General features: G+C 49.2%; 43 protein-coding genes and 1 riboswitch (1 of these 44 running past the window's edge). Of the genes, 33 read left to right on the top strand and 10 right to left on the bottom strand.

The genetic code is table 11. The features are described from left to right. Nucleotides 1-335 carry the start of a DODA-type extradiol aromatic ring-opening family dioxygenase gene (locus FS818_RS18175; protein WP_145333558.1) on the bottom strand. It extends 439 nt beyond the left edge of the window, so the window shows 335 of its 774 coding nt (coding positions 1-335); it begins with the start codon at nucleotides 333-335; the stop codon falls past the left edge of the window. Continuing rightward, on the bottom strand, nucleotides 332-1,009 hold the full coding sequence (locus FS818_RS18170; RefSeq protein ID WP_145333557.1) for an alpha/beta hydrolase: 678 nt from the start codon (nucleotides 1,007-1,009) through the stop codon (nucleotides 332-334). The genes FS818_RS18175 and FS818_RS18170 overlap by 4 nt, the downstream gene beginning before the upstream one ends. Nucleotides 1,010-1,299: 290 nt before the next feature. On the opposite strand from FS818_RS18170, the gene FS818_RS18165 reads away from it, so the two are divergent. Together FS818_RS18165 and FS818_RS18160 are read left to right on the top strand one after the other, a co-directional pair. Further along, nucleotides 1,300-1,668, top strand: a complete 369-nt coding sequence (locus tag FS818_RS18165) for a glyoxalase superfamily protein (protein WP_145333556.1) — start codon at nucleotides 1,300-1,302, stop codon at nucleotides 1,666-1,668. A gap of 41 nt (nucleotides 1,669-1,709) precedes the next feature. Continuing rightward, complete coding sequence (locus FS818_RS18160; RefSeq protein WP_145333555.1) at nucleotides 1,710-2,258, top strand: helix-turn-helix domain-containing protein; 549 nt, start codon at nucleotides 1,710-1,712, stop codon at nucleotides 2,256-2,258. A 205-nt stretch (nucleotides 2,259-2,463) separates the two neighbouring features. On the opposite strand, the gene FS818_RS29325 is transcribed toward FS818_RS18160, so the two are convergent. The 5 genes from FS818_RS29325 to FS818_RS18130 form a co-directional block, all read right to left on the bottom strand. After that, complete coding sequence (locus tag FS818_RS29325; RefSeq protein ID WP_260989904.1) at nucleotides 2,464-7,326, bottom strand: S-layer homology domain-containing protein; 4,863 nt, start codon at nucleotides 7,324-7,326, stop codon at nucleotides 2,464-2,466. A gap of 861 nt (nucleotides 7,327-8,187) precedes the next feature. Beyond that, nucleotides 8,188-8,907 carry a 3-ketoacyl-ACP reductase gene (locus tag FS818_RS18145; RefSeq protein WP_145333554.1) on the bottom strand — a complete coding sequence of 240 codons (720 nt, stop codon included), beginning with the start codon at nucleotides 8,905-8,907 and terminating at the stop codon, nucleotides 8,188-8,190. A gap of 83 nt (nucleotides 8,908-8,990) precedes the next feature. Next, a complete protein-coding gene (locus FS818_RS18140) occupies nucleotides 8,991-9,914 on the bottom strand; it encodes a DUF4097 family beta strand repeat-containing protein (RefSeq protein ID WP_145333553.1) in 924 nt (307 codons plus the stop codon). After that, the gene (locus FS818_RS18135) at nucleotides 9,911-10,522 is read right to left on the bottom strand and encodes an HAAS signaling domain-containing protein (protein ID WP_145333552.1); all 612 of its coding nucleotides are present in this window, start codon (nucleotides 10,520-10,522) and stop codon (nucleotides 9,911-9,913) included. The genes FS818_RS18140 and FS818_RS18135 overlap by 4 nt, the downstream gene beginning before the upstream one ends. Nucleotides 10,523-10,909: 387 nt before the next feature. Beyond that, on the bottom strand, nucleotides 10,910-12,454 hold the full coding sequence (locus FS818_RS18130) for an FAD-dependent oxidoreductase (protein ID WP_145333551.1): 1,545 nt from the start codon (nucleotides 12,452-12,454) through the stop codon (nucleotides 10,910-10,912). Nucleotides 12,455-12,824: 370 nt separating this feature from the next. On the opposite strand from FS818_RS18130, the gene FS818_RS18125 reads away from it, so the two are divergent. Both FS818_RS18125 and FS818_RS18120 read left to right on the top strand, forming a co-directional pair. Continuing rightward, nucleotides 12,825-15,656, top strand: coding sequence for a glycoside hydrolase family 3 protein (locus FS818_RS18125; RefSeq protein ID WP_145333550.1), 2,832 nt, complete (start codon nucleotides 12,825-12,827; stop codon nucleotides 15,654-15,656). A gap of 295 nt (nucleotides 15,657-15,951) precedes the next feature. After that, on the top strand, nucleotides 15,952-17,700 hold the full coding sequence (locus FS818_RS18120; RefSeq protein ID WP_145333549.1) for a methyl-accepting chemotaxis protein: 1,749 nt from the start codon (nucleotides 15,952-15,954) through the stop codon (nucleotides 17,698-17,700). Between the two features lie 18 nt (nucleotides 17,701-17,718). Here FS818_RS18120 and nrdG read toward each other — a convergent pair whose 3' ends face one another. Next, nucleotides 17,719-18,228: an anaerobic ribonucleoside-triphosphate reductase activating protein gene (gene nrdG, locus FS818_RS18115; RefSeq protein WP_145333548.1), complete on the bottom strand. Its 510-nt coding sequence runs from the start codon at nucleotides 18,226-18,228 to the stop codon at nucleotides 17,719-17,721. After that, nucleotides 18,225-20,186 (bottom strand): anaerobic ribonucleoside triphosphate reductase, encoded by a 1,962-nt coding sequence (locus FS818_RS18110; RefSeq protein ID WP_145333547.1) that lies wholly within the window; start codon nucleotides 20,184-20,186, stop codon nucleotides 18,225-18,227. The genes nrdG and FS818_RS18110 overlap by 4 nt, the downstream gene beginning before the upstream one ends. 455 nt (nucleotides 20,187-20,641) lie before the next feature. Here FS818_RS18110 and FS818_RS18105 point away from each other — a divergent pair, with 455 nt between their 5' ends. Both FS818_RS18105 and FS818_RS18100 read left to right on the top strand, forming a co-directional pair. Continuing rightward, on the top strand, nucleotides 20,642-22,279 hold the full coding sequence (locus tag FS818_RS18105; protein WP_145333546.1) for a hybrid sensor histidine kinase/response regulator: 1,638 nt from the start codon (nucleotides 20,642-20,644) through the stop codon (nucleotides 22,277-22,279). Nucleotides 22,280-22,587: 308 nt separating this feature from the next. Then, nucleotides 22,588-23,526 (top strand): aldo/keto reductase family protein, encoded by a 939-nt coding sequence (locus FS818_RS18100; protein WP_145333545.1) that lies wholly within the window; start codon nucleotides 22,588-22,590, stop codon nucleotides 23,524-23,526. Nucleotides 23,527-23,655: 129 nt separating this feature from the next. On the opposite strand, the gene FS818_RS18095 is transcribed toward FS818_RS18100, so the two are convergent. Continuing rightward, nucleotides 23,656-24,780 carry a GGDEF domain-containing protein gene (locus FS818_RS18095; protein ID WP_145333544.1) on the bottom strand — a complete coding sequence of 375 codons (1,125 nt, stop codon included), beginning with the start codon at nucleotides 24,778-24,780 and terminating at the stop codon, nucleotides 23,656-23,658. 266 nt (nucleotides 24,781-25,046) lie between these two features. Between FS818_RS18095 and FS818_RS18090 the strand changes: the two genes are divergently transcribed. From FS818_RS18090 to FS818_RS17955, 27 genes are all read left to right on the top strand, one after another. Continuing rightward, nucleotides 25,047-25,442: a Fur family transcriptional regulator gene (locus FS818_RS18090; protein WP_090924136.1), complete on the top strand. Its 396-nt coding sequence runs from the start codon at nucleotides 25,047-25,049 to the stop codon at nucleotides 25,440-25,442. After that, a complete protein-coding gene (locus FS818_RS18085; RefSeq protein WP_145333543.1) occupies nucleotides 25,418-26,230 on the top strand; it encodes a winged helix-turn-helix transcriptional regulator in 813 nt (270 codons plus the stop codon). Before FS818_RS18090 ends, FS818_RS18085 begins: the two co-directional genes overlap by 25 nt. Nucleotides 26,231-26,627: 397 nt before the next feature. Beyond that, a complete protein-coding gene (locus FS818_RS18080) occupies nucleotides 26,628-28,079 on the top strand; it encodes a catalase (RefSeq protein WP_145333542.1) in 1,452 nt (483 codons plus the stop codon). Between the two features lie 251 nt (nucleotides 28,080-28,330). After that, nucleotides 28,331-28,747 (top strand): BlaI/MecI/CopY family transcriptional regulator, encoded by a 417-nt coding sequence (locus FS818_RS18075; protein WP_145333541.1) that lies wholly within the window; start codon nucleotides 28,331-28,333, stop codon nucleotides 28,745-28,747. Between the two features lies 1 nt (nucleotide 28,748). Further along, the gene (locus FS818_RS18070) at nucleotides 28,749-29,609 is read left to right on the top strand and encodes a M56 family metallopeptidase (RefSeq protein ID WP_145333540.1); all 861 of its coding nucleotides are present in this window, start codon (nucleotides 28,749-28,751) and stop codon (nucleotides 29,607-29,609) included. A 64-nt stretch (nucleotides 29,610-29,673) separates the two neighbouring features. Then, the gene (locus FS818_RS18065) at nucleotides 29,674-30,099 is read left to right on the top strand and encodes a DoxX family protein (protein ID WP_145333539.1); all 426 of its coding nucleotides are present in this window, start codon (nucleotides 29,674-29,676) and stop codon (nucleotides 30,097-30,099) included. 321 nt (nucleotides 30,100-30,420) lie between these two features. Then, a complete protein-coding gene (locus tag FS818_RS18060; RefSeq protein ID WP_145333538.1) occupies nucleotides 30,421-31,122 on the top strand; it encodes a pirin family protein in 702 nt (233 codons plus the stop codon). A gap of 46 nt (nucleotides 31,123-31,168) precedes the next feature. Beyond that, nucleotides 31,169-31,507, top strand: coding sequence for a hypothetical protein (locus FS818_RS18055; protein ID WP_145333537.1), 339 nt, complete (start codon nucleotides 31,169-31,171; stop codon nucleotides 31,505-31,507). A gap of 209 nt (nucleotides 31,508-31,716) precedes the next feature. Continuing rightward, nucleotides 31,717-33,315: a spore germination protein gene (locus tag FS818_RS18050; RefSeq protein ID WP_145333536.1), complete on the top strand. Its 1,599-nt coding sequence runs from the start codon at nucleotides 31,717-31,719 to the stop codon at nucleotides 33,313-33,315. Nucleotides 33,316-33,319: 4 nt separating this feature from the next. Next, a complete protein-coding gene (locus FS818_RS18045; protein WP_186375534.1) occupies nucleotides 33,320-34,519 on the top strand; it encodes a Ger(x)C family spore germination protein in 1,200 nt (399 codons plus the stop codon). Beyond that, nucleotides 34,512-34,733 (top strand): hypothetical protein, encoded by a 222-nt coding sequence (locus tag FS818_RS18040; protein ID WP_145333534.1) that lies wholly within the window; start codon nucleotides 34,512-34,514, stop codon nucleotides 34,731-34,733. The genes FS818_RS18045 and FS818_RS18040 overlap by 8 nt, the downstream gene beginning before the upstream one ends. A gap of 56 nt (nucleotides 34,734-34,789) precedes the next feature. After that, a complete protein-coding gene (locus tag FS818_RS18035; protein ID WP_145333533.1) occupies nucleotides 34,790-36,070 on the top strand; it encodes a GerAB/ArcD/ProY family transporter in 1,281 nt (426 codons plus the stop codon). Between the two features lie 131 nt (nucleotides 36,071-36,201). Continuing rightward, a complete protein-coding gene (locus tag FS818_RS18030) occupies nucleotides 36,202-37,032 on the top strand; it encodes a uroporphyrinogen-III synthase (RefSeq protein WP_145333532.1) in 831 nt (276 codons plus the stop codon). 275 nt (nucleotides 37,033-37,307) lie between these two features. Then, nucleotides 37,308-37,496: riboswitch (cobalamin riboswitch) on the top strand. A 345-nt stretch (nucleotides 37,497-37,841) separates the two neighbouring features. After that, complete coding sequence (cobJ, locus tag FS818_RS18025; protein WP_145333531.1) at nucleotides 37,842-39,779, top strand: precorrin-3B C(17)-methyltransferase; 1,938 nt, start codon at nucleotides 37,842-37,844, stop codon at nucleotides 39,777-39,779. Nucleotides 39,780-40,057: 278 nt separating this feature from the next. Beyond that, complete coding sequence (locus FS818_RS18020) at nucleotides 40,058-41,395, top strand: sirohydrochlorin chelatase (protein ID WP_145333530.1); 1,338 nt, start codon at nucleotides 40,058-40,060, stop codon at nucleotides 41,393-41,395. Then, nucleotides 41,392-42,162 carry a precorrin-6A reductase gene (cobK, locus tag FS818_RS18015; protein ID WP_145333529.1) on the top strand — a complete coding sequence of 257 codons (771 nt, stop codon included), beginning with the start codon at nucleotides 41,392-41,394 and terminating at the stop codon, nucleotides 42,160-42,162. Before FS818_RS18020 ends, cobK begins: the two co-directional genes overlap by 4 nt. Before the next feature lie 81 nt (nucleotides 42,163-42,243). Then, complete coding sequence (locus FS818_RS18010) at nucleotides 42,244-42,891, top strand: precorrin-8X methylmutase (RefSeq protein ID WP_090924152.1); 648 nt, start codon at nucleotides 42,244-42,246, stop codon at nucleotides 42,889-42,891. Nucleotides 42,892-43,873: 982 nt separating this feature from the next. Then, entirely contained in the window at nucleotides 43,874-45,028 is a 1,155-nt protein-coding gene (locus FS818_RS18005) for a cobalt-precorrin-5B (C(1))-methyltransferase (protein ID WP_186331756.1), read from the top strand. Next, nucleotides 44,991-46,274 (top strand): precorrin-6y C5,15-methyltransferase (decarboxylating) subunit CbiE, encoded by a 1,284-nt coding sequence (gene cbiE / locus FS818_RS18000; protein ID WP_145333528.1) that lies wholly within the window; start codon nucleotides 44,991-44,993, stop codon nucleotides 46,272-46,274. Before FS818_RS18005 ends, cbiE begins: the two co-directional genes overlap by 38 nt. Nucleotides 46,275-46,371: 97 nt before the next feature. Next, a complete protein-coding gene (gene cobI / locus FS818_RS17995) occupies nucleotides 46,372-47,094 on the top strand; it encodes a precorrin-2 C(20)-methyltransferase (RefSeq protein ID WP_145333527.1) in 723 nt (240 codons plus the stop codon). Then, complete coding sequence (gene cobM, locus FS818_RS17990) at nucleotides 47,091-47,891, top strand: precorrin-4 C(11)-methyltransferase (protein WP_145333526.1); 801 nt, start codon at nucleotides 47,091-47,093, stop codon at nucleotides 47,889-47,891. Before cobI ends, cobM begins: the two co-directional genes overlap by 4 nt. Next, nucleotides 47,884-48,972, top strand: coding sequence for a cobalt-precorrin 5A hydrolase (locus tag FS818_RS17985; RefSeq protein WP_145333525.1), 1,089 nt, complete (start codon nucleotides 47,884-47,886; stop codon nucleotides 48,970-48,972). The genes cobM and FS818_RS17985 overlap by 8 nt, the downstream gene beginning before the upstream one ends. A gap of 922 nt (nucleotides 48,973-49,894) precedes the next feature. Continuing rightward, complete coding sequence (locus tag FS818_RS17975; protein WP_260989903.1) at nucleotides 49,895-51,475, top strand: cobyrinic acid a,c-diamide synthase CobB; 1,581 nt, start codon at nucleotides 49,895-49,897, stop codon at nucleotides 51,473-51,475. Nucleotides 51,476-52,018: 543 nt separating this feature from the next. Further along, entirely contained in the window at nucleotides 52,019-52,657 is a 639-nt protein-coding gene (locus FS818_RS17970; protein WP_145333523.1) for a ThuA domain-containing protein, read from the top strand. A 73-nt stretch (nucleotides 52,658-52,730) separates the two neighbouring features. Continuing rightward, nucleotides 52,731-53,114, top strand: coding sequence for a phasin family protein (locus FS818_RS17965; protein WP_145333522.1), 384 nt, complete (start codon nucleotides 52,731-52,733; stop codon nucleotides 53,112-53,114). Then, nucleotides 53,115-54,785 carry an ABC1 kinase family protein gene (locus tag FS818_RS17960; protein ID WP_145333521.1) on the top strand — a complete coding sequence of 557 codons (1,671 nt, stop codon included), beginning with the start codon at nucleotides 53,115-53,117 and terminating at the stop codon, nucleotides 54,783-54,785. It begins immediately after the preceding gene. A gap of 725 nt (nucleotides 54,786-55,510) precedes the next feature. Further along, nucleotides 55,511-56,986, top strand: coding sequence for a SulP family inorganic anion transporter (locus FS818_RS17955; protein ID WP_145333520.1), 1,476 nt, complete (start codon nucleotides 55,511-55,513; stop codon nucleotides 56,984-56,986). The last annotated feature ends 685 nt before the right edge of the window (nucleotides 56,987-57,671 follow it).

Genomic DNA, 57,671 nt, shown 5'->3' with positions numbered 1-57,671 from the left:
GCTCCATGGTCCAGGCCGCGTACCTCATCCGTCTGTACTGAAATTCCCGCTTCGGTGAACAACTTGACGATCTCGGCGGTTGTTTCGGCATGTCCTTGCGCTGGATATTTGATCTGGTACAGTTCAGGTTGAAAACCGCCGAAATCATAGATCGTGTCATATGAGCCGGTTACCGAAGATACGAGCTGTGTCGTCGATTCCCAGTGAGCGGAGAACAGGACGATCGCTTTAGGTTTGGGCAGCTCCTGCCCAAGTTTTTGCAAAAATTCGGTGTACGCATTCTCCTCCAGTGCAAGTGAAGGAGCGCCATGGGCGATAAACAAAGATGGCATCATGATTCAGTCATTCCTTTCATATCTTCGGCAGTGACCTGAGCATCCGTCCGAAGGAAGTGTTGGAGTTGGGCATATAACTCAGGGGTTACATGGTGACCCCCGCTGTATGGCACATACGTAACTTGATTCGTATAATTCTGGAAAAACGAAGCATTATCTTCACCCAGCTGTAACGGGAAAAGGTGATCCTGATCGCCGTGTGAGATAAATGCGGACAGGTTGGACGAAGGCTGCAAAGCATATTCCTCCTTAACAAACTGTGGAATGTATCCGCTCATAGCCACGATGCCTTTGATGGCATCGCCCATCACCAAGGCAAGCGTCATCGCCATGATGCCGCCCTGACTGAATCCGGCGATATAACGCCGTGCAGGATCGATCGCATATTGCGCCGACAGCTCGATGATGAGCTGTTGCAGTCCTTGAACCGAGGCATCGTATAATTCGCGAACGGGATTGCCTATACTTTTGATCTGGAAATAAGCATAACCACCGCCCTGTACAATAGGCCCACGAATAGCAACAATAATAAAATCGGAAGACAGCGGCTCCATTAATCGAAGCATGTCCTGTTCATCTGATCCCATGCCGTGCAAGGCAAAAATAACGGGATATTGCTGGGCTTTATCGTAATGTGGAGGCAGCTTCACCTCATGAATATAAGTAGAATTCAAACCAATACACCTCCAGGTGGAATATGAGTTGCGATGAATCGAATGTATAAAATGAATGCATAGATCAAACCAATGAAGCAAATGAGTGGAAAGAAGTATTGACATGGATTAAACTAAAAACATAAAGTTCACTAATGTGAAAATAATATTCTTATTGATGAACAAAATTTATCATGCTTTTATTGTAGGGTCAACACTTTTTTTGTATGATGAAAATATGTTTTGTATAAGGGAACTTGGATTGAGCATCGGATGGCACATTTATTTCTGTAGAGGAGGACGTGAAGAAGATGATGAAAAAAATCGTACCTATTCTTCGAATTTTTGATGAAGCGAAGGCAAAGGAATTTTACACGGATTACTTGGGGTTCAACGTGGACTGGGAACATCGATTCGAGGCCGATATGCCGCTGTACATGCAGGTGTCGCAGGATGAGATTATTATTCATCTGTCCGAACATCACGGAGACTGTACTCCTGGTGCGGCATTACGCATTGAGACGGAGCATCTGGAGGAGCTGCATGAGCGGATTTCTTTGCAAAAATATAAATATGCGAGACCGGGTATCCAAAAAACGCCTTGGGATTCACGGGAGATGACCATTACCGATCCATTCGGCAATCGCCTTGTTTTTGTGGAGACAGCGGTTGAATCTTGATTTCAATGAAACGGTAGTTAGAGAGAAGAGAGGGCGGTCACATGGATATTGGCTTGGCCATTCGAACGATACGCAAACAGAAACAGATTACGATTATGCAGCTCTGTGAGGGGACGGGGTTGTCCAAAGGGTTTATCAGCAATGTGGAAAATAACAAAACGTCACCGTCCATCGCTACATTGGAAAGCATCGCGGACTATCTCGGCGTACCGTTGCCTTACCTGTTGTTAACGTCGGAGCAACGTATGAATGTGGTCCGCAAACATGAACGCAAGGAGACCACAGCAGGTAGCGGGCAGATCAAAGTACAGCAGTTAACGGCAAAAGGTGCGATGCGAATGTCCATTGTAGAACTGCCAGCAGGAGCTTCGACCGGGATCAGCAAACATGCGGGCGAGGAGAGTCATCTGGTACTGCAAGGTGTCATCCAAGCGAAGCAGGGGGAGGATGTCGAGACGCTGGAAGCGGGAGATTCGTTTACATGGAACGCGATTGTACCCCATGAGGTGACTAATATTGGTGAGGAACCCGCCGTTGTGCTGATTGCGGTGTCCAAGGAATTGGAGCTGGATCATCTGTTGAACAAGTAAGGTAAGTGAGGCGAGTGAAGAAGGGGAAGAATTGTAAAATATGATGTATGCCGTCTGCTTTTGTTAGTCGAGAACTGATTCAGGTGTTTTACAAAAGCATAAACAGGTGAGGGACACGTGTCCCTCACCTTGTTTTAGTTAATTAGTTATTCTTTACGAGTCTTAGCTGTGCCAAATCACAATTCAGTTGCCGTCGTCCCCTTGCTTAAATCAAGCCGGATTTTTGCAATAGTCCCTGAATAATTTTGGCAACCTCAGCTCTAGTGATGTAATCCTTCGGTGCAAGCTCATTGCCGCCTCTTCCTGATACAATGCCAGCCTCTACAGTATCAGCGATACTGCTCAGCGCCCATGCAGACACAGTTGCTGTATCTCCATAAGGGCGAAGTATTACGTCTGTTGATTGAATAGCAAGATTGCCTTTCAGATTAGTAATCGCCATTGCTTTGGAGAGGATCACCATTGCCTGTTCCCGTGTAATCGTGTCCATCGGACGGAAGGTACCATCTTCAAAACCGCCGATCAAGTGGTAGGCATAAGCAGTATTGACAACGCTGCTGTACCAATCTGTTGATTGTACGTCTGAGAATGAGGTTGTTCCATTCTCCGTCTTGAGTCCCAATGCACGAACAATGATGGCTGCAAACTCAGCGCGGGTAATATCCCGGTCGGGACTGAACATACCATTGCCCGTACCATCGATAATCATCCGCGATCCCATGTCGCCCACTGCTTGTTTTGCCCAATGTTTGGCCACATCTTCAAATTCGATCGGATGGTAGACAAGAGAATACGTGCTATTCGTCAAGCTATTGATTTGCGCGTAATATTTGCCGTCAATCACGACAATCTTGGTCGGAACATGACGTATGGTTCCGTCTGTCTCAACAACAATTCCTGTGGTAATCTTACCGGAATCAACACCGTCCGGAATCACAATATTTCGTTTGACATAGGCATTAAACTTCGATACTTCGACAGTCTTATCTCCGTAGATACCCTTCACCGTGAAGTTTAAAGGCGGTACGACAAGCGTGAACGTTCCCTTTGTTGCCGCATTCTCAACAACTTTCACCATATCTGTTGTTGGTTCGGAGATTTCGATTTGTACCTGGATATCTTGTAAGGCTACTGACTTGCCGACCTGCTCGGATATCGTATTAATATTGATTTGTTGCGCTGGAATCGTATAGGTCGCACGATCGGTTTTGATCTCAAGAACAGCTTGCTTGTCCTCCATGTTTTTCACCATCTGACCGTTCAATGAGCCGACGGTCACATGGGATTTGTCGTTTACAAGTATCGCCACCACAGCATTTTGGCCTTCCGTAGCGAGCTTGTCCTCTAACTTTTTCTGATCCACAAACACGGTTGTAACGGTTTGACCGTTTCGTTGGGTTCTCGCTACGGTCCCCGCATTTTCCGCTTTACCATTCACAAGTATATCCATTCCCGTGTTCGTTTTCTCCGGGATGGTTGGAGTACTAGGCACGGATGGCGTATCGATCGGAACAGTGCTGTTGCCGGATGACTTTTGCGGAATGACCGCATTTGAATCAGCGGATGCTGTACTTTTTCCTAGACCATTGATCGCTTTCACCGTAAATGTATAGCTCGTTCCATTCGTTAAACCTGTAATTACAATCGGACTTGCCGCTCCTGTTGTGACTACATTCCCTGATGAATCGGTTACTTCATACCCCGTAATCGGACTTCCACCGTTCTCGGTTGGAGCTGTAAAGGTTACGGTGGCTTCTCCGTTTCCAGCTACTGCCGAAACATTCGTTGGGGCTGCCGGTACAGTTGCAGGAGTGGCGTTTGCCTGATTCGATTCCCCACTCAAGCCTCCCGAGTTACCTGCTCTCACTGTAAAGAAATAGGTCGTGCCGTTTAGCAAGTTTTGTGCATTGTAGGTAGAGGAATTGACGATAACAACCGAAGCGTTGCTAAGCTGACTTGGATCAGTCGCCATATAAAGGTTGTAATACGTCGCTCCCGTTACCGTACTCCAATTTAGGGTGACCTCACCGTTTCCTCCTACAGCCACAAGGTTTTGCGGATTTTCCGGTGCGTTCGGCATGTTCACAACTTGCATCACTGTAAACGTCACATCCGTCATTTGGGTTGCTGATAACGTTATTGTTGCGGTATATGTCCCCGCTGGTAAGCCATCTTTCGCTTTCACCGTAAAGGTTGACGTGGTCGCTCCGTTCACTAACGTTGTACTTGGTTGCGTAATCACAAAATCACTAGCATGAATGCCGCTAACCGTTGCCGACAGATTCGACAAATCGCTCGTGCCGGTATTCGTTACATCGATAGTTTTTGTCTCTTGGGTACCCACAGCATAACCTTGAGTAAGTGCAGCTAACGTTTGATCCGCAATAGGAGCAATCGTATGGGTAGGCGCTATGTTTACGTTGACCGCAGCGATGCTACTCGTTGCCGTTGCGGTCTTGTTGCCGCTGACGCTGTTGTTCGTGTTTGTCACGACAGCATAGTAGTAGGTCGTGCCAGTCGATGTCGTCGGCGCGGCATAGGTCGCGCTGGTTGCACCCGCAATGGCATTGCCGCCGTTCGTGCTGTTCGCCGAATTGCTGTACCACTGGTAGGACAGCGTTCCGCCGTCACTTACGCTGGCCGCTACGCTCAAGTTCGGGCTACTGTCGCCTTCGTTAACCGTGGCGCCCGTCGGCTGCGTATCAATGCTTGGTGTTGCCGCGTTGGTCAGAGCGTTCACGTTGACCGCAGCGATGTTGCTCGTTTCCGTTGCGGTCTTGTTGCCGCTGACGCTGTTGTTCGTGTTTGTCACGACAGCATAGTAGTAGGTCGTGCCTGTCGATGTCGTCGGCGCCGCATAGGTCGCGCTGGTTGCACCCGCAATGGCATTGCCGCCGTTCGTGTTGCTCGCGGTATTGCTGTACCACTGGTACGACAGCGTTCCGCCGTCACTTACGCTGGCCGCTACGCTCAAGTTCGGGCTGCTGTCGCCTTCGTTAACCGTGGCGCCCGTCGGCTGCGTATCAATGCTTGGTGTTGCCGCGTTGGTCAGAGCGTTCACGTTGACCGCAGCGATGTTGCTCGTTGCCGTTGCGGTCTTGTTGCCGCTGACGCTGTTGTTCGTGTTTGTCACGACAGCATAGTAGTAGGTCGTGCCTGTCGATGTCGTCGGCGCCGCATAGGTCGCGCTGGTTGCACCCGCAATGGCATTGCCGCCGTTCGTGCTGTTCGCCGAATTGCTGTACCACTGGTACGACAGCGTTCCGCCGTCACTTACGCTGGCCGCTACGCTCAAGTTCGGGCTGCTGTCGCCTTCGTTAACCGTGGTGCCCGTCGGCTGCGTATCAATGCTTGGTGTTGCCGCGTGGGTCAGTGTGGCTATTGTTGGTGATTGCAAAATCAATCCGCTTGCCCCAACCACCACATACTTGCTGTTGGCGTAGATGACACCATATAGAGCACTCAAGGTGCCAGACGTGCGGGCCGTCCAACTCGCTCCGTCACTGGAAGTCAATATCGTTCCGTTTAACCCCACCACCATATAAGTGGCGTTGATGTAGCTTACATCATAAAGTTCATTGATGGTGCCAGACGTTTGACTCGTCCAGCTCACTCCATCATTGGAGGTCAAGATCGTTCCACCTTGCCCCACCACGATGTACTTGCCGTTGTCGTAGTTAACACCGTAAAGATTTTTCATGGTGCCAGACGTTTGATTTGTCCAGCCCGCTCCGTCATTGGAGGTCAGTATCGTTCCATTTGCTCCTATCGCTATATAGGTACCATTGCCGTAAGTGATTTTTCGTAAATCATTGGTAATACCCGAAGAACTACTTGTCCAATTCAATCCGTCACTAGAGATTAATATGGTTCCCTTTGCACCCGACGCAACATATTTGCCGTTGCCGTAGGTGACGGCATAAAGAAGATTCGAAGTGCCTGATGTTTGGCTCGTCCAACTCGTTCCGTCATTAGAGGTCAATATCTTTCCACCATAACCCACCGCCACGTATGTGCCGTTGCCATAGCTGAAGCCGTATAGAGGAAACGAGGTGCCCGACGAGCGGGCCGTCCAGTTCGCTCCGTCATTGGAGGTCACAATCGTCCCCCCATTGCCCCCCGTTATATACATGCCGTTTAAGTGGCTGATACCCAAAAGATGATTTGGGGTAACACTTGACAGGGGGCTTGTCCAGCTCGATCCGTCACTGGAGGCCAAAATCGTTCCACCATAACCTACCGCTATAAACGTGCCGTTTATGTAATTGAGGCCAGCAAGATTATTCGCGGTGCCCGACGTACGGGTCAGCCAGCTCACTCCGTCACTGGAGGTTACGATCGTCCCACCTACGCCCACAGCCACATATGTACCGTTGGCGTATACGAAGCCAACAAGATTATTTGTGGTTCCCGACGAGCGGCTGGTCCAGTTCGTTCCGTCGCTGGAAGTCAATATTGTTCCACTTTGCCCCACCACCACGTACGTGCCGTTGGCGTAGCTTACACCCAATAGACTATTTGTGGTTCCCGGAGAGCGGTTCGTCCAACTTACTCCGTCACTGGAGGTCAAGATTGTCCCGACTGAGCCCACCGCTATATACATGCCATTGAAGTAGTTAACGGCAAAAATAAATTGCGTGGTGCCCGACGCCTGGCTCGTCCAGTTCACTCCGTCACTGGAGGTCAAAATTGTACCATTTGCTCCTACCGCGAAATACGAGCCGTTGATGTAATTGACTGTACGAAGTTCATTCGTGGTGCCTGAATCGCGGATGATCCAGCTCACTCCGTCACTGGAGGTCAATATCTTTCCACCTTGTCCCACCGCCACATACGTGCCGTTGCTATAGGCAACACCATTTAATTGAATTGCGGTGCCCACTGTGCGGGTCATCCAGTTCAATCCGTCACTGGAGGTCAACACCGTTCCATTTGTCCCAACCGCTACATACATGCCGTTGCCATAGGTCACACCAATTATATTTTGTCCGATGGATCGGATGTACCAATTATCAAGGGAGCTTGTTATGGGTGCTGCATTTGCTTCTTGCCCCCAATTGGTCGGCATACATGTGCTAATTAGCAACAAAAACGACAATTGTATTCGAACGATTTTATAAGCTATTTGTTTCCAATCAGAAAAATTCGCACTGAATTTTCTTGCCTTTTCTTCTGGATTCGACAAATTTCATCTTCCTTCCCCAAGTCTCTATACTTTAGCTCGCTAGACCATATCACATTACTCTAAACAAACTCTGAACAAATTTTGAGCAACAAAAAAGTGGCTCATTATCGACAGTGCCGTTGTACAGCTCGAAAAATAAATGAACCCCTGATCTTAACAGAATTGTCCCCGGTTCATCTTGCAATAGCTTCGTAAACCCGTTCATAAATACTGCATCATTTAAATGAACACGAGAAAATTAATAACAATATCTAACCGACTCAAGATTCACATCCCTCCGCATTCCATACAACAAACAAAAAAACCATCCTCTAGACTGGGGCCTTTCTGTATGTTGTATGGAGCCCAGAGGAGTCTAATCCCTGTCCGAAGATATTGATACACAAGTTTGTAAGGGAGTTATAATGTCACCCGAGTGTATCAGTATTGAGCCAAAACAGGATTAGCCCAAGCAGGGATATAATCTACACAATAGATCAATTACACTTTCATGATTTCCGCTATAATGATAGGCGTTGGTTCCGGCAAACACAGTCATAACTGGTATGGTCTCACTCATGATATTCAAACTCCTGACGTTTCCCAGCAGAGTCATGTCTAATTTCGAATTGATTACCTTCAGCATCCTCACGAATACGTTAGATATCCTTTATATCATAAACACAAAAACCACCAACCAGAATGCTGGTTGGTGGTGTCTTCATTGTATGTTTTAATTCATTCCTGCAAACCTTTACTAACGCCTTACTGCGGATTCGTTGTCCAGATCCCTGCGGCTTTGACGAATACGCGGTCAGACAGCTTGAGTGTGGCCAGCGCCAGTTCGGCTACATCTTCGGCTTGCATCATGCGATCCTCGTCTCCGATTTTGAGTCCAGCATTTACAGCCAGTTCCGTATTCACGGTGCTCGGTGTCAGCGCGGTTACACGAATGTTGGATTTGCGAACTTCCTGCATTAAGGATTCCGTCATGCCAAGCAATGCGAATTTGGATGCGCAATACGCTGAACCTGTAGCGAATCCGCGCTCACCTGCTGTTGAAGCAATGTTAATGATGCTACCGCTGCTTTCCTTGATCATGCTTGGAAGAATGGCGCGAGTTACATAGTATGTACCCATGACATTCACATGCAGGATGCGTTCCCACTCTTCAGGGTCCATCTCTAGCAGCGTACCGAAACTTCCGATCCCTGCATTGTTAATGAGGATATCTACAGCTCCCAGCTCCATTTCAATAGCTGCCACTGCTGCTTCAGCTTGAGAGCGATCCGAGATGTCTGCTGCAGCACTCGTTACTTTCACGCCATATTCCTTACTTAGAGACTCTTGAAGAGACTGCAGATCGGAAGCCGTGCGGGCGATCAGTCCGAGATGTACGCCTTCTTTGGCGAGGGCTTCAGCGATGGCGCGTCCAATACCTTTGCCGGCGCCAGTAATGATGGCTGTTTTATTTTTAAGTTCCATAGGAATATTCCTCCTCAGCATTTGGGTTAGCACTTGATTATACTATACTTTACCCAATGATCGGAAATATGCTTCATCACACGTTAGCGCGGCTGGGTAATTCGAATGCTGCCAGAGGTCGTGCGTGCCTGGATCACATCCTGACTTATGCCTGGCGACTCCGGTATATTAACATCGCCCGAAGTGGCTTTGGCCTCATAAATTCCGTCAAAATCAGGCGCAGCCTGGATGGAGATATCTCCCGATGTCCCTGATACCTGAATAGGCGCTGCGTGAGATTGCTGGATATCGATACTGCCGGATGTGAACTCAACATTAGCCTCACCATTCAATTGTGTAATTTCCACATCTCCTGATTGAATTACGCTGTTTACTTTTCCATCCACTTGTTTTGCGGTGAAGCTTCCTGACGTCTGTTCTACGGCTATATCCCCTTGAATAGCAGAAGCAGCAATGTCCCCTGAGGTCAAAGACAATTCCATGCGAGGAACCTGAATATCATTTAGAACGATGGTGCCTGAGGTGCTTTTCATCTCCAAATGTTCAGCATTTAGCCCGGTTATATTCCAATCTGCTGAGGTAGATTGTAGTGTGACATCATTCAAGGGATATCCTTTTGGCAAAGCCACGGTTATTCTTGAATCCTGTTCCCCCCAGTTCCAATTAAATGAGAACAACTTCAGACGGTTGTGTTTTTGCAGCGTCAGCTGGAATGTTCCATCGGTAAAACTTGCCTCCTCGAAACCTTGGATAACCTCCGGATCCCACTTTCCGTCCACTTCGATATACGCTTGGTTGTCTGGACTAACGATGAATTCAATATCCGCGTTAAAGTTGCCATCCAGCTGAATATTTTGCAGATCCTCTTGCAGTCCACCGGTGCTCAGTTCCCACCGCTTGCTGTATGCTTCTCTATCATCCTTGAACTGAAAACCATAGACCGATGTTCCAAGTAAACCTATGCCAATGCAGACGAGAGCCAGTGCTACCCATTTTTTCGTGCTCATGCAGAAACATCCCCTTTCATCACGTTTACATTCCACCGAATATAGTGAAGTGTCACATTTTTAAATGCAATAAAGACAAATTTAGAGGCAAGGGCAAACAATATGCCAATACCGAACAGCCCAATAGCAACGAAAATTTCTGTTGTTTCAAGGTGATTCAGATACAGATAGTCGAAGGCAACAGCGACAGGAGCCAGAGCAAACAAGGATAGACTTGCTATCGTGAGCCAAACGGACCAGAGGCTAAGACCGATCGGAATCATGAGGGCCAGATTAAGGAAGATCAAACCGATCCCCACAAAAAAATTCCGCGTAGCCCGATTGTAATTAACAGGTGGCCTCATCTCTTGGAACGTTGGTACATCGAAGGGAGCTTTACCTCTACCTGATGTGTCGGAGTATGATTTAGCGTCATGCCGTTCACCGAGTACTTTACGTGCAATTTCCTCCGGGTGACCGAGCTCGCGTGCAATCTCTTCTTCCGATTTGCCTTCACGTAGCCCTAACGTAAACTTGTGGGCATAATCTGCAAGTAGTTCGGCACGTTCCAATCGGTCCATCGGACGTAAAACGACTTCCATAGCTTGCATAAATTGCTGTCTATTCATCTTGTGTTCCTTCCTCCATTAGATAAGTTGCTCTAGGACGCCCATTTGGAATGGATGTTTACTTTCATAACGTTTTTTCTTGGTTCTGTTCAAAAATCATTCGTATGTATGGTTTAGTGCAGTGGTGGTGGATTCATCATTGCATTTATTATTTATGTAATGTTAGGCAAGGTTTGTAACCTTAGTTCTATATTAGCATACAAAAAAACCGGGTCGGCTGCTTCCGTCTGGAGGCGGATACCGATCCGGTCTATGAGATGAAATATACGTTAGTAAAGTTCTACGTACGTTCACACAAGGAGCTCAAAAATCTTGTTCTGTGCATTTGGTGGGGCATATATGGTATGTGCTGTATAGCATATGCTATAGGGTGTACGACAACATTATTTACTGCTCCTGCACATCCAGGATGGGGAGGTCTTCGACCGCAGGTCCTTCAATGACATGACCTTCATAATTAAAACGTGAGCCGTGACATGGGCAGTCCCAGGAACGTTCCCCATTATTCCACTCCACTTCGCATCCCAAATGGGTGCATGTCGTGTCCACCAGGAACAGCTTACCGCTGGTGTCCTTATAGGCACCGGCCCTTTTACCGTTATGACGCACGACTGCGCCTTCGTCGTTGCCAAGCTCGTTTATTTTTTTGTGTACAATGCCGACTTTGCCTGCAATTAACTCCTTCGCAACATTGACGTTCTCCACGATAAAATGTTTGAAACCCGGGTCTGCCTTGAATCTAGCCGGATCAAATACTTCTGCGTGCGGATTATCTCTTCCGGTAATTCGGTCTGCCAGCAGATGTCCGGCCATCGTGCCTGTGGTCATGCCCCATTTGGCAAAGCCTGTGGCGACATAGATCCGTTCATGCCTTCCGGTAATCGGCCCGATGTAGGGCACTTTATCGATGGAGATCAGATCCTGAGCCGACCAGCGAAACGGAATGTTACGAATCCCAAACGTCTCGGCTGCATACTTTTCCAGACGTTCGTAGTGACCAAAGGTACAGATGCCTTGTCCGGTTTTATGATTTTCTCCGCCGAACAGAATATGCTCTTTACCATTATGAACGACAGCACGGAGTGAACGGGCAGGATCATCATCAGAGATGTACATGCCGCCTGCATAAGGTCTTTCAGGTTCAACCATCACGGCATAGGAGCGTTCAGCATGAAGTCGCGTAAAGTAAAATCCGGGATCGTATACGGGAAAATGGGAAGCGACAACGATATGCTCTGCCGTGACGAATGAACCGCCGTAGGTTCTGATTTTCAGAGAGGATTCCTCCTCAACGTCAGTTACCGTAGTTTGTTCATAGACACGTACCCCTTTTTTCACGGCTGAAGCAAGCAGGTAGTGCAGATAAGCTAAAGGGTCGAAACGAGCTTGTCCAGGCATACGAATGCCTGCTCTGGAGGGGACAGGAATCGGAAGGGGGTCTACCCATTCACCAGGGATGTTGAGTTTACCATAAGCGGTCAGCTCGACCTCCAGCTTTTTGATATTGTCTTCGGATTGAATATAGACGTAAGCATCCTCATCAGCCCACTGACATTCGATCTGCTTTTCCTTGACCAGACTACGCATCCAGCTCGCTGCATGTGCATTCCCTTCATAGTACATCCGTGCCTGCTCATGTCCGAAGTGATGCATAATTTCATCAAAAATAACACCATGCTGTGCAGATACTTTGGCGGTTGTATGGCCTGTTGTGCCGTCCAGTACTTTTCCAGCTTCAAGCAGAACGACACTCAGACCAGACTGGGCAAGCAAATAGGCTGTGGTGATGCCTGCGATCCCGGCTCCGATAATCGCTACGTCAGCTGTGGTATCCTCTATTAACTTCGGATAAGATTCGAATGTATTCGCGGCACGCCACAAAGATTCCGGCACCGGCGGCAAGCTGGTCTTCAACTGCTCATTATTATTCATGGATTGGTTTCCTCCTAGATCATAATCACGCATAATAGGGGACGTTCAGAAGCCGAAGTCCCTGTACTTGTATTCAGGATTGCCAGAGTATGCCGGAAAAAAACGAGTAACCGCATATTTGTAAGAAGGGAAGAGGAACATTTTCTTGACATGCCCCTCTATTTTTTTATATCAGAATGTTTTATAGTAGGATTACCGAAATCGTTTTAGGTTTTTGGTTAATATCCACTAAAATATAAATACATCATGTTGTATAAGGGATTTTTGTTCGTTTTAGAGAGGTAATCGGAAAGATATAGTCCGTTTTTATGAATTAAAATGTATTCGCTATCATAATGAAACTATACTATACAGTAAAGGGAGATTAGATATGACAACTCATCAAACGAAATATCCGTTTCAAGATACAACCATGGCACTTAACGATCGAGTGAAGGACCTTGTGTCCCGTTTGACGGACGATGAAAAAATTGAATCCATGCTGCAATACCAGCCAGCCGTTGAGCGCTTGGGTGTTGCTGCTTACAAACATGGAACGGAAGCCGCCCACGGCCTGGCTTGGCTTGGTGAAGCTACCTCATTCCCGCAGCCTGTAGGACTCGCATGTACGTGGGATACCGACCTGATGAAAGAGATCGGCTCCGTCATCGGAGACGAGGCACGTGTATTTTACAAACGCAATCCCGCCGTCAACGGTCTTACGCTGTGGGCACCTACGGTGGATATGGAACGTGACCCGCGCTGGGGACGAAACGAAGAGGCGTATGGCGAGGACCCGGAACTGACCGCAGAGCTGACAACGGCGTTGGTCAAAGGTATTCAAGGAGACCATCCCAAGTATTATAAGGCCGTAGCTACACTCAAACACTTCCTAGGCAACAACAACGAAGTGGATCGTGGCAGCGGCTCATCCAGCATTGATCCGCGCAATATGCGCGAATATTATCTGAAAGCATTCGAGAAGCCTTTTAAAGAAGGTGGAGCGCAGTCAATGATGACAGCGTACAACTCGATCAATGGCACGCCGGCTCTGTTGCACCCTTTTGTGAACGAGGTTGTCAAAGGTGAATGGGGCATGGATGGATTTATCGTCAGTGACGCGGGAGACGTGATGGGCATCAAGAATGACCATAAGTATTATGATTCTCACACACCGGGTACGGTAGAGTCTGTCAAAGCAGGCATTGACAGCATCACCGATGATGCCGAACTGTCGAAGCAAGCGCTTCGTGAAGGGCTGGAGCAGGGACTCCTGACTATGGAAGATATCGACAAAGCTTTGTTCAATACATTCCGTGTGCGATTCCGTCTAGGTGAATTTGATCCGGAGGAAGGCAATCCGTACGCTGCAATTGGTGAGGAATCCATGATGACAGAAAAGGCCAAAGCACTGTCTCTCCGGGCGGCAAGAGAGCAGGTCGTCTTGCTCAAGAACGAAAATAGTACCCTTCCTTTGGACAAAACCAGAACAGGCAAAGTAGCTGTGATTGGCCAGCTCGGCGGAACAGTCTATCGGGACTGGTATGCCGGTACACTACCCTACAGCGTCACGCCTCTGGAGGCGATTCGCGGCAAAGTGGGCAGTGATAACGTTACTTTCCAAGACGGTGACAATCGCATCACACTGAAATCAGCAGCAAGTGGCAAACAGCTGGGTCTTGTCAGAGTGGAGGGCTCATCTGAGATGGCAGTGAAAGCCTCAGAAGAAGCCGAGACATTCCGAGTGACGGATTGGGGGTTCGGCAGTTACACGTTGCAGGCAGAGAGTAACCGCAAATACCTGACCACAGATGAAGAGTCGGTCATTGCTTCGGCTAATGAAGTGTATGGCTGGTTTGTCAAAGAAGTGTTTCATCTGTTGCCACAGGGGGAAGGCCGTGTGGGGCTTACCACATGGAATGGTAAAATCGTGACGACATCGAACGATGGCCATGATGCACTCAAGGTGGCCGAAGAGTTGACAACATTCGGTGATGCGGCGCTATTCGAGCAAAATGTCGTAACGAACGGGATCAACGAAGCTGTTGCTGTAGCCAAAGAAGCCGAGACAGCAATTGTATTTGTCGGTAACAACCCGCTCGTTAACGGTAAAGAAGAAGTGGATCGCCCCAGCCTGGAGCTGGCTGAATCACAGCTTCAGCTGGTGAAGGCAGTACATGAAGCTAACCCGAACACCGTAGTGGTGATTGTAGGCAGTTATCCTTTTACCTGCAACTGGGTTCAGGAGAATATTCCAGCGGTCCTGTATACGTCACACGCCGGACAGGAGCTGGGGAACGCAGTCGCTGATGTATTGTACGGAGATTATGCACCTGCTGGGCGTTTGAACATGACCTGGGTGCAGTCGGCAGATCAACTGCCTGATATCCGGGATTATGACATTATCCAAGCGGGCCGCACGTATCAATATTTTGAAGGAGATGTGTTATATCCGTTCGGACATGGTTTGACCTATGCTTCATTTAAATACAGCAATCTGGAGGTTAGCCCTGCGCAAGCAGGAAAAGACGACCGCGTGACCATTCGAGTGGATGTGACGAATACCAGTTCAATCGCCAGTGACGAGGTCGTGCAGCTGTATGTGCGCGCAGGAAAGTCCAGAGTGAAACGTCCTCTCAAAACGCTAAAAGCATTCCGCCGCCTGCATATTGAGGCTGGAGCGACAGCGACCGTTCATTTTGACCTGCCGGTTCAGGAACTGGCCATCTGGGATGTTACACGTGACTGCTATGTTGTGGAGGATGGCATCTATTCGATTATGGCAGCCAAATCTTCCTCCGATGTGCAGTTGGTCGCAGATCTAAAAATAGATGGAGAGATCATACCTTCACGTGACCTGAGTGTGACTACACGTGCCGAGAATTATGATACATATCGGAGCGTGGAACTGGATGAGTGCAAAGAGGGCGGTACAGCAGTCCGTGTCATAGGAGAGCAAGGATGGATTGCCTTTAAGGATGCTGACCTTGGCAACGGGGCCACCACATTTAAAGCTCGCCTATCCGCAGAACAGCAAGGGGGTGTGCTGGAAGTGAGATTGGGTGCGTCAGATGGTGCAATCGCAGGACGGGTAGAACTTGCACAAGGCAGTGCTCAGCAGTGGTCTACGGTAGAGGTTGATCTTACAGGGGCATCGGGAGTGCAGGATATCTACCTGATGTTACCTGCGGGCGTCCGTGTTCGTCATTTTGAGGTGCGTTAACATATAGAAAATGTAAAAGATAGAGAGCAGGATAGAAGAGGTCGCTGACCATCTTTTTCCTATTCTCTATTATGCGAGGCCAACCTGTTTTTAACGGTTGGCCTTTTTTTATTTTTATATCATCGCCATTCAAAAACAGCAATTATATCACGATATATATTATATAGTGTCATATCATATGCTGAATGCATAGGTGGGGAAAGGAGTCGAACCCGAACTCGAACTCGAACTCGAACTCATTCTTTATCAGGACGGATATGTAAGCTACAAAAGTAAAGGAAAAGGGGAATCTGCAATGTTACGCTACTTCCGCAATCGAAGTTTAGTTTTCACCAGTTCTGTCCTGATTGCCATCATTTTGTTTGTAATGATCATCCTGATGAGTGTGTTGAATTTCAAACAAAGTCAGCAGGCTTACTACGAAGAAATCAATCAGGTAGGTAAGGCGCTGTCCAATCAGCTTCAGCTCAACCATAAATGGGTAGAACAAGCGAATCAGCAACTGGAGGCTTCACCTAACCCAACATCTCCCGAACTGACGTCATTGAAAGAACAACTCGATGCGATGACCGGTGTTGCTTCCATTGCAAACGCATATATATTCAGATCGGATATTATTGAACGTGATGGGAAACAGATCTTAACGGGGTTGCAAGTCAATCAGGCTCTCTATGAAATGGATATGGTGCCCGGTGTCGAATATGAAATTCCAGAAATAGTTCAAGATACATATGATCATGTATTTCAGAACGGAACCGCTTTTACAGAACCCTACACGGATACTGCGGGGACATGGGTGACCTATCTAAGCACAATTAAGGATGATACGGGCAAGGCGATTGCGATTTTTGGTCTGGATTTGGATGCTGCCCAAGTGAAGCAGGATCAGATGTGGATGTTTTTGTACAGTCTGGGGAGTGGATTGGTCATTGCCGTCATTATGATTATAGTTTTGGTCATTCTGGCTCGAATTGTACTTCGACCATTACAGAAGCTGGCAGACGTATCGAAACAGGCAGCAGGCGGCAATCTGACAGTCAGTCTGGATGTTCGCAATAACAATGAGATTGGACAAACGGCCAATGCATTTAATCATATGCTTGGGGGGCTGCAGCAACTGATTACAGGCATTCAGTCCACTTCTGCGAGTGTGACCCGCTCAGCTGCGGATCTGCAGATGAGTTCGGAACGTACGACTGAAGCCTCACAAGAGATTACCGAATCGATGTTGCAGGTGTCCTCCGGGGCAGAACAGCAACGTCAATCCACGAATGAATGCCAGGAGTCCATCGGTGAGATGGTCATTGGCATCAAACGAATTGCTGACTCATCTCAGGTGGTTGCTGAACTGGCTTCGGATACAACGGATCTCGCTAGCCGAGGTGAGGCAGATATTACAACGATGGTCGATCAGATGCAGAAGATTGAACTTAACATGTCGGGCACAGTCGTAGTTCTTCATGATCTTCAACAACTGAACAGCAACATCGGTGGAATCATGTCCATGATTCGGGATATTGCGGATCAGACGAGCCTGCTTGCGCTGAATGCATCCATTGAGGCAGCCAGAGCAGGGGAGACCGGAAGAGGATTTGCGGTGGTTGCACAGGAGATTCAGAAGCTATCGGCCCGCTCCAAAGAGTCTTCTGATCAGATCGACCAGATTCTTCAAGGTATCCTGAATCATACGGAGAAGGCCGTAACCTCCATTGAAGAGTCGGTGGATGTCGCTAAACGAGGAGCAGAGACATCCGTTTTAACGGCAGAAACATTCCGCCAGATTGTCGAATCTATTCAGAAGGTATCGGGACAAGTCTACGAAGTATCCGCTGCCTCCGAGCAAATGTCAGCCAGCAGTGATCAGATTGCTGCTTCTCTGGAGCAATTGGGTGTTGTGGCTTCGGATTCATCCGGTAACGCGAACAAGGCTCGTGCTTCTTCGGAAGAACAACTGGCGCTGATGGAAGAAGTATCAAGTCTCTCCCACGAACTGAGAAGTTTGGCTTACGAACTGAATCAGGTTATCCAAAGGTTTCAGGTGTAAAAAATTGAAAAACCATCGTTACATAGCATCAAGCTGTAATGTAACGATGGTCCCAGATGCCTGAGTAGCCCTTACGTCAATCAACCGCTGATTACGACTTCCGCGGAAAGGCAGAGATACATCGCGCTCTGCCGCAACGTATCGTCCGTCAATAATTACGTCGCACAGCTGTGCAAGCTCTGCTCTCTGCGGGTCGGTGACGAGTTCCTCATATTTGAATCCGGTATAGGCCCATACCGTCAGATCCGGCCTTGCATCCCGAAACTGACGTACCCACCGGGTACATGCCGCTGCTGAGAAAAAGGGGTCACCTCCGCATAACGTCACCCCATCCAGTAGCGGATGGCTCGTGACCTCCTGCAAAATCAGTTGCTGCCGCTCTTCTGTAAAGGGTTCACCTGCGCGAAAACTCCACGAATCCGGGCTGAAGCAGCCCGGACATGCGTGGCGGCATCCGCTGATAAACAGCACAGCACGCAATCCGGTTCCTTCATTGACCGATTCGGGAATGTAACCAAACAGATTCACCGGTGTTTCACCCGATCCCGCACTTCGGCCTGCTTCGCAGCATTGAAGCGTACCTTGTAATCTCCAGTCAGATAACCGGTTACACGGCGCAAGCGCTGGAAGTGAACCTCATTTTCGTGAACTTCACATCCCGGACAGGTATCACCGATGACTCCTTCATACCCGCATTCAGGACAGCGATCAATCGGATGGTTAATCGAGAAGTAACCAATATCTTGTGCCAGCGCGTACTGTACGATGCGCATAAAGGCGGCTGTATTCGCCCGCACATTGCCGTCAAGTTCAACATAAGAGATGGCTCCGGCATTGCACAGAGCGTGGAATGGAGCTTCCAGTTCGATCTTACGGTAGGCAGGAAGGTTATGATAGACCGGAATATGGAACGAGTTCGTATAATATTCACGTTCGTTCACACCAGAGATCGGGCCGTAACAGGCTCGGTCTATTTTGGTGAATTTGCCGGATAAACCTTCAGCAGGTGTAGCAAAGAGCGTAACGTTCAAGTTATGCAGCTCACTCATCCGATCACAGAACTCTCTCATCGTACGGATGACATGCAGCGCCTCGCGATGTACATGCATATCTTGTCCGTGATGCCGTCCATACATAGCAGTCATACATTCGGCGAGTCCGATAAATCCAAGAGACAACGTGCCGTGTTTCAACAGATCGGCAACCGGCTCATCCGGTTCCAATTTCTCTCCGCCTTCCCATACCCCCTCACGCATCATGAAATCCGATGATTTGGCAGGCTGTTTTTTCTGAATGGCATACCGATGAAGTAAACCATCCACGGCATTGTGCATGATTTTATCCAAGGCGACATAGAACCCTTCCCGATCCGCGACAGCACGACTGTTTTGGCAGATGCCAAACCGAATCCCGAGCTTCACCAGATTGACCGTATTGAAGGACAGGTTTCCTTTGCCACTCTGCCGGTTTCGGCCAAAGCGATCCGCAAGGGTACGTGTGCGGCAGCCCATAGTTGCAATGATCGTGTCAGGGTCTTCCGGATGATAAAAAGGTAAATTAAACGTTGCATCGACATTGACAAAGTTAGGATACATGCGCCGTGAAGAACAGGTTACCGCGAGGCGGAACAAGTCATAGTTCGGGTCGCCCTGGGCCTGGTTAACCCCTTGTTTGCATTGGAAAATATGCTGTGGAAATACAGGCGTTTCCCCATGTCCGAGGCCACGAATCGTTGCTTCGAGCAGGGAGCGGGACACAAGACGGCCCTCGGCTGATGTACACATACCGTAGTTTAGCGATGTAAAAGGAATTTGTCCGCCTGCCCGACTGCTCATCGTATTCAGATTATGTATCAGAGATTCGGCAGCTTGTCCTGTTTCGAGCTCCGTTTCTTCATATGCAAAATCAAATGCACGTGGGCAATGTTGCTTCGCTTCCATGCTGTCTAGATGTAGCTGCTCGTCCGTGATCAAGGCCTGTTCATTAAAAAGCCGTTGTCCTTTGCGGAAATGTTTTATGAAAGAGCGTTGCACGTAAGGCGCCAGATCCCAGTCGATTTTGTTGGCAGATACGCCGCCGTACTGGCTGTTTTGCTGCGACTGGAAGATGATTGCCACCAAAGCCATCGCAGACATGATCGTCTGTGGTGTGCGAACCGATCCATTCCCTGTATTGAAGCCGGAAGCCAGTAGCCGATCAAATGGAATGAAAATGCAGTTCGTTGTTCCGAGGGCATACTGGTCCAGATCATGCACATACAGATCACCATTCTCCACCGCATCTGCAAGCGCCTCTGGCAATACATGACGCATGGCGTGCCATTTGGCTGTCTCCGATCCAAGCCTGCTCATCTTGCCGCTGAAGGAATCTCCATTCAGATTCGCATTCTCCCTCAGCGTATCAGCGTCTTCTGCGCCAATAATACGTCTACCCAGGTCAGATAACAGATCGGTTGCCGGTGGTGCGGCATGCTCAAGCATAGTCATGTAACGTGCCTCCTAAATGATTTTTGAATAGATTATAATTTGATTAATATATGAGTTATATACTACATGTAGATTTGTATTATCCATTTATAAACTATATGTGGTTTTTTGGGTGTGATTATGATCACACCTCCCGCGAGGTAGAAGAGCATCTTCCGGGATTTGGCGCGGGTTTAAGGTTCCCAAAACTCAAACGGAGGCGTATAATTTCTATTTACCCTGCAAGGATAAACCTACAAGTCAGGATATCGTGGACCGAAGCTTTTTTCAGATCTGTTCGGTGAGAAAAGAGGTTACAGGCACCAAGATGATTCTCTTGCACTTCTGTGGTGTTAAACATATAAGTATAGTTTGTGACAATCGTTCGGATTCCCCGGCAGACCCCAGCATGTGAATCAACATTCTGATCGGTGAACTTAATATAGCAGCCAAGACAAACAAAGAGGGGTTGGATCATGGGGACGGTAGAAGGCGTTAACCAAGGCTTCTATGAAAATATTGAAGAAGCAGCGGCCCATATTGTGGACGTATTAAGTGGCATATTAAGAGTGAATACCATCTTCGTAGCCACGAATGACGGAGTGACTAATGTCATTTTGGAAGCCTTCAACCGCAAGGAAGAATTAATTGTCAAAGGGACTGCGCTTCCGTTTATGGAATCCTACTGCAGTCTGGTCTTAAGAGAAAATAACAGTGTCGTCACCATTGCGGATACCTTGGAGCATACTGTGACAAGCTCCATGGATGTTACCAATGGACTTGGAAATCGTTTTTTCGTAGGTGTACCCATTATGCGAAGAACAGGTGAAGCCTTCGGAACGATATGTATTATGGATGATCCAGGATATAAAATCAGTGAAACCGATATGAAGACGCTGAAAGCTATGGCTGTATTTCTGGGATACGTTGTTGACCTGGAGAGTGCGTTGCACGTTCAGGAGCAGAGACTCAGCGATTCAGAACAGTTGCAAGAGAAATTACAGGCGGAGAAGGAACGTGCCGAATCCGAGGCCATGACCAAGACACAAATGCTCAAACTGATGAGTCATGAAATCCGTAATCCGCTGAACGGCATTTTGGGATTGACGGATCTGATGCGGACACCCGACATGTCCGAGGAACAAGCGGAGTATGTGAATATGATCGAAACGAGCGGTAATATTCTGCTTTCACTGCTCAACAATATGATGAACTTTAACATCAACGAGGCCGGAAAAACGGTTATTCATGATGACCCCTTTGATTTGGTCAGTACCATTGAGAACACCGTTTATCTCTATGCCGGAACAGCTGCGAGCAAAAAGATAGAACTGGGGTTAAACCTGAATCTGAATGTATCGCAGGTTTTCATTGGTGATGAGATCAAGATTGGCCAGATGTTGGGCCATGTGATGCAATACGCCATGGACTCCACTCGGGAAGGTGCTGTACTGGTGACAGCAGAGATGAGGGGAGAGGAAGTAGAGGATACAAGCCTTCTCTTGCTACGGGTTAGATACACGGGACAGATGTTATCTGACAACCGTTTGCGAATCTCTACTGCCAAACCAGAAACGATGAGTACCGAAAAACTGATTGGCAGCAATCTGGGACTAGCAGTCAGCCAGAATCTGGCGATCTTGATGCATGGCCGTATTCAGGTGAACAGTCTCCAAGGCGACGAAACCGAGTTCCAGATTTCATTGCCATTACGCAGGTATTGGGACTTGCCGCAAATCACAAGTGTGCAGCAACGTTTGAAAACTAAAAAGGTGTTACTCGCCAAAGATCCTGATATTTTGCAGGGCGTATCCTCCTTGATGCGGAATTGGGAGATGGATGTGCGCATGACTTCGGGTTCAGCCACTGCATATGAATGGATCAAGGAAGGTTATAAGCCGGATGTAGCTGTTGTTGACCTGGGCTTGCGTGAGGGCATTACAGTCGATTTCGTAACTGAGCTGAAACAGCAGATGGAAGCCTTACCTGTCATTGTGCTCGTACCGTATGGCATGCATATGGATATTCAGCAGGCGGAGGTCTTTGATGCCGTGCTGACGAAGCCAGTTAGACAGACTGAGCTTTTAAATGCACTGAGTATTATTTTGCCATAAACGTTTGCTCCATGATCCGGCTATGTCATCTGGGCTAATCCCCCTTATTGAGGTTAAGAGTACGTATACTTCTATTGAAGTTAAGAGTACGTATACTTCTATTAAGGTTAAGAGGATACATGCTTCTATCGAGTTAAGAAGTCGCTTAGCTCTTCCAAGGTTACAGAAGGCACATCACATCGCATGTGCCTTTTTTGTAATTTTTCCTGAGGTTCTACGTATATGTTTTTCCATTTGTTCAGGTTGGGTTACAATAGGAGATGCAACTTAACTTCATCATTTCTACATTCTGAGGAGGACATGCATTCATGGATTATCGCAGGTTGGGTGGAAGCGGACTGAAAGTAAGCGAAATCAGCTTAGGCAGCTGGTTGACGTACGGAGGATATGTGGAACGTGAAAATGCGGTGAAATCAATTGAAACGGCATTTGATGAAGGCATTAACTTTTTTGATACAGCCAATGCTTATGAGCGGGGCGCTGCCGAAGTATTACTCGGTCAAACATTGAAAGCGTACTCACGGAGTTCTTATGTTCTCGCAACCAAGGTGTTTAACAAAATGGGTGATGGCCCTAACGATCACGGGTTATCCCGCAAACATATTATGGAGCAGTGCGATGCGAGCCTGAAGCGCCTTGGCACCGATTATGTTGATATCTACTATTGCCATCGTTATCATCAGGAGACCCCGATAGAGGAGACCCTCCGTGCACTGGACGATCTGGTGCGCCATGGTAAAGTGTTGTATGTAGGTGTAAGCCAGTGGACCGCAGCTCAGATGGAAGCTGCGCTTGGTACAGCAGACCGCCTGTTGCTGGATCGTATTGTGGTGAATCAACCGGTATATAATATGTTTGATCGGTATATTGAGAGCGAGATCATTCCTTTGGGTGAACGTAAGGGCATCGGACAGGTTGTTTATTCACCACTTGCGCAAGGTTTGCTGACAGGGAAATATACAACTGCCTCCGATATCCCGGAGAATAGCCGGGCAGCCAAGCTTGGCTGGGATGAAGGGAAAATCAGCGCAGATCGCATCGGCAAAGTACGCCAATTAGTTGAAGTTGCAGACAAGCTGAACCTGAAGGTGGGACAACTGGCGCTGGCCTGGATTTTGCGGCAAAATAATGTTTCCAGCGCTCTGGTCGGAGCGAGCCGTCCGGAACAGGTTAAAGAAAATGCTGCAGCTTCTGGAGTTAAGCTGGATGCTGCTGTTATTGCAGAGATTGAACAAATTCTGGCCTGACACGTTATCTCTTTATATAAGGACGGTAAGAACGAATTTGTTTAATGTATGGGAAAGGGATGTCCCGCTTGCCTTGGTTGAGGCAGGCGAGACATCCCTTTCGTTTCGTCGTTAAGACTAATCATCATCTCAAAATGAATCATTATCGACAACCGTGATATTCCGGGGCGGCAATGAGCATACCCTGTTGCGTCCCGTATTTTTGGCTTCATACAGCGCGCGGTCAGCTTGATCAAACAGGTCGTTGTCATCATGGTCATCACAGTGATCAGGGTAAACGGCTACACCAATGGAGATCGTGAGTTTTACGGTCTGCCCGTCCGGCAGGATGAAAAGAGATCGGGCCACAGCTTTACGCACGGATTCTGCAATAGCCATGGATTGATGATAGCCACAATCGAGCAATAGAATTGCAAATTCTTCTCCACCGTTACGGGATACAAGATCGGTGGAACGCGCATGTTCTACAAGCAATTGCCCAAGTTGTTTCAATACTGAATCTCCGGCAGAGTGACCAAACGTATCGTTTACCTTTTTGAATCGATCAATATCAATAACCAGCAAGGAAAGCTTCTGATGATACTGCCTTGCATGCTGAAGCTCAGACTGGAGAGACTGTTCGAATTGCCGCCGATTGCTCAGATCCGTCAAATGGTCCGTGGAGGCTCGTCGTTCCAGCAGAAATAACATTTCGTTGGATCTATTGATAAATTCCGCGATAAAATATATGAAAAGGCCGCCAGCAAAGGCAATAGTCATCTGTATGGGATATACTTTCATCAATGTATTCATGCTGGGCGTGTTCATCAGCAGTACGATAAATATCATGGTCATGCCTAAGAGATTCATGGTAATAATCTTGGTTAATCTGGACCACGAAGCGTAGGCAAAATACACACCTGCCAGTCCGAGTAGGATCATGATAAATGCTGCATCAATGGCTGCTGAGGTAATACCAAACATAACGATACGAAGGATCGCTATGATGATTCCGGTGATGACCGAAGCGAGCCCGCCAAGATATACGGCTGCAGTCACGACAGCCAAATGCCGCAGATCCACAATGGTAGTGTCATTGATATGGAAAGAATAATTCATAAGCACTGTACCGTATAGGCCGAATAAAAAGCCACCGACTAGCTGAACGCGAAGCGAGGGAAAAGGCAAACGAATGCTGTAGTATTTGGCGATTATTCCTGACAGGTATAGAAAGGAAATGATCACACAGAGATTGACAAAAAACGTGCTTAACAACCAGCATCCCCCCTTTTACGCACATCCCTCTATTTTATCTGAAAATCGGTGTGGTAGCGAACCATATAATCCCAAATGTTTGAAGGGTTTGGTTTTAATGCGCTATAAAATTCTAAAACGTGTGCGTACGGGACAATATTGACTTCCCTATGCATTAAGATTTATACTTAATCTAAATCAAAATCTTTTTGATATATATAAGCTAAAGCGAACGAAGATGTTCGAGAGGTATATACATTTGAAAAATAGAAAAAGGGGACTTGGTTGTGAAAACGTTAAATCTGACAATACAACGGCAAGCCGTGTATGATGTCGTACGTAAATCAGAAGACCATCCAACGGCTGCCGATGTAATGAACCGGCTGGTGGAACAGGGGTACAATCTGGCTTATGGCACGGTATACAATTCTCTTCGCTATTTAACAGACAAAGAGTTGATCAGGGAGCTTAAACTTGGCGAAACAGCAAGCCGATATGACGCCCGGATGGATGATCACCAGCATATTATGTGTGAAGTATGCGGTAAAGTGGACGAGGTGATGACAGAAGTTCCTCCACAATGGATGAAGCAGGTAGCGGCAGAAACCGGTTATTCAATAGATCATGCACATGTGGTATTTGGAGGTGTCTGCGGGGAATGCAAAACCAAACGGGTCAAGTAAAAGTGAAATGGTCAGGCCGTCGTTTGCCACTTCGGGTCAAACCTGCGCTGGAAGATTCAGGGACAGCACCGCTCGTGGACAACTGCCCGATTACCAGACGTGTCATTCTGATCAGCCCAATGCCGGGTCAGGTGCATGAGCTGGTGAAGGCTCTGACAGATAGTTGCTTTGACGTACTTGTGTTCCATCGCTGGGAACCGGATCTCCATGAACGCCTTGTTTTTGATCTACTGATCTATGACCTCTCGGTTGCCGGAACAATTGATGCATTTACGGGAATCCACAGCCGGTTGAACCGTGAGGCGGAACAAACGACACCTTGTCTCTACCTGGTGGGAGAGAAGATGATTGGCAGTGCAAGCGGACCGATGCTTCAGGAGGAGTTGCTTGTATGGCCCGCACGCCCGCAGGAGGCACTATACCGGGTACAGCGCATGATTGGCAGCAGTCCTGTGATGCCCAAGCGAGCTTTTTTACCTGAAGAGGGACAGCGAATCGGATTCAAAGACTTGGTGCTGGATCGGGAACGGATGAGTGTGCAGCGTGATCAGGATCGCATTCATCTGACCAAGACGGAGTATGATCTGTTACTCAAGCTGATTGATGCCAAAGGTGCAGTCATCTCGCGTGAAGAGATGCTTAGTGATATTTGGGAGACTGATTTTACAGGTGGAAGCAATGTGGTGGATGTTCATATCAAAAGCTTGCGTAAAAAATTGGGCGATAATGCGTCTTCGCCGCAATATATTGTAACGGTTAGAGGAGTAGGCTACCGCTTGGCGGATTAGTAGTATCCCATACAAGTTGAACTAAAGATTTTACACCAACTTGTATAGGATACAAGAATGGCCTCACGTAGTGTAGTTGCGGTTGGGAATATGTGTTCATGGTTATCTTGTTAGCGATTCAGATAAGGCGTAGATCGTTTATTAAATGATCTACGCCTTATTTTATTTTCCGGTGTCATTTGAAACCTCTTTTGTATGCTTCATGGTTCATTCATCTTTAGCGTAACAACCTCATCTGAACCTCATGCGAACCTCATGCAGTAGATAGATGGGACATGTTAGAATCATTTTAACAGTTAGATCAAGTCTAAATGTATATTTGAACGAACAACGAATATGATTGGAATTAGTAGATAGATACAGCAGACATGAGACCCATTATAAGGAGGAAAACAGGATGACAGATCGTTTGACAACTAACCAGGGAGTACCGGTAGGAGATAATCAGAATTCGCGCACAGCAGGTAGAAGAGGGCCAACCTTGTTGGAGGATTACCATCTGATCGAGAAAATTGCCCATTTTGACCGCGAACGCATTCCTGAGCGGGTTGTCCATGCAAGAGGTGCAGGAGCACATGGGGTGTTCAAGCTGGAGCAGAGCATGAAGGCATATACGTCAGCCGATTTCCTGCAAGAGCCGGGCACAGAAACGGATGTGCTCGTGCGGTTTTCAACTGTAATTCATGGTACGGGTTCTCCCGAGACCGCACGTGATCCGCGCGGGTTCGCCGTTAAATTTTATACACGTGAAGGAAATTATGATATTGTGGGTAACCATCTGCCTGTTTTCTTCATTCGGGATGCGATTAAATTTCCGGATATGGTGCACTCTCTCAAACCGGCTCCGGATACCAACATTCAGGACGCGGCACGGTATTGGGATTTCATGACGCTGACACCGGAATCCACCCATATGATGACTTGGCTGTTCTCTGATCTGGGAACGCCTGCGAGTTACCGAGAGATGGATGGTTTCGGGGTACACGCATTTAAATGGATAAATGCCCAAGGCGAAGTTCACTATGTAAAATACAAATGGGAATCGGTTCAAGGGGTTCGCGCTTTTTCACGTCAGGAAGCTGCAGAAGTTCAGGGTCAGGATTTCAACCATGCAACACGTGATCTGCATGAACATATCAAAAACGGAGAATATCCGCAGTGGAAGCTGCAAGTGCAGCTACTGAAGCCGGAACAGATGGATGATTTCTCCTTCGATCCGCTGGACCCGACCAAAACATGGCCTGAGGATGTGCTGCCGTTCCAGACAGTAGGGACCATGACCTTGAATCGTAATCCTCAGAATTTCTTCGCGGAAGTGGAGCAGGCCGCATTCTCACCAAGTGCCGTCGTGCCAGGCATTGAACCGTCTGAGGATAAATTGTTGCAGGGCCGTCTGTTCTCCTACCCGGATACACAGCGGCACCGTCTTGGACCCAACTATTTGCAAATTCCAGTGAATTGTCCGTATGCACCTGTGCGCAATCATCAGCGTGATGGGCTCATGAACGTGAACCAAGACCCATCTCCCGTAAACTATGAGCCTAACAGCTCAGGTAACAGTCCACAGGAAGATCCGGCTTATCGGGAAACTCAGGTTCCATTGCAGGGGCATATCACACGAGAAAAGATTGAGAAAACAGATGATTACACGCAGGCAGGGGAACTGTTCCGCTCCTTCACACCAGAAGAACAGCAACATCTACTGGATAATCTGACGAATGATCTCAAGGCCGTACCGGTAGATATTCAAATGCGAGCATTATGCCACTTCTTCCGGGCAGACGGACAGCTGGGTGGACGACTGGCTCATGGCTTGGGTGTGGATATCTCTGGGCATATGCCAAAATAAAGCGAGACTACTTGTGGATACGGGAACTTCCTGCATTTTGCACAAGCGGATAGCTGGTATTGATACCAGCTTGGAAAGGTCATGATACGAACCGGGTATGACTGCGATTTTGCAGCATTGCCCGGTTTTCTTATGTTATTTTATACACAAATGAAAAACATTTTTACAAATCATTTACATAAAATACCTGACATAGAGGTTGACTTCTCGTTTCTGGACACTACAATGGGTAGTGTGAGGGGTGTCAGAATATGAGAATACTCAATTTCAAAGTGGGCGAGCGAGGACTGAATCGTTTTTTTGGACCACTCGAGGCCAAGATTATGGAAGTATTGTGGGCTCGTCCCGGTAGTAGCATCCGTGAAGTACAGACGGCACTGGAGCAAGACAAAGACGTAAATTTCAATACGGTTATGACTGTGATGAATCGGTTGGTGGATAAGGGATTACTAGGCAAAACACAGAAGGGCCGCACATCGCTGTACCAGCCTGTACAAAGCAGGGAGGACTTTATGAACGATCAATCCAAGGAACTGTCCCAGGAATTGGTGGATGAATTCGGGACACTGGCAGTGAATCACATGCTGGATGCGTTAGATGAAGCCGATGAAGGCTTGATTGAACGGCTCGAGATGAAGATTAAGCAATGGAAAAAGGATAACGATTAAGATGTGGAAGACCCGTTCCAAGATTTTGTTCACCGTCGGGTTGGGTATTCCTGTACTCGTGCTCATGCAGATGTTCATGTATGCGATGTACAAAATATTTGGATGGGACATCCGGTTGAATCTGCTGTGGCTGTGCAATCACTGGATGAGCCGTATGGGGTGGATGTCTGTAGGTCAGTTCCTGATGCTTCTGGTTGTGCTGACTTTCGCTGGCACAAGCTGGATGTTGCTTAGACGAATTGTTCAGACACGCGCTGCGGTAACCAAGCTCCGCTCCATGGAGATTCGTGCTTGGTCGGAAGAATTGAATGCAAGGTACAGACATCTGAAGAAACCCCGATTTCTTGTTGTGGACAAACCTTCTCCGGTCGCGTTTACGATCGGGTTATGGCGCCCTTGCATCGTACTTTCCACAGGACTGCTCCGTATGCTCGATACGGATGAAGAGAAGGCCGTCGTGTATCATGAGGTTCACCATCTGTGGCATCGAGATCCGCTGAAAACAACGTTGCTATCGGTATTTGCTACGATGATGCCGTATATTCCTGTGCTGAAGCATACGTCACAGCAATATCGGATCGTCAGAGAAATTTTAGCAGATAACGAAGCGATTGAACGTACGGGTAATGTTGCCGGTATTGGCAGTGCACTCTTGAAACTACTCCGCGCCTGCACGCCATCTGGGGAGGGAAGAGCGATGACGATTCAGTCTTCATTTGCCGATACGTCGGTAAATGTGCGCATTTCCCGTCTGCTCGACCCCGAACGTGATGTTACACTGCGCTTACCGCGGTACGCCATTCTGATCTCGGTAACGGTGTTTCTGTTGCTGTCTATTTTGTTTGTGTGGTCGATTGGATAGAAAACGGCCATGAACCAAGCAATCCATCCGGACTAAAATTATGAATGAAATGGGGAGATACGTGATGAATAACAAAACCATTGAAATTGGACTTTTTTTCTCAAGGATTATGATTGGTCTCATTTTTCTATTACATGGCTGGAGTAAATTCGAGGGTGGAATTAGCGGTACGGTTGGTTTCTTCGAAAGTATAGGCATTCCCGGTTTTATGGCTTCTGTTGTTGCTGTCATCGAACTGGCAGGAGGCGCGGCCATGATCTTGGGCCTGGGTACACGGGTGTTTGCTTTGTTGTTCATCGCGGTTATGGTCGGTGCAGTGTTCACAGCCAAGGCGGGGCAACCGTTTTTGATGGGAACAGAGTTCGATTACATGCTGATGGCAGGATCATTGACTCTACTCCTGACAGGCAGCCGTTTTCTGGCACTGGATTATCTGTTTAACCGGCAAGGAGCTACACGTCAGAACAGTCAACAAAATGTGAGTGCTTGATCTGCATCTTAGGGAAATGTGGCATACGGCATGGAGTATAATTAAAAGCATGTTCTAAAGAACCAAAGAAAAGTGTAACTTAAAGTATAGAAGCGCAGCATAATTTCTGCGACCAAGCTCTTTGCTTACCGTCCGAAGAGGTAACGATAATTGCCGAATCGGACGGACAAGTAAAGAGCTTTTTTGTTAGTAGGATCGATCTTCACTTTTTTGGTTTGGACGTAACAGCTTTACATTTGATATAATGAGAATAAGTATGCTACTAAGAAAAATTAAGAAGATTATACACGAATATTAACCAATATGAGGAGGCTCTGCGATATGATTAAGGTTATTCCATCCGAAGCACGTTCCAGCTTTGACCGTGGCTGGTTGAGAGGGAGTCACAGCTTTTCCTTTGGGGAGTACCAGGACCCGGACAACACAGCTTTTGGGCCTATGCGGGTAGCTAATGATGATGTCATCGCACCAGGTCGCGGTTTTGGTGCACATCCACACAGTGATATGGAGATTGTATCCATCGTGCTGCATGGCAAGCTGAGACATGAAGATAGTCTGGGTAACGTTGCCGTAACAGGCTTTGGCAGCATTCAGCGCATGTCGGCAGGAAGTGGCGTCATTCATACGGAGCATAATGCCTCAGATACTGAGGAGGTTAGACTCCTCCAGCTGTGGTTTATGCCACATACGAAAGGGCTACAGCCATCTTATGAAACGACTTCTTTTGATACAGCTGCCTTGGAAGGCGCTCTTGTGCCTGTAGCATCATCCGATGGTGGGCCGCGGGTTGCCACGGTTCATCAAGACATGACCATTTACCTTGGGCGGTTGTCCAAGGGCAAGACGCTTGATTTTGAGCAGAACGAAGGTCGCCGCATGTACATTTTCTCCATCGAGGGTAAACTTGGCTTGCAGAATGAACATGTGCTTCATACAGGAGATACCGCACGTGTGGAGCAGACTTCTTCTATGAAGCTGGAAGGGCATGAGGATACGTTTTATATGTTGATTGATTTGCCTTAATAAGAATAAGAACTTTCACTCCAAGATCAAAGGAGGAACGATACGTATGGCACAACAGGAATGGTTCATGGTAAAACACGGGGTGACCGGGCGTGGGCTAGCGAACAGCAAGACGGATGCAGCATTGTCTTATCGCTTTCAGCAGGAAGGAACAGGATACCTGTTCACTGTAATGGGACTTGATGAGCAGATTGCCTCGAAGATCATCGAGCTGAGACAGGAATTAAACGTATTTCGTTTCGTACAGCGCAAGGACCGTCCTCTGACAAAGCACTGGTATTATGTTGATGGCGACCGCGTAAAATATGACAGCGACCGGCGCATGCTTACCATCTATGCCAAGTCCGAAATTCAATATATACCTGATGACTATTTTGCAGACTAACCGATCAGGACGAGCGTAAGATCTAGGCTTGTTCTTCTGTTCATGGTGTAAGTATTGATTTAAATGTATGGTTCAGTTTTCAAGTTGATCGTTTCGATCGTTGAGTCTTCCCTTGAGGAAGGCTTTTTTTTTGTAAAAAAAGACCACATAATTCCCTGGCTTCTGGCACAAGCTACCTTGTATAAAAACCAAGAATGGAGGGGCGGCATATGGCGGATAAATCATCAAAAGGTAGCGAAAAGTCCAGGAATTCAGCATCAACGACCGACAGCAGCAGATATGTACCCTTGGGACTGCCGTCCCCGCCTATTCTGAAACAACCGATCAGTGCCGTACATACAACTCAAATCCAGGCGTTAAAAGAAATCTTCTCGAACTCTTCGGATGTAGTGTTCCGCAACGTTATGATCACACCGGAGGTTCAGGGGCTTCTCGTGTATGTCGAGGGCATTGTGAATTCGGCTGATATTCAGGAGCATATGCTACGCCCGATTATTCGAGGGCTGATCCAGCAACGTACAGACGAGCCAGATGTGCCGATTGATGATACACGAATTGAATTAACGCAGGTTAAGCGAGTTCAGACCTGGGCTGCCGCGACCGAGGGCGTGCTCGCCTCATCGGCCTTACTGGTTATGGACGGAGAAGCGGAAGCATGGCTATTCAACGTGAAAGGCGGGGTACGGAGAGGGGTAGAGGAGCCGCAGACGGAGTCGGTGATCCGGGGGCCGCGTGAGGGTTTTACCGAAACGCTACGCATGAATACAGCTTTGCTTCGTTTCAAGCTGAAAACACCTGCACTCAAAATGGTAAGTATGACGCTGGGCTCCGACACCAAAACGGATGTCGTTTTGGTCTATCTGGAAGGGGTCGCTGATCCCCAATTGATTCAAGATGTCAAGAAGCGTCTGGAGAAGATTGAAATCGACGGTATTCTGGAGAGCGGTTATATCGAGGAGCTTATTGAGGATAACCCCAATTCTCCGTTTCCACAGATGCACTATTCGGAGCGCCCGGATACGGTTGCCGCAAATCTGCTGGAAGGACGGTTCTCCATCATGGTGGATGGCACACCGTTTGCATTGATTGCACCCGTAACGATGTGGCAGATGTTGCAGGCCAGTGAGGATTATTACGAACGGTTCTTCATTACAAATCTGATCCGTTGGATCCGCTTTTTGTTTGTATTTATTGCATTGTTCCTGCCGGCTCTGTATATCGCAATTACGACCTTTCATCAGGACATGCTTCCAACTACATTGATCCTCAGCATTGCCGGCGCTCGGGAAGCCATCCCTTTCCCGGCACTCATCGAAGCGCTCATTATGGAATTATCCTTTGAAGCGCTGCGGGAGGCTGGGGTCAGGTTACCTAAGACGGTGGGGCAAGCCGTCAGTATTCTCGGTGCCCTTGTTATAGGACAAGCTGCGGTACAGGCAGGTATCGTCTCTGCCCCGATGGTTATTATCGTATCGATGACGGGGATTGCATCCTTTACCATTCCACGCTTTAACTTTGCCATCACCGTTCGATTGTTGCGGTTTCCGATCATGCTTCTGGCAGGTATGTTAGGGCTGTACGGCATTGTCATCGGTCTGGTGCTTATCTCCGTACATTTGACGCAGATGACATCCTTTGGTGTGCCATATTTGTCCGGACTTAGCCCATACAGCAAAAAGGATACCAAAGATATTTTGGTTCGGGTACCTTGGTGGAAAATGATCAACCGCCCCTCAACGGTTCACCGGGATCGCAAACGTATGGTAAGAGATATTAATGGTTCGCCGGAAGCCGAGGAGGGATGGTGATTCCATGCATTTTTTAATGAAATACAAGGCTATCCTTGCGCTGATTCTGTGTGCTTCGCTGCTCACCGGCTGCTGGGATCGCGAAGAGATTAACGATATCGCCTTTGTAATCGGTATTGCTGTGGATAAAGAAGGGGAGGATTACCGATCCAGCCTGCAGATTGCTCTTCCCGGGCAATCCGGGGCATCAGGGAGTGAAGGGGGTGGGGGAGGTACAAGCGGCGACAAACCCTGGTTTATCCTCTCGAACATCGCTCGTACCCTTCGCGGGACGTCGCTTGAGGGTCAGAAGTCACTCTCTCGTCGGATTTATTATGCACATCGCCGCACCATTCTTATTGGAGAAGAACTGGCACGGGAGGGGGTTGCCCCGATGCTTGACCTGTTTACTAGATTTCCGCTAAACCGATTATCGGCAATGCCCGTTGTCACCAGGGGCGAAGCACATAAAGTTATAGACACGGATGCACCGATTGAGAAGTTCCCTTCCGAGATGGTGCGTGAATTATGTTTTCTCAATATGAGGAATCCAAGATCCCTTAAAACATTTATAGACTCGATTCTGGATGAAGGAGTGGACCCATTTCTACCTATCGCATCCGTTTCAGACAATGTACCACAGGATTGGAAGGGCGCCATAACCAATATCAAACTGGACGGCTTGGCTATTTTCAAAAAAGACAAACTGGTGGGCATGATGGACAAGGCCCCTGCCGATGCTTTGATTCTTGCCATGGGTGAAGCCAATGAACCCGAAGTCATGATTAAAGCTCCGCGCGGTAAAGGCGATATGTTCATTAAGTTAAACGAGAACAACTCGTCGCTTCATCCCAAGATTGTGAATGGCAAAGTGAGTGTAACCATTCAGATGTATGCCAAGGGTGTGCTTGTGGACAATGAATCAGATTATGGAGACAGGCGCGAGAAGGAAATTTTAAATTTGAATGAAGCCGTACACCGGAAGATCAAAGAGGATATTGAGGAAGGTATAAGGCTGGTTCAGAAGAAATTCAAAGCGGACATTATCGGCATCGGCCGTTCGATCCATAGGCAGTTACCCAAGGAGTGGGACAAGATTAAGGATCGCTGGGAGGTTCTCTATCCGGATGTTCAGGTAACTGTGGAGCCGCATGTCATTATTGAGAATGTCGGTATTGTCAATAAACCGATTGGAGTCGTAGAGGAGGATATCATACATGATTAAACCGCTACTATACACCTATCTGGCGATGGTAATCGGGGTGCTGATTGTGGATTTCAGGCATCTGAAACAGGCGGCCCCTATTAATCGCTGGTTGTCTTATGGAATCATTGCGCTTGGAACAGGCCTCTGGTTCTATGTTACGGCGCTAAACAAAACCGTATTCCTATCCGTATGGATGAGTCATATTATTCAACGTCTGTTGCCAATGCCTTGAGGATATGGCTTATGTCATCTTAGTATGCAAGAAACAGGTACGGAAGGAGGGACAGGATGATTCAGAAGGTAACGCACAGGCAAATGGTCTTGATGCTCATGCTGCTTAGTATTACAGGGACACTGCTACAACCTCATGCACAAGCCATTTATTATGCAGAACAGCATGCCTATCTTTGTTACATACCGGTTGTTCTGATTATGTTTACATCGATGTGGATGCTGAGCCGTGTCCAGCGGCGTTTTCCGGACAAGGATCTGTTTGAATCGTTAGTGACACGATTTCCCTTTCTGGGAAGATTGGCCGGATTAATGTACATCGCGTTTTTTTTCTTTGTATTTGCGAGAGATATTCGGCTAACAGGGGATTATGTGAGCATTACATTGCTGGAAACAACACCAATATCGATTATCGTGCTCTCTCTGCTTGTCATGGCTATATTTATCGTGCGGGGAGGACTAGGCTCCCTGATTGGCATGGTGGAGTTATATGTAGCGCTTTTTTTGTTAAACTCCATCATTGTGCCGTTTATGCTGATCCAGCAAGTCAATCTGGATAACCTGAAACCCTATTTCGATGTTGACCTGGCGGGTGTGGGCAGGGGGAGCTGGTATCTCTTTTCGTTTTATGGGGAGATGATTGCTCTGCCCTTTGTGATGAGGGGAAGTGACTTTCGAGTGAAATCGATTTTCACTGGCAACATCGTCACGGCACTACTGATGATGCTTATTGTCATCGAAACCATTACATCCATCGGTGTACCTATAGCTTCGAGGCTGGTGTATCCATCGTATGAGCTGGCAAGACAGTTGCAGATTAGTGACTTTCTGGATCGGTTTGATCTGGCGCTTGCCGCAGCAACCTTGCCGTGTATCATAACCAAGATTGCATTTGACCTGTATTTTGTGTGCTGGGGACTAAAACGCATGATACCCAAAGTGTCTGGTAAAGTACTGACCGGACCCATTGCGTTGCTCGGTTTTGTATGTGCGTTCTGGTTTTTCCGCAATGCGATTCAGCTGAATCGGTTCACTCGGGAATGGACATGGGTTGCGATTGTATTTGAGGTGCTGTTTCCAATCGTATTCTTTCTATTTCTTCGTCCACGGAAAAAGGAGGCTGGGCATGCCCCGAACTCTGAATCGGGAGAGAGGGCATCCAGAGGCAAACAGCAGGAAGGGGAACAGAAGCAGGAGCAGGCATCTGGTGAATCTGATCACGCTGAAGGGAAGACAGAAGGCAAGTCAGAAGAGCAGTCTGGTGATAAGTCAGCGGAAAAGTCTATAGAGAAGAAAGGTAAACCATCCCATGGCGGCGGTAATCTGCAGCCTTCCTGATGAAAACCATAAAAAATCGTTATAGCTAAAGAGCCCGGAAAGCAAGCAGGCATGGTTTCCCTCCGTACAAGGAGCCTGTATACTGTAGTCAGATTGGTGAACTTTCGGCTTAATAAACGGGGGGAACATAAATGGCTCAACATTTGGCAGGGGTACGTGTGGCGTTAACCGGACCGAGAAAGTCCAAAGAGATGTCTTTATTGGTAGAGAAGATGGGAGGAATCCCGCTTGTGCGTCCTGCACAAGGCACGGTGTTTCTGGATGACCGTAACATTCGAGATGGACTGGTTTCCTGGATCTCTGATCCGCCGGAATGGGCTATTTTGACGACGGGCATGGGGCTGGATGCTTTGTTCGACATGGCTGAGGACATGTATATAGCCGGGCAGCTTCGGGATGTATTGGCTGGATCATGCATTGCGGCTCGAGGGTACAAAACAGTGAATGCACTCAAGAAACTGAAGTTGACACCACTGGTACGAGATGATGATGGTAGTACAGACGGATTGATCCGTGAATTCGGTTCGCATGATCTGACAGGCAAAAAGGTGATGTTGCAGTTGCATGGGGAGACTGCCCCCAAGCTGGTTCGCTGGTTAGAAGAACAAGGAGCTATTGTGCGGCAGGTGTTGCCGTATCGTCACGTACCGCCGGAAGAGGCAGAGCTGGAGCAACTGCTGAACGAAGTAATTCAGCATAAGTTAGACGCGGTGGCCTTTACAAGTGGGCCGCAGGTCCGGTTTTTGACGGAATATGCGACATCTCAAGGGAAGCTGGAGCAGATGCTGACAGCTTTCAAGGAAGGGGTAGTCCCGGCCTCTGTTGGTAGAGTTACGGCGAATGCGATGCGTGAGGAAGGGATTGAAGCGCTGGTTGTACCCAATGAAGAGAAGATGGGAGCGCTCATCGTTGAACTGGGACGTTATTTTGCCGCGAATCCGGTGGGTGTCCGGGAAGATTAATAAAGGCAGATCGTGCAGAGATATTTAGATGTTCGGAGCAAGGCCTCAATATGAATATTGAAAGATTGCGAGATAGCCGTATGTAGAATAGCAGACGCAATTCGTATACAGAGGAGTATTAAGTTAGAAGGAATTACATCAGTTATATGGATGGATATCTAAAGGTTCTGATCCGTTATCGGATCGGGATCTTTTTTTCATTTTTATCCAAAATTAATGTTTGGGACAATCTTGAGAAGCGTGGACATTATTTCCTGACCGATGGTATGATGAAGACAATATGAAAGCAGCAAGGTGCTCTTGCATAAAGCAAGAGGTAACAGGGAATCGGGTGCAAGTCCCGAGCGGTCCCGCCACTGTAATGGTGAAGCGTTTTCCATGAAAGTCACTCGGTACAACGGGGAAGACAGGAAAGAAAGCTAATGATCCAGAGCCAGGAGACCTACCTTGCGTGTGTCACCAAACCCTTCGCGGAAAGGAGTGGTGTACGATAAGTTCGGGAAAGGGACAAACCGCGGTTTGTCCTGTGAGGCTCTATATGGGCTATTGTGGCTGTATGCAATTCCTTATTATGGAATGTTACAGGCCAGATTTCCTGAGTGTAAGTACATGCATATCTCATCCGTGATTAGGATGGGATTTTTTTGTTTTTTTGCACAGGAATGAAGTTAAAGTTACCTGGTTGAGCAGAAGTAATGATGAGTGACAGAGCAATAAAGTGAAAGAGCCCCATCTATATCGGGGAACTTTTATGATAAACAAGGTTGGGGCGTTAATCGTATGACAAGCGGAGTGAGGGGGAAAAAGGGATGCAAAAGCAAGGCAAGTTGCTGATCATCGGTTTCGGTCCAGGTGCGATGGAGCACATAACCAAACGGGCAATGGATGCATTGCAGGAAAGCGAGGTCATCATTGGATATAACACCTATGTGGATCTGATCCGGCCTTTGTTGAATGGACAAGCCATTGTGCGTACAGGCATGACGGAGGAAGTCAGCCGGGCACAGGAAGCGGTAAGACAAGCGGAAGCAGGCCACATTGTTGCCGTAATCTCCAGTGGGGATGCCGGGGTATACGGTATGGCAGGACTTGTATATGAGGTGCTGATCGAGCAAGGCTGGAAGCCGGATACAGGCGTAGCTGTCGAGGTTATTCCTGGTGTGTCGGCTATTCAATCGTGTGCTTCCTTGCTGGGTGCGCCTGTTATGCACGATGCATGTACGATCAGCCTCAGCGATCATCTGACACCATGGGAAACCATTATTCGGCGGGTTGAGGCGGCGGCATCGGCTGATTTTGTTATTGCTCTGTATAATCCCCGCAGTGGACGGCGTACACGCCAGATTGTAGAAACGCAAGAGATGTTGCTTCGTTACCGTGATCCGAAGACACCGGTTGGCTTGGTCAAAAGTGCATATCGGGAACGCCAGGACGTGGTCATGACGACGCTGGAGGAGATGCTGAATCACGATATCGGTATGTTAACCACCGTGATTATCGGCAATTCCTCGACCATGATGTACGAAGGCCTCATGGTCACACCGCGCGGATATCAGCGGAAATATACGCTGAACTCCGCGGAACAGCCGCTCAGGCCCCATGAGCGGCTGCGCACCGAAGCCGAGCCATGGTCGCTCGGCGCGCAAGAAGCCCGCGCTGCCGCCTCCGGCGAGGCAGCGGGCGGTAGCACGGCCCGCGATGCGCAGGCCGTGCCGCCGGCGGAGCCAGCCCTGCGCGGCGCCATCGCCGGAGCGGGCACGGCTCCGCAAGGGCAGCCGCCCGCAGGCGCATGGGCGGCGACCCCGCCTGCGGCAAGCCCGGCGAGCGGTGCTGGCACCGCCGTGCTTGCCGCAGAGCGGCCCGCGTCCGCGGCGGCAGAGGCCGCACCGCGCGCTGCCGCTGCGGCGCCACGCGCCGGCGCAGCCGAGCTCGCCGCGGAGGCGCTGACGCGGCTCGCGGCAGGCGGTGCGCTCGCGGGCGAAGCGGCAAGCCGCTGGCTGGACGCATCGGCGTCAGGCCCGGCAGCCGCGGGCGCGCAGGGCGCGAGCAGCGATGCGGTGCTTGGGGTAGCCGCTGCTGTGCCCGTGCCGGGGCGCAAGGCGCCGCTCTTTGAGATCGGCGTGTCGCCCGGCGTGGGCAACAAAAAGTTCACCGCCACGCAGATGGCCCTGCTGGCGCAGTGCGCAAGCGAGGACGGCGAACTGGAGTATACGCCGGAGCACCAGATCATTCTGAGAGTGCCGACGTTTGAACCGGATGCGCTGGTAGACGAGCTGCGCGCAGCGAACTTTATCGTGGTGCCGATTGGGGACGTGATCAAGGTCAAAGCCTGTGACTTCTGCAACCTGGAGAAGGACGACGCGGTGCCGATGGCTAACCATTTGCAGGACGTGATCGGGGGATTGTCTGCTCCGAAGGAGACGAGCGTAGCGTTAAACGGCTGCGGGATGGCTTGTTACGGAGCAGTGCTGGAGGATATCGGCATCGTGTACCGCAAGGGCGGCTACGATCTGTTCCTTGGCGGTAAAAAGTTCGGCCGCAATGCACATCCGGCTCAGCCTGTAGCAGAGGGCATTCCGGGTGATCAGATCGGCGGCATTGTGGAACGCATTGTTGCGGAGTACAAGGAAAAGGGTCATCCGAACGAGCGGTTCCACAAGTTTTTCAAACGCGTAGGTGTCATTCAAGGCTTCCGTCATGTGGATGCGCCAGTCACCGTTGAAGTGAATCCGGTTTGCGGTGACTAAGAAGTGGAATTGCATGGTATGTATGGGTCAAGCCTGAAAGTCCACTTAAGCATCAGAGGCAGGGTCATCTACGGAGAATGAGTGGTCACAACACCAAAAAATAAACGAAACACAATCCTCGGCTGAACCCCGGCTGATATAGATAGATAAGACATGCAAAGTTGAACCCATTGCAGAATTAGAAATAGGTTATACCTTTCTTCCTTGGAGCCGAGTGGAGAGCCTTACGAATATGAGAAATCCGATCTACGGATCGGACAGAGGAGGAAATATAGAAGATGGATGCCATTTTGTTGGTGGGACACGGGAGCCGTGATCCCGAGGGGAACCGCGAGTTAAAGGAGTTTGCACGCGAGGTCGCTGAGCAGGCACCGGAGAACACACTGGTGGAAACCTGTTTTCTGGAATTAACCAGACCGAGTATTGCGGATGGAGTTACGGCTTGTGTAGATCGAGGCGCGACACGCGTCGTACTCGTACCGATTATTTTATTTGCAGCGGGACATGCCAAGATTGATATTCCGAATGCGATTGATCGTGCCAAAGCACGTTATCCGCAAGTGCAGTTTATTTATGGGCGTCCGATCGGTGTGCATGAAAAAGTCGTGCAAATTATGCAAACTCGTCTGCAAGAGGCGCAGCCTGTACGTGTTGCAGCTCAAGGTGAAGGTGGAACAGATACAGCAGTTGCAGTGGCCGCTCCGCCTGCTACGGTGACTGATGAAGAGACCGCTGTACTTGTGCTTGGACGGGGAAGCAGTGACCCGGATGCCAACAGTGACTTTTTCAAAATGACCCGTATGCTGTGGGAGAAGCTGCCGTACAGATGGGCGGAAAGCAGCTTTATCGGCGTCACCCAGCCTTCTTTCCCGGATGGATTGGAACGTTGCCTCTTGCTTGGTGCGAAAAAAATTATTGTCATGCCGTATTTCCTCTTTACCGGTGTGCTGATTAAACGCATTGATGAGATGACGGCTGAATTTGCAGCCGCGCATCCGGATATTCAAGTCGAAATCGGTGGTTATTTCGGTTTCCATCCGAAACTGGTCGAACTGGTGCTGGAACGTGCGCATGAGGGGTTATACGGACGGGTTACAGCCAACTGTGACAACTGCCAATTCAGACTTGAAGCAGCCAAACATCACCACCACCATCACGACCATGACCATGGGCATGACCACGATCACGACCATGATCATCACGACCACCACGACCATGATCACCACCATCACCATGAACATCACGATCACGGACATGACCATGACCATGGGCACAATCACCACCATCATGATCACCACCATCATGATCATAGCCACAGTCATGGACACGACCATCAGCACGAAGGTCAGCATGTCCATAGCCATGATGATGAGCATGAACGTCATGATCATAAGCACGAAGGCGGGTACTCCGAGCAGGCGGCCGTTACTCGTGAGGCGACACTTGATTTCCATCATGACCATGACGAAGAGCTGCATCACTCGCATCATGAGCACGATGGACATCGGAGCAAACAGCAGCACAATTTAGCAGGAGCAGAAGGAAATGTACAGCAGCATTCATCCTCTTCTAAGGCACAAGTGGCATCAACTTCCGAGCAGGTGAAGCGTTCATGATCCTCATGTTATGCGGTACCAGTGATGCACGCGAACTTGCGATCCGAATCCAGCAACAAGGACATAACGTCCTGACCTCGGTTGTGACCGATAGCGCAGCCCAAAGTCTGACCGAAGCCGGCTTACCTGTGCGGACGGGCCGATTGACCGTAGAGGCGATGGTGCAGTTGATCCGTGAAAAAAACACCCCTGTGCTTGTGGATGCGAGTCATCCTTTTGCCGAAGAAGCCCATGCGAATGCCATGGAAGCCGCGAAACAGGCGGGCATCCCTTACATTCGTTACGAACGAACCGGGCTTGCTTATGATGACCATGAACTATTACATGTCGTGTCATCTTATGATGACGCAGCACTCAAGGCCAAAGAGCTGAAAGGCTCCGTCATGCTGACGACAGGTAGCAAAACGCTGCAAATCTTCACCAAGCACCTGCTCGGTGATCCGGATATACGACTTGTTGCACGAATGCTCCCCCGTCTCGACAATATGGAGAAATGCGGTGAGCTGGGCGTAGAGCAGCGCAATATTATTGCGATGCAAGGACCTTTTTCCCGAGAAATGAATGAGGCACTTTACAAGCACTATGCAACAACGGTGATGGTCACCAAGGAAAGCGGCAAAACCGGAGCCGTGGACGAGAAGATCCAGTCTGCACTGGAGCTGGGCATTCATGTTGTGCTGATCTCACGTCCAGAGGCGGAGTTTGGCACGGTGTTTGATCATTTTGACGGTGTATTGCACGAGCTGAAAGGGATTCTGGGGCAATGATTTCCCTGATAGGCTTAATTTGAATAACGCAACTTTGAACAGCTTGATTGTAAATATGGAAAGAAGAATGGAGTGATTCGGGTGGATTTTAAAACAGAGTTTAAACCGCTGACCGTGCAACCTCAGGAAATTGAAGGTAAAAGTTTTGAGATGATTACGGAGGAACTGGGGGAGCACCCGTTTACCGATGAGCAGTATCCGGTCGTACAGCGTGTCATTCATGCTTCGGCTGATTTTGAACTCGGCCGCAGCATGGTGTTTCACCCGGATGCAATCCAGGCAGGTATCGCCGCGCTACGCGCAGGCCAATCTGTTATTGCAGATGTGCAGATGATTCAGGCAGGCGTGAGCAAGGATCGTATCCGCGGTTTTGGCGGCGATGTACATGTACATATTTCCGATCCGGATGTGATGGAAGAAGCCAAACGCCTCAACACTACTCGTGCGATCATCTCGACACGCAAAGCAACCCAAATGTATGACGGGGGCATCTACGCTATCGGTAACGCGCCAACGGCGTTGCTGGAGTTAATTCGTCTTGTCAAAGAGGGCGAGGCCAAGCCGGGGCTGATCATCGGCATGCCGGTAGGTTTTGTATCCGCGGCCGAGTCCAAGGACGAGCTACGCAAGCTGGACATTCCTTTTATCACCAACATCGGTCGCAAAGGCGGCAGTACAATCGTTGTGGCAGCACTTAATGCCATCTCGTTGATGGCTGTGAAGGCATAGAGAGGCTGGGCGGGAGTAGCGAGGTGGCGGGCCTCGATCAGTAAGGTCAAACGAAATCTACCTTATCTGATTAAAGGTTGGTTAATTAACTGTGCCGCGTCCTAATGAGAACTGGAAGAGGTCGGAAGTTTGATTTAGCAACTTCTAACGATCACCAGGAAGCTTATTTGGCGTAAAATCAGTCTTTTGAAATTCTAACGATCCTGAGGAACGTTATTTCGCTCAAAACCACTCGAAAGCGCTGGAAATGGCACCATTTTGGTGAAATAGCGTCTCCTGAGATCGTTAGAATTCCAGCGAGGGCAAATTAGGCCAAATAACGTTATCTGTGATCGTTAGCGCTTAGTCGTGGGTGTAACAGGTGTCAAAGTAAACGAGATCCTTAGCGTGCGAGTCACCAGAGATTGGGGTTCCGCTCCAGCAACTTCTAACGATCACCAGGAAGCTTATTTGGCGTAAAATCAGTCTTTTGAAATTCTAACGATCCTGAGGAACGTTATTTCACTCAAAACCACTCGAAAGCGCTGGGAATTGCACCATTTTGGTGAAATAGCGTCTCCTGAGATCGTTAGAATTCCAGCGAGGGCAAATTAGGCCAAATAACGTTATCTGTGATCGTTAGCGCTTGGATATACTTGTAGTTGCTATTAAGTAACTGAGATGGTTAATGCGTGGGCCACCAGTGGTATGAGTTTTGTCTAGCAACTTCTAATGCTACGAATGATTATTGTACGGTCGTTAGCATGTGGGGACGGTGAGTGCAAGTCTAGTCCAGCACCTTCTAACGCTCTCCAGTTGGTTCGTTTACATTTACTAGCGCCACAGTTGTTAAGTACAACTAAAAATCAATGAATCAACAATTCATACAAGACTAAACAACAAACAACAATCAACAATGAACAATCAACATCAGCCAACAGCCACAGTCAACATAAGTCCAACCAACAAGCGAGCATCTAGAAAGGACGGGAGGTTCAAAGCCATGGAAAAGAAACGCATGAAGAGCGGAGAAGCACCGGACCCGGATAAACCGATGCGTTCCGGCTTTACGACCGGGGCGTGTGCTACAGCGGTTGCCAAAGGCGCGACGCAGCTCCTGTTAACGGGGCATATTCCTGCACAAGCCGTGGTTTCCTTGCCCGCCGGCTTTGACCACTCGTTCGAGCTGATCGAGCAGGAGCTGATGACGGACGGTACAGCAACCTGTGCCACGATCAAGGATGCCGGGGATGACCCGGACGCTACGCATTTGGCGAAAATCATTGCGCATGTTTCCTGGCGGGACGAGCCGGGGGTAGAGCTGGATGGGGGTATCGGTGTCGGTCGCGTCACCAAACCTGGATTGCCCGTGCCCGTAGGCGAAGCAGCGATTAATCCCGTGCCGCGGCGTATGATCACCGAAGCCGTGACCCAAGTGCTGACCGAGCATGGCACCGCGAGAGGGGTGCGAGTAGTCATCAGCGTTCCGGACGGCGAAGAGATTGCGAAAAAAACGCTCAATGCGCGGCTTGGCATCCTTGGCGGTATCTCCATTTTAGGTACACGAGGTGTGGTCGTTCCGTTCTCTACTTCGGCGTACAAAGCCAGTGTGGTACAGGCGATTTCCGTCGCGCAGGCTTCCGGCTGCGAGCATATTGTGCTGACGACAGGTGGCAGCAGTGAGAAATATGCGATGAAAATGATGCCCGAACTGCCGGAAGAAGCCTTTATTCAGATGGGTGACTTTGTCGGCTTTGCGATCAAGCACGGGAAACGGCTGGGCATGAAACGCATCAGTCTGGTCGGGATGCCGGGCAAATTCGCCAAAGTGGCTCAAGGGGTCATGATGGTGCACTCCAAGAGTGCGCCGGTGGATTTTGGATTTCTTGCGTCCGTGGCTCGCGAAACCGGGGCCGGCGATGAACTGGCGCAAGCGATCGAGGAAGCCAACACGGCGACTCAGGTGGCGGATATGATGACCGAAGCGGGATATTTGCCTTATTTTGAAAAGTTATGCCTTTATGCCTGCCAGCACTGTCTGGAACATGCGGGCGGCGGCGTAACGGTGGAAGTGGTGCTGGTCACCATGAAAGGAATGGAACTGGGGAGGGCGGAAATCAGTGAACTCGAACACAACAACTGGAGCAAAGAATCGTAACATCCGCATTATTGGCGTAGGCGAAGAGGGGGCAGCCGGACTTACAGCAGAGAGCCTGAGTTTGATTCAGGAGGCTGATGTGCTGGTCGGCGGCGAGCGTCTGCTGCAATTTTTCCCGGCGTTTGCGGGAGAGAAGCTGGTGATCAAGAGCAGTTTGAGTGACCTCGTTGCGAAAATAAAAACGTTGCAGGACACGCACAACATCGTTGTGCTCGCCTCGGGGGACCCGCTGTTTTACGGCATCGCCGGGTATTTCGCGCGCAAGCTCGGCCCGGATCAACTGGACATCCGGCCTAATCTCAGCTCGTTGCAGCTGGCATTCGCGAGGCTTGGCGAGAGCTGGCACGACGCCGTGCTCGAAAGCGTGCACGGTCGCCCGCTCAAAGGCCTCGCCCAGCGCATCGATGGCAAAGCCAAAGTGGCGCTGCTCACGGACGAGCACAACAGCCCCGCTGCGATCGGGGCGTACCTGCAACAGTTCGGCATGACCGAGTATGATGCCTACGTTGCAGAGAACCTGGGCGCGGCAGACGAGCGTGCCCGCCATTACACCCTGGACGAGCTGGTAGCGGCTGAGTGCAGCCCGCTGAACGTCGTCATTTTACTGCGCCGCAAAGATGCACCGGCGCCGCGCAAAGGCTTCGGGTTTGCAGATGAGGAATTCCATCAACGCAAACCCGAGAAGGGCCTCATCACCAAGCGTGAAGTCCGCGCGTTCAGCTTGTCCGAGCTGAAACTGGGCGAGGACAGCATCGTGTGGGATATCGGCGCAGGTTCGGGCTCGGTGGCGGTGGAGTGCACGCGGCTGGCGCCGCGGGGCCAGGTCTTCGCCATCGAAAAGAACGAGGGTGACCTCGTGAACATCGAGGCCAACCGTGTCAAATTCCGGACGGATTTTACCGTCCTGCATGCCAAAGCGCCAGCGGGGCTGGACGAACTGCCCGAACCGGATGCGGTGTTCATTGGCGGCAGCGGCGGCGAGCTCGCGCAGCTGATCGCCCTGTGTGCGTCCCGGCTGCGCCCCGAGGGACGCATCGTGGTGAATGCAGCGACCATCGAAACGCTGCATGACAGCATGAAGGCGATGCGCGATGCAGGCATGGACGCCTCCGTGACCCTGCTGCAGACGGCGCGGAGCAAGCCGATCCTGAATATGACCCGTTTTGACGGATTGAACCCGATCTATGTGATTACAGGCCAATATATTGCAGCAGACGAAGCGGAAGCTGTGAACGGAGCAGAATAGTTTTTTTGGCAAGGAACCAAAGGGGGAGAGTAGCATTAGCACAACAACAGGAAACATCAATAGTACTGGAATTCATACGGGAAGTTCATCAGCGAGCGTGACAGGAGCCGGAGTTAACGTTGGTACACTGTATGGCGTGGGCGTTGGGCCGGGAGACCCGGAGCTGATTACGGTCAAAGCCTACCGGATGATCCGCGAGTGCCCGGTGGTCGCCTACCCGAAGAAACGCAAAGGCGGTAAATCCTACGCCCACGAGATCGTGGAATTGTACGTGAATCCAGAGGAGAAAGAGATGCTGGGGCTGATCTTTCCGATGACCAAAGACCCTGTCGTGCTGGAGCGCGAGTGGGGCAAAACCGTGGAAGCGTGCTGGGAAGCGCTGAAGCAAGGCAAGGATGTCGCTTTTGTGACGGAAGGTGATCCGAACTTATACAGTACCTTTATCCACCTTGCACGTCTCATGCGTGAACTGCATCCTGAAGTTCCGATTAGCTCGATTCCGGGCATATCCTCTGTTCTTGGTGCGGCGGCTGCACTCGATATTCATCTGGCAGATGGCGACGAGCAGGTCGGCATTATTCCGGCGACGGCGGATAAAGAAGCGATGCGGCAGGCGATTGAGCATCACGATACGATTGTGTTTATTAAGGTAGCAAAAGTGCTTGACCCGATGCTGGAGCTGCTGGACGAGATGGGACTTGGCGGCAAAGCGTCGGTGGTTACCAAGGTTACTTCTCCTTATGAATTGGTCTGGCGTGACGCCCGTGAACTGAAAGGGCAGGAGCTGGAATATTTGAGCCTGATGGTGGTGAGCAAATGATGAAAACATTAGAAGCAAAAGTGTACATCGTTGGTGCTGGCCCGGGAGATCCCGAGCTGATTACGGTCAAGGGCTCGAATATTCTGAAAAATGCCGACCTCGTTCTGTACACGGATTCCCTCGTGAATGATGAACTGATTGCGACAGCCAAACCCGAAGCCGAGGTGCTGCAAAGCTCGGGCATGGATTTGGAACAGCAGGTCGAGCTGATGTGCACCGCAGTCCGGGCAGGACGCAGTGTGGCTCGTGTACATACGGGTGATCCGGCGATGTACGGTGCCATTTTGGAACAAATGGTGCTGCTCAAGCAGCAGGGCGTGGACTATGAGATTATTCCGGGTGTAAGTTCCGTCTTTGCTTCGGCAGCGGCGCTGGGAGCGGAACTAACTGTGCCCGAACTGACACAGACCGTTATCCTGACGCGCGCGGAAGGACGCACACCTGTGCCTGAACGGGAGAAGTTGCGCGATCTGGCCTCCCATCACTGTACGGTGGCGCTTTTCCTGAGTGCAACACTGGCGAAAAAGGTCGTGGTGGAATTCCTTGCGGCAGGGTGGAGCGAAGATACACCGGTGGCGGTAGTACAACGTGCAACATGGCCGGATCAGAAGATCGTGCGTACCACGCTAGCGAATCTCGCTGCCGATCTGCGTGCCGCAGGCATTACGATGCATGCGATGATTTTGGCAGGCTGGGCGCTTGACCCTGATCTGGTGAACCGGGATGCACACCGCTCGAAGCTGTACGACAAGTCTTTTACCCATGGCTATCGCAAGGGAGTGAAGTCCGGTGAGTAATCCGTTTGTTGCCGTAGCCATTACCAAGCATGGTGTGGAGATGGTGCGTAACCTCGAAAGGCAGTTTCAGGGCACAGATGTTTATTATATGAGCAAATTCGCCCGTGGGGACGAGGAGCAGATGGGGTACACGTTGTTTGAAGGATCGGTGAAGCTGATTCTGCCAGACCTGTTCAAACGTTATAACGGCATCATTCTGTTTATTTCTCTCGGTGCCGTTGTACGTATGATTGCTCCGCTATTGGTGGACAAAAAAGTCGATCCTGCCGTTCTGGTCATTGATGACCGCGGCGAGAACGTGATTAGCGTGCTGTCCGGTCACCTTGGCGGTGCCAACGAACTGACGCGTCAAGTGGCGGAAGTGCTTGGTGCGCGTGCCGTCATCACGACAGCTTCGGACGTGCAGGGTACGATCCCGGTGGATATGTTTGGACGTGAGCTGGGCTGGATCGTGGACAGCTTTGATAAAGCAACCCCGGTAAGTGCAGCGGTGGTCAACGAAGAGCCGGTGGCACTGATTCAGGAGACAGGCGAACGCAACTGGTGGCGGTACAACAAGCCTGTACCGGATCATATCCGGGTCTTCGGTAGTATGGCCGAGACGGAATCTTTCCCGTTTAATGCGGCACTGGTGGTCAGTGACCGTTTGCTTTCGAAGGCGGAAGAGGAACGTTTTCTAACCAACGGTGTGCTGTACCGTCCGAAGAGCCTGGTGCTCGGCATGGGCTGCAATCGCGGTACCGCGATGGAGGAGTTGGAGCAGGAAGTGCTTGCCACGCTGGAAGAGCTGTCTTTGTCCGTGAAGAGCGTGCGCAACATTGCCACCATTGATCTGAAAAAAGACGAGGAAGGCCTGCTGGCTCTATGCGCCAAGTACGGCTGGGAACTCGTGACTTACACTCCGGAGGAACTGAATACGGTGCAACTTGCCAATCCGTCCGAGACGGTATTTAAATACACCGGAGCCTATGGCGTAAGTGAACCGGCGGCACTGCTTTCTTCGGGAGCAGACCACTGGCTGCTGGAAAAGAAAAAGAGCGGCAACCTGACGATCTCTGTCGCACGGGTTGCGTTTGAATAAGCTGTATTTGATTTGATAAAGCGGTATTTAAGCGGTTCAGAAGTATTTTGTGTGGTCGACCAGTGTTTCGTGTGACTAACAAACATATCGTTTGACCAACCAGCGTTCGTGTGACCAATAAGCATCTCGTTTGACCAACCAGCGTTCGTGCGATCTACAGGCATGAACGTGTCTTTGATCATGTGCCTCACCAATGAGCACGAATATATCTTAGGTAGTTAGCTTCTCCCGAAGCGCGGCATGTTTTAATGTGAATAATTTGAATTAGCATCGATCATCAGCGAGCGTAAGCAGTAAGCAGTAAGCAGTAAGCAGTAAGCAGTAAGCAGTAAGCAGTAAGCAGTAAGCAGTAAGCAGTAAGCCACCAGCATAAACAGTTCCCCAAAATAATCAGCGTGAACGTCACCTCTAACGATCACAGATGACGCTATTTGCTCCAAAATGGGCAACTCTAAATTCTAACGATCACCACAGACGTTATTTGAGCATTTTGCAGAGGAAATGGCTGGAATTCGGGCTGTTCACCCCAAATAACGTTCCTCAGGATCGTTAGAATTTGAAAGTGTGATTTTTTCGCGAAATAAGGTCTCTGGTGATCGTTAGAGGTGAAGCATCAAAGGAAGGGCCGGTACTTCGGTAATTGGGCACTTCTGCACTTCTGCACTTCTGTACTTCGAGTTGCTATGGGTTACATCAGTTATCTCGGCCATCCGTTGCATCCATTGTAGAATCATAGTTACGAGTTACGACTGCCGAGGCGAGATTATGCAGTCCATCCGAGTGGACTATAGCTACTTTTCACCTTGATGCGTTCACATACAAAAAGCAGTTGATATCACCTTATGAACATGACCGTCCCAGGCCGTTGGAATCGATATGGGATGGTCTATTTGTTATATGTAGAGCAAAGGCGGGATGAACGATGAACTCAAAGAATGTAAAGACCACCGTTTCCAATAATGAGACCTTACCAACGAATGAAGTTTTACCAACTGAGTCTAATAACGGAGTCGCACCAATGACATCTAATAACGGAGTCGCAACAACGACGTCCAATAACGATGTCGCAACACTGATCTCCAATAACGAACCCATAACGGCGACACCCGGTAACCAAACTGTGCCTCGGCTGATTATCGCCGGTACGGGTAGTGGTGCTGGCAAAACAACTGTAACGCTCGGTCTAATGAAAGCACTTGCCCAGCGTGGATTGAGTGTACAGGGGTTCAAATGCGGCCCGGATTATATTGACCCAACGTATCATACGGCAGTGACAGGTCGGGCTTCGCGTAATCTGGACGCATGGATGACTTCCCCTGCATATGTGAAGCAGACATTCCAGAGGGCATCCGCAGGTCATGATATTTCCATCATTGAAGGGGTGATGGGCCTCTACGATGGCAAAGATCCGCTCAACAACACAGGTTCTACCGCAGAGATCGCGATGATTACGCAGACACCGGTGATTTTGGTTGTCGATGTACGTAGTATGGCGCGCAGTGCAGCGGCGATCGTACTGGGTTTTCAGCAACTCGAGCCTGAATTAAACATTGCTGGTGTGATTGTGAATCGGTGCGGAAGTGCGGGGCATTATACAATTGTAAAAAAAGCCATTGAGCAGATGTGCAACATTCCGGTGGTTGGCTGGCTAAAGCGGGATGAAGACATGTCCATCCCCGAGAGACATCTCGGACTCGTTCCTGCCATTGAGCGTGGGGAGCTGGAACCGTTATTCCAGCGGGCAGCCGATGTGCTGCTGGAAGGCACGGATCTGGATCTTCTGCTGGAACTGGCCGGAAGTGCTCCCCCGCTCCCGTTGCAGTCCGCCACTCACATCCATATTACGCCGGATACGTACCAGCCTGTGATTGCCGTTGCTCGTGATGCGGCGTTTAACTTCTATTATCCGGATAACCTGGAACTGCTCGAAGCGGCGGGGGCACGGCTACAGTATTTCAGTCCACTCGCTGGTGAAGGCATTCCGGCCGAGGCGGACAGCATTTATCTGGGTGGTGGTTTTCCCGAGGAGTTCGCGGCGGTGATTGCCGGAAACGAGCGTTTTCTGGAAGGGCTACGCGAAGCAGCCCGTTCCCGGATGCCGCTGTTTGCGGAGTGCGGCGGCTACATGGTACTGGCCGAAACGCTGACGGATCGTGAAGGGCAGACGTACACCATGGCAGGCATTATTCCTGCGCAGGTGCAGATGCAGAAGAAACGAGCTGCGCTGGGATACCGGGAGGCGAGTGCGGTTCAGGACTCTTTTTTGCTAAAACAGGGCGAAGTGCTGCGGGGGCATGAATTCCATTACTCAACGATGACGTACCGCGAAGAGGTACCTATTCCGTATGCTTATGAAACGAAGGGATTACGGGGCGTAAAGCAGGAGGGGTACGCTTTGGGCAGTATCGTGGCCGGATACACCCATGTGCACCTCGGCTCTGATCCGCAAGCGGCACAGAGATGGGTGGAGCATTGCCGACTGTACCGCGAGCACCAAGCTTAGTTGAAGCGCAGCACCCGTGTGCAATGATCATGCTCAGATCAAACGTGTATAACGCATTCATATGCGGCACGGAAGTAACGTTAATATGATTACACAGAGCCTAAAATGGAGGGATAGAGATTAGAGAACGAATTACGCTGAGGCGATTTTTCGTTCGGTGGAACCAGCCTGCTCCCCTCTTTCGGCAATAAGCGGAAGGGCTTGAATTCGTTTTGAACCTCCTGAGACTTTGGTCGTGAAGTTGGGAATGGGACTGTACAATTAAAGGTTTTTAGTGAAACATGTGGAATGTGTTAGGGATGGAGTGTGTTGTGACAAGGTAAATGGTGAATCCCAGCTGGATATGCCTGATATGGATATGCCAATCCGTTATACGGCTATACTAGGAAGTATTGTGATAGGGTATATGTCTTATTCGAAACCTAAGTGGAAGAGATGAAGAAACACCACGGTAGTCGATTGATAAAGCGTGGTTAATTTATAGGATATGGAGTGTGCAGACGAACGTAAACGAACAAGATTACAAGAAAGGAGATGATGATAATGGATCATCGCAAAAAAGCACTTTTAATTGGAGATTATACACATCCGGACTGGCATCCTCTACAGGGGGTAGACGCGGAGATTAGCCGTATTTTTCAAGATACGATTACGGTTCAGTGCAGTGAAAATCGCAACATGCTGCTTCATGAAAATATTTCGGGATTCGATGTATGTATCTCATACATGGACGATTGGAGAGGCAAAGTCTCCCCGCAGCAGACAGCAGGCTTGTTGTCTTATGTAAGTAACGGGGGCGGACTGGTCATCTTGCATAATGGAATCTCGCTTCAGAATCGAAATGAGATCAAACAGATGATTGGCGCCAAGTTTCTTCATCACCCGCCGTATGCGCCGCTGGAGTTCACGGTGACGGAAGAGAGCCATCCCGTGACGGAGGGCATTTCCGGTTTTACGATGGAAGAAGAACCATATGAATTCGAGTTCGGTTCATTTACCGAGACTAAAATTTTGCTGCAATACCAGTCTAAAGAAGGGCCGAAACCGGCAGCTTGGGCTCATAAGTATGGACTCGGGCGAATTGTTTATCTGATGCCTGGGCATTCTGTTCCCTCCTTTGCGAACGAAACCTATCGTCGACTGGTTTTGCAAGCAGGCAAATGGGCAGCACGGTACGTGTAAGGAATGTCTCCTTTTTGCATGTCGGGGTTTAACAGGTGTAATATAGAGACAACCGAAGAGGAGGATGAATAAGATGAGCGATTTGTTCAAGAAGGCGTTCTCGTTAGGGCTTGGTCTCACGGTAGTCAGCAAAGAAAAGATTGAGAAAACGGTGGATGATCTGGTGGAGCGCGGGAAGCTTGCGCCTGGAGAATCCAAAGCGTTTGTTGAACGATTGTTGGAGCGCGGCGAAGAAGAGCAGGGCCAGCTGAAACGTGTCATTCAGGAGCAGGTCAAACGTGTGCTTCAGGAAGCGGGCGTGGCTTCTGAAAGTGACGTAACCAGTCTGGAACAGCGTGTTGCGGTTTTGGAAAAAAAACTGGCCGAGCTGCATCAGACACCTCAGCTTCAAGTTGATGAAACCCCGGCTCCGGTTGTTGAAGACTCTCCTCCTCTCAAAGGAAACGAGATCGAATAGATGGCTGTGCGGATCAAACATGTCGGCAGATACCGGGAAATTGCCATGGCGCTGGTGCGTCATGGCTTCGGGTATATGGTCGAGGAGCTCGGGTTATTCCAGCTTCTTGCACTGCCCAGACGGTGGATGTCGCGTGAAGCGCAACCCACCAAGACGTTAAGCGAACGGATCAGGCTGGTGTTGCAGGAGCTGGGGCCGGCTTTTGTGAAGCTGGGGCAACTTGCAAGCACAAGGGCAGATCTATTACCTGAATCGGTGATTCGGGAACTGGTCAAATTACAGGATCAGGTTCCGCCGTTCTCGTCAGAGACGGCACGGGGTATTTTGGAACAGGAATTGGATACACCGCTGGAAGAGATCTTTTCCCGGTTCGAGGATACCCCTGTGGCCGCAGCCAGTATTGGTCAGGTGCATCTGGGCAAACTTCAGAGCGGAGAAGCCGTAGCGATTAAGATCCAGCGCCCAGGCATATCAAGGATTGTGCAGCGTGATCTGGACATTCTGCGAGAATTGACTGCAATGGCGGAGAAACGTTGGGATTGGGTGAAACAATACCAGATTCCGCAGATGGTGGAAGAATATGCCCAGGCTCTGATGGCTGAGCTCGATTATACGGTGGAAGGTCGCAATACGGAGAAGATTGCACAGCAATATCAGCAGGACCCTAAAGTGAAAATTCCGGTAATCTACTGGGATCAGACCTCATCGCGTGTGTTGACCATGGAATATATTGAGGGCATCAAGCTGAACAACCGGGATGAACTGGTGAAGCGCGGCCATGATCTGAACAATATTGCCGAACGGCTGGTGGATGCGCTGCTGAATCAGATTTTTATGCATGGTTTCTTCCATGCCGACCCGCATCCGGGCAATCTGATGGTGCTGAAGGACGGGCGACTGGCTTTCATTGACTTCGGTATGGTCGGCAGTCTGAGTGATGAGATGAAGCAGCAGCTTGCCTCGCTTATTATCGGGCTGATGCGTAAGGATACGGATAGTATGATCCGTGCGATTGAGAAGCTTGGCATGATGCCGGATGACATGGATGCACGTGCGCTTCATGTGGATTTGGACAAACTCCGGACGAAATATTACGATATTCCTTTTTCCAAAATCAGTGTAGGACAGGCACTCAACGATCTGTTCGGCATTGCCCAGAAACATCGGGTTGTCATGCCCGCAGATATACTGCTGATGGGCAAATCGTTGCTGACCGTGGAAGGAGTTATTGAACATCTCGACCCTACCTTGAGTATCGTGGATATGGCGGAACCATTCGGGCGAAAGCTGCTCAAGGAACGTTTTAGCGCGGGTAGGATCAAAAATCGGTTGTTTCGCAGTGCGGCAGACATGGCCGAAAGTGTCATCGGTTTGCCGGGACAGCTGCGGCAGTTGTCCTCCATCATTAGCAAAGGAAAGCTGCGACTGGAGATCAGTGTTCCCGAATTAGAATCACTCATGCGCAGGCTGGATCAGATCAGCAATCGTTTATCGTTCAGCATTGTGCTGCTGGCCTTCTGTATCATCATGGTGGGACTTATCATCGGTTCTTCGATTAGTCACCAATCCACGATGCTGTGGGATATTCCGGTGATTGAGATTGGTTTTCTCGTGGCCATCCTCATGGTGGCGTTTCTGCTGTACTCGATATTCAAATCGGGCAGGTTTTGAGACGGAAGTTCAAGCTTTTATAATAATGAAGTTAGCAATCGAACGCCAAAAAGTGATTGCTTGAAAATAGGAATAACTCACCATAACCTGTAAATGCCAAAATAGACTGCAAGGCCTTTTATGAAAGGGCTTTGCGGTTTTTTTTGATGAGTAGAGATAAAGGGAGTTAAATCTAGAAGGATGAAGATAATAGGAGATAAGCACTTGTTTTTGCGAGATTACAGAGTTCGTACATGTGTATGTCTGTAACTATAATAATAGGTCAGTAGATTAACGGCCCCGGTTTTTCTGAGAGAGGAAAACTAACAGGTGTTGCTTCGTTCATCCATCGAATGAGATGGTGAGACGAGAATACCGCAAGCAAGAAGACAACGGAATGGGTAACGGAAAAGTCAGTACACGCTGGAACGGCAATGACATGATGAATTTGAATCGGCGTTTAGCGCTGAATTAAAGATTTAGACCATCATGCACATAGGGACAAATAGACTAGCAATGGACAGGTTAAGGGCACTGTATGCTTATTGGCATTTACCCATGAGCAGGCGAAAAGTCAGGCATGATAGTTTTTTTGCGGAGACTCATCCGTTATTTTGTGTTCTTTGCAGACTTGCCACTGTCGTTTTTATGGGTCCCGAAGTGGAAATTGGATGTGTACGACTTCCGTTATTCTTCAGCAGATTCGTTAATTTGAGGGACACATCCAGGAGGCAATGCAAGAACATATGAATACGTTAAAACAACAGTGGTTTGGCAACATCCGCGGAGACGTGCTGGCAGGAATTACGGTAGCACTCGCGCTCATTCCGGAAGCTATTGCCTTCTCCATTATCGCCGGTGTTGATCCGATGGTCGGCTTGTATGCGTCGATTACGATTGCGATCGTCATTTCGATTGCAGGAGGCAGACCGGGCATGATTTCGGCAGCAACAGGAGCTATGGCGGTATTGATGGTAGGACTCGTCAAGGATTATGGCGTGGAGTATCTTTTTGCGGCGACCATTCTGACGGGCATCATCCAGTTTGTTTTAGGCATATTTAAAGTAGGGCGATTTATTACGTTTGTACCTCATTCGGTGTTGACCGGATTTGTGAACGCACTGGCGATTCTGATCTTTATGGCGCAACTTACCCACTTTACGGGAGCGAACTGGATCATGTATGTGATGGTGGCGGCAACACTGGCAATCATCTATATTTTGCCGCGTTTTTTCAAAGGGGCTCCGGCTCCGCTTGTAGCGATTATTATCATGACCATTATTACGGCGATTTTTCATCTTGATGTCAAAACGGTGGGTGAAATGGGCAATCTGACAAGCACATTGCCGATGTTCCATCTGCCGAATATTGCGTGGACATGGGATACACTGATGATCCTGCTACCGTATTCATTTACGATGGCACTTGTCGGTTTGCTGGAGTCCCTTTTGACCGCGACCATTGTGGATGAGATGACGGAAACGAAAAGCAGCAAAAACCGAGAGGTACGTGGTCAGGGGATTGCAAACTTTGTAAACGGGTTGTTCGGCGGGATGGGTGGCTGTGCGATGATCGGACAGTCCGTCATTAATGTGAAGTCAGGCGGCCGCGGCAGGTTGTCGACATTTACGGCAGGGGCGTTTCTGGCGATTTTATTGTTGCTCCTGAGCGGTGTGGTGAAGCAGGTACCGATGGGTGCGCTGGTTGGCGTGATGTTTATGGTGTGTATCGGTACGTTTGACTGGAGTTCTGTGAAAAATATAGCCCGCGTCCCACGCGCTGAAGCGATCGTTATGGTGGTGACGGTAGCGATCGTTGTTTACACGCATGACCTGTCGCTTGGTGTAATGGTTGGCGTTGTGCTCAGTGTGCTGCACTTCGGCTGGAAACAGACCAAGATTCGCGTACAGGCTAGCGAAGAGCAAGGACAGAAAGTGTACCTTGTACACGGGCCGTTCTTCTTCGGTTCCTCGTCCCACTTTGTGGATGAATTCGATACGGAAACCGATCCGCAGGACATCACCATTGACTTTGGCGGCTCGCATATCTGGGACAACACCGCGGTTGTGGCGATTGGCAAAGTAAAATTCAAATACGCGAAGCTTGGCAAAACCGTACATCTGCGTGGATTAAACGAGGAAAGCACCCGATTGCTGGAGCGCAGCGGATATAAGGTTTCTGGTGCGGGTACCGTTCCGGGTACGGGCGGACACGGAGCATAAAGTTAATGTGAAGTGTAAAGCTTAACTAAGGCGTAAAGTTCAAGTGGAGTGTAAATTCAAGTAAAGTGTAAAGTTCAAGTAGAGCGTAACGGTTAATTTAAAGTAACTTGTTCCAAAATGGTTTTGGTATCTGCGCGTTACAACATCGACAGGTGGCAAGTAAGCTTAGAAATTGCCGATTGTGATACGAACGAGCTGGAGATGACTATGGAGCTGGAGATGATAAAAGAGCGATATGGCATCTCAAACAGCAATAGTCGGTGAGCATGCCGCAACGCGTGCATCTCCTGACGCGCGGTGTAATGCGTTTGGCGCATCAAGATGCTCAGCCTTGTGGCCATGCCTACCAGAAATATCGCTGGGTGATCGGTGAGTAGGAACGGTTAAAGGTAACAGATAAAAGGTAACAAGTAACAGTTAACAGCTGGGGATTGGAAGTTACGTAGTGGTAACCCTTGAAAAGGCTTAAGGTAGTAGGTTATAGGGGGTATAGGGGTTATAAGCTATAGGCTTTGGATATCACTAAACAGTATTAATATGCAGCGGTCTTCTTGCGATGTATGCCGGGGAGCCGCCTTTTTTGTATCTGTGAGCGCTAACGATCAGGACTTTAAAGCCCCCTAATCCAATTGGACACTCAAAGCTACCTCAGATACACTAAATGAAATGAGGAGAGTGTTCATGA

Source organism: Paenibacillus xylanexedens (genome assembly GCF_007680605.1).
Classification (GTDB): Bacteria; Bacillota; Bacilli; order Paenibacillales; family Paenibacillaceae; genus Paenibacillus; species Paenibacillus xylanexedens_B.
This window is presented reverse-complemented; position numbering and strand designations above follow the sequence as displayed.

Excerpts from the sequence above, each read along its gene's own strand:
- FS818_RS18165 (WP_145333556.1), top strand. The coding sequence starts at position 1,300 with ATGATGAAAAAAATCGTACCTATTCTTCGAATTTTTGATGAAGCGAAG.
- FS818_RS18160 (WP_145333555.1), top strand. The coding sequence starts at position 1,710 with ATGGATATTGGCTTGGCCATTCGAACGATACGCAAACAGAAACAGATT.
- FS818_RS29325 (WP_260989904.1), bottom strand. The coding sequence starts at position 7,326 with ATGCCGACCAATTGGGGGCAAGAAGCAAATGCAGCACCCATAACAAGC.
- FS818_RS18145 (WP_145333554.1), bottom strand. The coding sequence starts at position 8,907 with ATGGAACTTAAAAATAAAACAGCCATCATTACTGGCGCCGGCAAAGGT.
- FS818_RS18140 (WP_145333553.1), bottom strand. The coding sequence starts at position 9,914 with ATGAGCACGAAAAAATGGGTAGCACTGGCTCTCGTCTGCATTGGCATA.
- FS818_RS18135 (WP_145333552.1), bottom strand. The coding sequence starts at position 10,522 with ATGAATAGACAGCAATTTATGCAAGCTATGGAAGTCGTTTTACGTCCG.
- FS818_RS18130 (WP_145333551.1), bottom strand. The coding sequence starts at position 12,454 with ATGAATAATAATGAGCAGTTGAAGACCAGCTTGCCGCCGGTGCCGGAA.
- FS818_RS18125 (WP_145333550.1), top strand. The coding sequence starts at position 12,825 with ATGACAACTCATCAAACGAAATATCCGTTTCAAGATACAACCATGGCA.
- FS818_RS18120 (WP_145333549.1), top strand. The coding sequence starts at position 15,952 with ATGTTACGCTACTTCCGCAATCGAAGTTTAGTTTTCACCAGTTCTGTC.
- FS818_RS18110 (WP_145333547.1), bottom strand. The coding sequence starts at position 20,186 with ATGACTATGCTTGAGCATGCCGCACCACCGGCAACCGATCTGTTATCT.
- FS818_RS18105 (WP_145333546.1), top strand. The coding sequence starts at position 20,642 with ATGGGGACGGTAGAAGGCGTTAACCAAGGCTTCTATGAAAATATTGAA.
- FS818_RS18100 (WP_145333545.1), top strand. The coding sequence starts at position 22,588 with ATGGATTATCGCAGGTTGGGTGGAAGCGGACTGAAAGTAAGCGAAATC.
- FS818_RS18085 (WP_145333543.1), top strand. The coding sequence starts at position 25,418 with ATGCAAAACCAAACGGGTCAAGTAAAAGTGAAATGGTCAGGCCGTCGT.
- FS818_RS18080 (WP_145333542.1), top strand. The coding sequence starts at position 26,628 with ATGACAGATCGTTTGACAACTAACCAGGGAGTACCGGTAGGAGATAAT.
- FS818_RS18075 (WP_145333541.1), top strand. The coding sequence starts at position 28,331 with ATGAGAATACTCAATTTCAAAGTGGGCGAGCGAGGACTGAATCGTTTT.
- FS818_RS18070 (WP_145333540.1), top strand. The coding sequence starts at position 28,749 with ATGTGGAAGACCCGTTCCAAGATTTTGTTCACCGTCGGGTTGGGTATT.
- FS818_RS18065 (WP_145333539.1), top strand. The coding sequence starts at position 29,674 with ATGAATAACAAAACCATTGAAATTGGACTTTTTTTCTCAAGGATTATG.
- FS818_RS18060 (WP_145333538.1), top strand. The coding sequence starts at position 30,421 with ATGATTAAGGTTATTCCATCCGAAGCACGTTCCAGCTTTGACCGTGGC.
- FS818_RS18055 (WP_145333537.1), top strand. The coding sequence starts at position 31,169 with ATGGCACAACAGGAATGGTTCATGGTAAAACACGGGGTGACCGGGCGT.
- FS818_RS18050 (WP_145333536.1), top strand. The coding sequence starts at position 31,717 with ATGGCGGATAAATCATCAAAAGGTAGCGAAAAGTCCAGGAATTCAGCA.
- FS818_RS18045 (WP_186375534.1), top strand. The coding sequence starts at position 33,320 with ATGCATTTTTTAATGAAATACAAGGCTATCCTTGCGCTGATTCTGTGT.
- FS818_RS18040 (WP_145333534.1), top strand. The coding sequence starts at position 34,512 with ATGATTAAACCGCTACTATACACCTATCTGGCGATGGTAATCGGGGTG.
- FS818_RS18035 (WP_145333533.1), top strand. The coding sequence starts at position 34,790 with ATGATTCAGAAGGTAACGCACAGGCAAATGGTCTTGATGCTCATGCTG.
- FS818_RS18030 (WP_145333532.1), top strand. The coding sequence starts at position 36,202 with ATGGCTCAACATTTGGCAGGGGTACGTGTGGCGTTAACCGGACCGAGA.
- cobJ (WP_145333531.1), top strand. The coding sequence starts at position 37,842 with ATGCAAAAGCAAGGCAAGTTGCTGATCATCGGTTTCGGTCCAGGTGCG.
- FS818_RS18020 (WP_145333530.1), top strand. The coding sequence starts at position 40,058 with ATGGATGCCATTTTGTTGGTGGGACACGGGAGCCGTGATCCCGAGGGG.
- cobK (WP_145333529.1), top strand. The coding sequence starts at position 41,392 with ATGATCCTCATGTTATGCGGTACCAGTGATGCACGCGAACTTGCGATC.
- FS818_RS18005 (WP_186331756.1), top strand. The coding sequence starts at position 43,874 with ATGGAAAAGAAACGCATGAAGAGCGGAGAAGCACCGGACCCGGATAAA.
- cobM (WP_145333526.1), top strand. The coding sequence starts at position 47,091 with ATGATGAAAACATTAGAAGCAAAAGTGTACATCGTTGGTGCTGGCCCG.
- FS818_RS17975 (WP_260989903.1), top strand. The coding sequence starts at position 49,895 with ATGAACTCAAAGAATGTAAAGACCACCGTTTCCAATAATGAGACCTTA.
- FS818_RS17970 (WP_145333523.1), top strand. The coding sequence starts at position 52,019 with ATGGATCATCGCAAAAAAGCACTTTTAATTGGAGATTATACACATCCG.
- FS818_RS17965 (WP_145333522.1), top strand. The coding sequence starts at position 52,731 with ATGAGCGATTTGTTCAAGAAGGCGTTCTCGTTAGGGCTTGGTCTCACG.
- FS818_RS17960 (WP_145333521.1), top strand. The coding sequence starts at position 53,115 with ATGGCTGTGCGGATCAAACATGTCGGCAGATACCGGGAAATTGCCATG.
- FS818_RS17955 (WP_145333520.1), top strand. The coding sequence starts at position 55,511 with ATGAATACGTTAAAACAACAGTGGTTTGGCAACATCCGCGGAGACGTG.